This is a genomic window from Pseudoalteromonas sp. S4741 (assembly GCF_005886135.1).
GTDB lineage: Bacteria > Pseudomonadota > Gammaproteobacteria > Enterobacterales > Alteromonadaceae > Pseudoalteromonas > Pseudoalteromonas tetraodonis.
The window spans coordinates 1-40,561 of sequence record NZ_PNCN01000011.1 but is presented as its reverse complement, the minus strand read 5'-3'; the positions used below and the strand labels follow the sequence as shown (position 1 = coordinate 40,561).

Annotated in this window: 40 protein-coding genes, 1 tRNA gene and 5 pseudogenes; 18 read left to right on the top strand and 28 right to left on the bottom strand. The window is 39.1% G+C overall.

Features of this window, described 5'->3' with window-relative positions; genetic code table 11:
- The first annotated feature begins 360 nt into the window (after nucleotides 1-360).
- The 10 genes and pseudogenes from rpoD (at nucleotide 361) to CWC30_RS01565 (ending at nucleotide 10,549) form a co-directional block, all read left to right on the top strand.
- A complete protein-coding gene (gene rpoD / locus CWC30_RS01610) occupies nucleotides 361-2,205 on the top strand; it encodes an RNA polymerase sigma factor RpoD (RefSeq protein ID WP_028835594.1) in 1,845 nt (614 codons plus the stop codon).
- A gap of 71 nt (nucleotides 2,206-2,276) precedes the next feature.
- Nucleotides 2,277-3,158, top strand: coding sequence for a 50S ribosomal protein L11 methyltransferase (gene prmA, locus CWC30_RS01605; RefSeq protein WP_008114871.1), 882 nt, complete (start codon nucleotides 2,277-2,279; stop codon nucleotides 3,156-3,158).
- 282 nt (nucleotides 3,159-3,440) lie between these two features.
- On the top strand, nucleotides 3,441-4,412 hold the full coding sequence (gene dusB, locus CWC30_RS01600; protein WP_171034673.1) for a tRNA dihydrouridine synthase DusB: 972 nt from the start codon (nucleotides 3,441-3,443) through the stop codon (nucleotides 4,410-4,412).
- 19 nt (nucleotides 4,413-4,431) lie between these two features.
- The gene (fis, locus tag CWC30_RS01595; protein WP_002957804.1) at nucleotides 4,432-4,722 is read left to right on the top strand and encodes a DNA-binding transcriptional regulator Fis; all 291 of its coding nucleotides are present in this window, start codon (nucleotides 4,432-4,434) and stop codon (nucleotides 4,720-4,722) included.
- A 332-nt stretch (nucleotides 4,723-5,054) separates the two neighbouring features.
- Nucleotides 5,055-6,641, top strand: a complete 1,587-nt coding sequence (gene purH, locus CWC30_RS01590; protein ID WP_138626247.1) for a bifunctional phosphoribosylaminoimidazolecarboxamide formyltransferase/IMP cyclohydrolase — start codon at nucleotides 5,055-5,057, stop codon at nucleotides 6,639-6,641.
- 109 nt (nucleotides 6,642-6,750) lie between these two features.
- Complete coding sequence (locus tag CWC30_RS01585) at nucleotides 6,751-7,569, top strand: class I SAM-dependent methyltransferase (RefSeq protein ID WP_036980256.1); 819 nt, start codon at nucleotides 6,751-6,753, stop codon at nucleotides 7,567-7,569.
- Nucleotides 7,570-7,583: 14 nt separating this feature from the next.
- Nucleotides 7,584-8,870 (top strand): phosphoribosylamine--glycine ligase, encoded by a 1,287-nt coding sequence (purD, locus tag CWC30_RS01580; RefSeq protein WP_138626246.1) that lies wholly within the window; start codon nucleotides 7,584-7,586, stop codon nucleotides 8,868-8,870.
- Nucleotides 8,871-8,990: 120 nt separating this feature from the next.
- A complete protein-coding gene (locus tag CWC30_RS01575) occupies nucleotides 8,991-9,290 on the top strand; it encodes a 7TMR-DISMED2 domain-containing protein (protein ID WP_138626245.1) in 300 nt (99 codons plus the stop codon).
- Nucleotides 9,263-9,712: pseudogene (locus CWC30_RS01570) on the top strand (EAL domain-containing protein); the annotation flags it as partial. The gene CWC30_RS01575 and the pseudogene CWC30_RS01570, both read left to right, overlap by 28 nt.
- 21 nt (nucleotides 9,713-9,733) lie before the next feature.
- Nucleotides 9,734-10,549, top strand: a complete 816-nt coding sequence (locus CWC30_RS01565; RefSeq protein WP_138626244.1) for a DUF2797 domain-containing protein — start codon at nucleotides 9,734-9,736, stop codon at nucleotides 10,547-10,549.
- On the opposite strand, the gene CWC30_RS01560 is transcribed toward CWC30_RS01565, so the two are convergent.
- A complete protein-coding gene (locus CWC30_RS01560; protein ID WP_171034672.1) occupies nucleotides 10,522-13,050 on the bottom strand; it encodes an EAL domain-containing protein in 2,529 nt (842 codons plus the stop codon). The two genes, CWC30_RS01565 and CWC30_RS01560, sit on opposite strands and share 28 nt — an antisense overlap.
- A gap of 76 nt (nucleotides 13,051-13,126) precedes the next feature.
- On the opposite strand from CWC30_RS01560, the gene CWC30_RS01555 reads away from it, so the two are divergent.
- Nucleotides 13,127-13,426, top strand: coding sequence for a DUF4144 family protein (locus CWC30_RS01555; RefSeq protein WP_069439807.1), 300 nt, complete (start codon nucleotides 13,127-13,129; stop codon nucleotides 13,424-13,426).
- Here the strand turns inward: CWC30_RS01555 and CWC30_RS01550 are convergent.
- From CWC30_RS01550 to CWC30_RS18565, 8 genes and pseudogenes are all read right to left on the bottom strand, one after another.
- Nucleotides 13,406-14,329: a histone deacetylase family protein gene (locus CWC30_RS01550; RefSeq protein WP_138626242.1), complete on the bottom strand. Its 924-nt coding sequence runs from the start codon at nucleotides 14,327-14,329 to the stop codon at nucleotides 13,406-13,408. The genes CWC30_RS01555 and CWC30_RS01550 overlap by 21 nt on opposite strands.
- A 103-nt stretch (nucleotides 14,330-14,432) precedes the next feature.
- Nucleotides 14,433-15,974 (bottom strand): annotated as a pseudogene (locus CWC30_RS01545) (serine hydrolase).
- 27 nt (nucleotides 15,975-16,001) lie between these two features.
- Complete coding sequence (locus CWC30_RS01540; protein ID WP_036980263.1) at nucleotides 16,002-16,496, bottom strand: gamma-glutamylcyclotransferase family protein; 495 nt, start codon at nucleotides 16,494-16,496, stop codon at nucleotides 16,002-16,004.
- Between the two features lie 12 nt (nucleotides 16,497-16,508).
- Entirely contained in the window at nucleotides 16,509-17,135 is a 627-nt protein-coding gene (locus tag CWC30_RS01535) for a LysE family translocator (protein WP_138626241.1), read from the bottom strand.
- Between the two features lie 2 nt (nucleotides 17,136-17,137).
- The gene (locus CWC30_RS01530) at nucleotides 17,138-17,920 is read right to left on the bottom strand and encodes a hypothetical protein (RefSeq protein WP_138626240.1); all 783 of its coding nucleotides are present in this window, start codon (nucleotides 17,918-17,920) and stop codon (nucleotides 17,138-17,140) included.
- 3 nt (nucleotides 17,921-17,923) lie between these two features.
- Nucleotides 17,924-18,394: a CreA family protein gene (locus CWC30_RS01525; protein WP_013465976.1), complete on the bottom strand. Its 471-nt coding sequence runs from the start codon at nucleotides 18,392-18,394 to the stop codon at nucleotides 17,924-17,926.
- Nucleotides 18,395-18,579: 185 nt separating this feature from the next.
- The gene (locus CWC30_RS18570) at nucleotides 18,580-18,948 is read right to left on the bottom strand and encodes a hypothetical protein (RefSeq protein ID WP_249929809.1); all 369 of its coding nucleotides are present in this window, start codon (nucleotides 18,946-18,948) and stop codon (nucleotides 18,580-18,582) included.
- Nucleotides 18,909-19,358 carry a hypothetical protein gene (locus CWC30_RS18565; protein WP_249929808.1) on the bottom strand — a complete coding sequence of 150 codons (450 nt, stop codon included), beginning with the start codon at nucleotides 19,356-19,358 and terminating at the stop codon, nucleotides 18,909-18,911. The genes CWC30_RS18570 and CWC30_RS18565 overlap by 40 nt, the downstream gene beginning before the upstream one ends.
- A 193-nt stretch (nucleotides 19,359-19,551) precedes the next feature.
- Between CWC30_RS18565 and CWC30_RS01515 the strand changes: the two genes are divergently transcribed.
- Nucleotides 19,552-19,881, top strand: coding sequence for a 5-carboxymethyl-2-hydroxymuconate Delta-isomerase (locus tag CWC30_RS01515; protein WP_013465979.1), 330 nt, complete (start codon nucleotides 19,552-19,554; stop codon nucleotides 19,879-19,881).
- A gap of 86 nt (nucleotides 19,882-19,967) precedes the next feature.
- Here CWC30_RS01515 and CWC30_RS18560 read toward each other — a convergent pair.
- A pseudogene (locus CWC30_RS18560) lies at nucleotides 19,968-20,483 on the bottom strand (methyl-accepting chemotaxis protein); the annotation flags it as partial.
- Nucleotides 20,484-20,628: 145 nt separating this feature from the next.
- On the bottom strand, nucleotides 20,629-20,787 hold the full coding sequence (locus tag CWC30_RS18555) for a hypothetical protein (protein WP_249929807.1): 159 nt from the start codon (nucleotides 20,785-20,787) through the stop codon (nucleotides 20,629-20,631).
- Nucleotides 20,788-21,257: 470 nt separating this feature from the next.
- Between CWC30_RS18555 and CWC30_RS01505 the strand changes: the two genes are divergently transcribed.
- Nucleotides 21,258-22,574 carry a tyrosine-type recombinase/integrase gene (locus CWC30_RS01505; protein WP_138626239.1) on the top strand — a complete coding sequence of 439 codons (1,317 nt, stop codon included), beginning with the start codon at nucleotides 21,258-21,260 and terminating at the stop codon, nucleotides 22,572-22,574.
- Nucleotides 22,575-22,626: 52 nt separating this feature from the next.
- Here CWC30_RS01505 and CWC30_RS01500 read toward each other — a convergent pair whose 3' ends face one another.
- From CWC30_RS01500 to CWC30_RS01475, 7 genes are all read right to left on the bottom strand, one after another.
- Entirely contained in the window at nucleotides 22,627-24,651 is a 2,025-nt protein-coding gene (locus CWC30_RS01500; RefSeq protein ID WP_090493669.1) for a C39 family peptidase, read from the bottom strand.
- A 55-nt stretch (nucleotides 24,652-24,706) separates the two neighbouring features.
- Complete coding sequence (locus CWC30_RS18340; RefSeq protein ID WP_171034671.1) at nucleotides 24,707-24,871, bottom strand: hypothetical protein; 165 nt, start codon at nucleotides 24,869-24,871, stop codon at nucleotides 24,707-24,709.
- A 222-nt stretch (nucleotides 24,872-25,093) separates the two neighbouring features.
- Nucleotides 25,094-25,438, bottom strand: coding sequence for a hypothetical protein (locus tag CWC30_RS01495; RefSeq protein ID WP_090493667.1), 345 nt, complete (start codon nucleotides 25,436-25,438; stop codon nucleotides 25,094-25,096).
- Between the two features lie 241 nt (nucleotides 25,439-25,679).
- Nucleotides 25,680-26,546, bottom strand: a complete 867-nt coding sequence (locus CWC30_RS01490) for a hypothetical protein (RefSeq protein WP_090493665.1) — start codon at nucleotides 26,544-26,546, stop codon at nucleotides 25,680-25,682.
- Nucleotides 26,546-26,773 (bottom strand): helix-turn-helix transcriptional regulator, encoded by a 228-nt coding sequence (locus tag CWC30_RS01485; RefSeq protein ID WP_090493663.1) that lies wholly within the window; start codon nucleotides 26,771-26,773, stop codon nucleotides 26,546-26,548. Before CWC30_RS01485 ends, CWC30_RS01490 begins: the two co-directional genes overlap by 1 nt.
- A gap of 753 nt (nucleotides 26,774-27,526) precedes the next feature.
- Nucleotides 27,527-27,823 carry a hypothetical protein gene (locus CWC30_RS01480; RefSeq protein WP_249929806.1) on the bottom strand — a complete coding sequence of 99 codons (297 nt, stop codon included), beginning with the start codon at nucleotides 27,821-27,823 and terminating at the stop codon, nucleotides 27,527-27,529.
- Between the two features lie 55 nt (nucleotides 27,824-27,878).
- Nucleotides 27,879-28,124 carry a hypothetical protein gene (locus CWC30_RS01475; protein ID WP_138626238.1) on the bottom strand — a complete coding sequence of 82 codons (246 nt, stop codon included), beginning with the start codon at nucleotides 28,122-28,124 and terminating at the stop codon, nucleotides 27,879-27,881.
- Nucleotides 28,125-28,201: 77 nt separating this feature from the next.
- Here CWC30_RS01475 and CWC30_RS01470 point away from each other — a divergent pair, with 77 nt between their 5' ends.
- Nucleotides 28,202-28,468: a helix-turn-helix domain-containing protein gene (locus CWC30_RS01470; RefSeq protein WP_138626237.1), complete on the top strand. Its 267-nt coding sequence runs from the start codon at nucleotides 28,202-28,204 to the stop codon at nucleotides 28,466-28,468.
- 74 nt (nucleotides 28,469-28,542) lie between these two features.
- Here CWC30_RS01470 and CWC30_RS01465 read toward each other — a convergent pair whose 3' ends face one another.
- Entirely contained in the window at nucleotides 28,543-30,504 is a 1,962-nt protein-coding gene (locus CWC30_RS01465) for a retron Ec67 family RNA-directed DNA polymerase/endonuclease (protein ID WP_171034670.1), read from the bottom strand.
- A gap of 617 nt (nucleotides 30,505-31,121) precedes the next feature.
- On the opposite strand from CWC30_RS01465, the gene CWC30_RS01460 reads away from it, so the two are divergent.
- Both CWC30_RS01460 and CWC30_RS01455 read left to right on the top strand, forming a co-directional pair.
- Complete coding sequence (locus CWC30_RS01460; RefSeq protein ID WP_109874061.1) at nucleotides 31,122-31,343, top strand: hypothetical protein; 222 nt, start codon at nucleotides 31,122-31,124, stop codon at nucleotides 31,341-31,343.
- Entirely contained in the window at nucleotides 31,336-32,217 is an 882-nt protein-coding gene (locus tag CWC30_RS01455; RefSeq protein WP_138626235.1) for a site-specific integrase, read from the top strand. Before CWC30_RS01460 ends, CWC30_RS01455 begins: the two co-directional genes overlap by 8 nt.
- Before the next feature lie 223 nt (nucleotides 32,218-32,440).
- On the opposite strand, the gene CWC30_RS01450 is transcribed toward CWC30_RS01455, so the two are convergent.
- The 6 genes from CWC30_RS01450 to CWC30_RS01425 form a co-directional block, all read right to left on the bottom strand.
- Nucleotides 32,441-33,430 carry an ATP-binding protein gene (locus CWC30_RS01450; RefSeq protein WP_138626234.1) on the bottom strand — a complete coding sequence of 330 codons (990 nt, stop codon included), beginning with the start codon at nucleotides 33,428-33,430 and terminating at the stop codon, nucleotides 32,441-32,443.
- Between the two features lie 106 nt (nucleotides 33,431-33,536).
- Nucleotides 33,537-34,502 (bottom strand): DUF4917 family protein, encoded by a 966-nt coding sequence (locus tag CWC30_RS01445; protein WP_138626233.1) that lies wholly within the window; start codon nucleotides 34,500-34,502, stop codon nucleotides 33,537-33,539.
- A 316-nt stretch (nucleotides 34,503-34,818) separates the two neighbouring features.
- Complete coding sequence (locus CWC30_RS01440; protein ID WP_138626232.1) at nucleotides 34,819-35,874, bottom strand: SAP domain-containing protein; 1,056 nt, start codon at nucleotides 35,872-35,874, stop codon at nucleotides 34,819-34,821.
- A 175-nt stretch (nucleotides 35,875-36,049) separates the two neighbouring features.
- Nucleotides 36,050-36,126: transfer RNA gene (locus tag CWC30_RS01435), tRNA-Ile, on the bottom strand.
- Nucleotides 36,127-36,404: 278 nt separating this feature from the next.
- Entirely contained in the window at nucleotides 36,405-36,563 is a 159-nt protein-coding gene (locus CWC30_RS01430) for a YqaE/Pmp3 family membrane protein (RefSeq protein WP_008466367.1), read from the bottom strand.
- A 64-nt stretch (nucleotides 36,564-36,627) separates the two neighbouring features.
- Nucleotides 36,628-37,197 (bottom strand): BON domain-containing protein, encoded by a 570-nt coding sequence (locus CWC30_RS01425; RefSeq protein ID WP_036980268.1) that lies wholly within the window; start codon nucleotides 37,195-37,197, stop codon nucleotides 36,628-36,630.
- Between the two features lie 313 nt (nucleotides 37,198-37,510).
- On the opposite strand from CWC30_RS01425, the gene CWC30_RS01420 reads away from it, so the two are divergent.
- Nucleotides 37,511-38,176 carry a LiaF domain-containing protein gene (locus CWC30_RS01420; protein ID WP_138626231.1) on the top strand — a complete coding sequence of 222 codons (666 nt, stop codon included), beginning with the start codon at nucleotides 37,511-37,513 and terminating at the stop codon, nucleotides 38,174-38,176.
- Nucleotides 38,177-38,222: 46 nt separating this feature from the next.
- Here CWC30_RS01420 and CWC30_RS01415 read toward each other — a convergent pair.
- Nucleotides 38,223-38,639: pseudogene (locus CWC30_RS01415) on the bottom strand (VOC family protein).
- 236 nt (nucleotides 38,640-38,875) lie between these two features.
- On the opposite strand from CWC30_RS01415, the gene suhB reads away from it, so the two are divergent.
- Nucleotides 38,876-39,679 carry an inositol-1-monophosphatase gene (suhB, locus tag CWC30_RS01410; protein ID WP_069439886.1) on the top strand — a complete coding sequence of 268 codons (804 nt, stop codon included), beginning with the start codon at nucleotides 38,876-38,878 and terminating at the stop codon, nucleotides 39,677-39,679.
- Between the two features lie 58 nt (nucleotides 39,680-39,737).
- Here the strand turns inward: suhB and CWC30_RS01405 are convergent.
- Both CWC30_RS01405 and CWC30_RS01400 read right to left on the bottom strand, forming a co-directional pair.
- Nucleotides 39,738-40,325, bottom strand: a pseudogene (locus CWC30_RS01405) (GGDEF domain-containing protein); the annotation flags it as partial.
- On the bottom strand, nucleotides 40,321-40,482 hold the full coding sequence (locus CWC30_RS01400) for a transposase domain-containing protein (protein WP_502704746.1): 162 nt from the start codon (nucleotides 40,480-40,482) through the stop codon (nucleotides 40,321-40,323). The pseudogene CWC30_RS01405 and the gene CWC30_RS01400, both read right to left, overlap by 5 nt.
- Nucleotides 40,483-40,561 lie beyond the last annotated feature (79 nt).

Sequence of the window (40,561 nt, the reverse complement as noted above, 5' to 3'; positions counted from 1 at the left end):
CGCAGTCTGTTTGGTATTTAGGCAAGGCAGAGCCTATGTGGTGTGGTTATTCCCCATAAATAGGCGATAACGCAGCATCAATGCCAAACAGGCGCTGCCCGAAGGGTTCTGCCTAGGGGCGATTTACTCTTTGTTGCTCGGTTTTTACTTAGCCCACTAGGTTACAAACCTCGCGCCGCGATTAAACCACCCTTGGATTGAATAAACTTTAATCCTGAAAGACCAACAGACCCTAGTCAGATTTGATTTAGGCTGTTATACTGTGCTATTCACTGCGTCACATTATTCTGGTTAGCCTTTGAGCAAACTCCATGATGACGCCTGTTGTATCAACTTATCAGAGTGGAAGAAACAATCTCTATGGATCCAACTCCTCAGTCACAATTAAAACTTCTGATTCAAAAAGGTAAAGAGCAAGGTTACTTAACTTTTGCAGAAGTTAATGATCACCTTCCACAAGATATTATCGACTCAGATCAAGTAGAAGATATCATTAGCATGATTAATGACATGGGTATCAAGGTTAGCGAAAACGCGCCTGATGCCGATGAATTAATGATGCAAGAAACCACGACAGACGAAGACGCAGCGGAAGCTGCCGCTGCAGCCCTTGCTACTGTAGAAAAAGAAATTGGCCGTACAACTGATCCTGTTCGCATGTATATGCGTGAAATGGGTACTGTTGAACTTCTTACCCGTGAAGGCGAAATTGTTATCGCTAAGCGCATTGAAGAAGGCATTAACCAAGTTCAAATTTCGGTTGCTGAATACCCAGAAGCGATCACTTACCTACTTGAACAGTGGGATAAGTTTGAAGCAGAAGAGATGCGCCTTAGCGATATTATCTCTGGCTTTTTCGATCCTGATGCAGAAGAAGCACCACCTATTGCTGCCACCAACATTGGTTCTGAATTAAGTGAAAAACAGCTTGATGACAGCGACGATGATGACGATGACAGCGATGATGAAGACGAAGAAGAAGTAGATACAGGTCCAGATCCTGAAGAAGCGCGCATCCATTTCGAAAATTTACGTGATTTATACACCAAAGCACGTGAAACATTCGATAAGAAAGGTCGCTCTCATCCAGAGTCTCAAGCCGCTATTTTAGAAATCGGTGAGCTGTTCAGAACCTTTAAACTCGTGCCTAAACAGTTTGATCGCATGGTTAATAACATGCGTGAAATGATGGACAGAGTTCGCGTTCAAGAACGTCTTATCATGAAGCATGCAGTTCAAGTTTCAAAGCTGCCAAAGAAAACCTTTGTTAAGCATTTTGCAAACAACGAAACTGACACAGCATGGCTTGATATTGAAATTGCAGCAAACGAAAAGCATTCAGCTAAACTTGAAGAAGTGAAGCCTGAAATACTTCGCTGTATTAGCAAACTTACTTCAATGGAAGAAAGCACAGGCTTAAGCATTGAACGTATTAAAGATATAAACCGTCGCATGAGTATTGGTGAAGCGAAAGCGCGCCGTGCTAAAAAAGAGATGGTAGAAGCAAACTTACGTCTTGTAATTTCAATCGCTAAAAAATACACCAACCGTGGTTTACAGTTCTTAGATTTAATCCAAGAAGGTAACATTGGTTTGATGAAAGCGGTTGATAAGTTTGAATACCGTCGTGGTTATAAGTTTTCAACTTATGCTACGTGGTGGATCCGTCAAGCAATTACGCGCTCTATTGCTGACCAAGCAAGAACAATCCGTATTCCAGTACATATGATTGAAACGATCAATAAATTGAACCGTATTTCACGTCAAATGTTACAAGAAATGGGTCGTGAGCCAAATCCAGAAGAATTAGCTGAACGCATGATGATGCCTGAGGATAAAATCCGTAAGGTACTTAAGATTGCAAAAGAGCCAATTTCAATGGAAACACCAATTGGTGATGATGAAGATTCGCACTTAGGTGACTTTATCGAAGATACGACTATTGATTCGCCAATCGATTCGGCAACAATGGAGTCTCTTCGTGGCGCAACTAACGACGTGCTCGCTGGCTTAACAGCCCGTGAAGCGAAAGTACTACGTATGCGTTTTGGTATTGATATGAATACCGACCACACGTTAGAAGAAGTAGGTAAACAGTTTGACGTAACACGTGAACGTATTCGTCAAATTGAGGCGAAGGCACTGCGTAAATTACGTCACCCTTCTCGCTCTGATTTACTGAAAAGCTTTTTAGACGCTAAATAATCTAGCGTTACATTATAAGTTAATTTAAAAGGCCGCAGTAGCGGCCTTTTTTCTATTTCAAGGAAATAAACATGGCTTGGATCCAAATCCGTATCAATGCCAATGCTGCAACTGCTGATGCAGTCAGTGACCTATTAATGGAAGCAGGCAGTGCTTCTGTTACTTTTATTGATGCTAAAGATACGCCTATCTATGAGCCTAAAATTGGCACTGTTGTATTTTGGGCTGACACCACAGTAATTGGCTTGTTCGAAGCTAATCACGATATGAACGCAGTGGTTGCGTTATTAAAACGCCATGATGAGCTAAAAGACAATTTAGTTTACAAAATTGAGCAACTCGAAGATAAAGACTGGGAACGTGAGTGGATGGATAACTTTCACCCTATTCAATTTGGCGAAAAACTCTGGATTTGTCCAAGCTGGCGCGACATTCCAGACCCAGACGCAGTCAATGTACTACTTGATCCTGGTCTTGCTTTTGGTACTGGTACACACGCCACTACAGCACTGTGTTTAAAATGGTTAGAAAGCCAAGACTTAACTGGTAAAACCGTGGTCGATTTTGGCTGTGGCTCAGGCATATTGGGTATTGCAGCAATAAAATTAGGTGCTGAGCGCATGATTGGGATAGACATTGACCCACAAGCGCTGGAAGCAAGCCTAGATAACGCTAATCGCAATGGTGTTGCTGACAAGCTTGAAGTGTACCTTCCAGAAAATCAACCTGAGTTTACTGCTGACATTGTAGTGGCAAATATTTTAGCGCAACCACTTCGTGAGCTTCATAGTGTTATTTTAGGGTTATTAAAGCCAGGCGGTAAAATTGCCATGTCGGGCATTTTAGAAGAACAAGCACAATCGGTTGCTGATATATATGCGCCCTTTATTGAGCTCGATGAAATTGCCATTGAAGGCGATTGGACCCGAGTAAGTGGCATTAAAAAAGCATAATAGTGCGTTATTAAAAAATTTAGAGTATTAACTCAAAAGTCGTATCTAAAGCCTGTATTTAACAGGCTTTACTATTTTTTTACATAATAAAAAATAAAGGTTTTTTATTATAAAAACAACGACCGTTCAAAATTCACACAAATAAACCGCTTCGTCATACGGTTATCAAATGTCAATACGAAAAGAGCAAAAAAAAGTCACTTTTGTTCAATTTATAGCCTTTGATTTTTGCGCAAAAAGCCGTAAACTTAGCGCCCCTTGAAAAGAGGCCTATTGAATATCGTGCGTATCGGTTCATACCAACTTGAGAATAATGTCATTGTCGCGCCTATGGCGGGCATAACGGACAGACCATTTAGACAGCTATGTCGTCGTTTAGGCGCTGGCCTTGCTGTGTCTGAAATGCTGTCGTCTAATCCGAAGGTTTGGAAAACCGAAAAGTCGATGAACCGAATGGATCATTCTGGTGAGTCGGGTATACGTGCGGTGCAAATTGCAGGAGCAGACCCTGAGCTTATGGCACAGGCCGCACAATTCAATGTTGCAAACGGTGCACAGATCATAGATATCAATATGGGGTGCCCAGCAAAAAAAGTGAACAAGAAACTTGCAGGCTCAGCCTTATTACAGTTTCCAGAACTCGTAGAAGAGATTATTGATGCCGTAGTAAACGCGGTTGATATACCTGTGACACTTAAAATCCGTACTGGATGGGATCAGGACAACCGTAATGGTGTAGAGATTGCAAGAATAGCTGAACGTTATGGCATTGCATCACTGGCTGTACATGGTCGCACGCGCGCATGTATGTATAAAGGTGATGCTGAGTACGCCACAATTAGGGATATAAAACGTTCAGTGTCGATACCTGTCGTTGCTAATGGTGATATTACATCACCTGAAAAAGCAAAGCAGGTTTTGGACTATACGGGTGCAGATGCCATTATGATAGGTCGAGCCGCCCAAGGTCGCCCTTGGATATTTAGGGAGATAGACCACTATTTGCGAACTGGTGAACATATGCAGCCACCTGCTATTGCAGAGGTGCGCAGTATTTTAATGGAGCATTTAACCAACCTCCATATGTTTTACGGTGAGCCAATGGGAGCACGAATCGCTCGCAAACATGTATCTTGGTATTTGCAAACCCATGACAGTGACGGTCAGTTTAGGCGAGTATTTAATGCGCTCGACAATTCAGAGGCACAGGTCGTCGCATTAGAGCAATACTTTAAAACACTAGCAGCTAACTAAGAAAGAAAGAGACTTTATAATGTTCGAACAAAACGTGACTTCTCCATTTATCACTAACCCTCATGTTCAGTCACACGAGAAACCGCAGCCATTGCGTGATGCAGTGAAAAAAGCTGTTCACCACTACTTAAAGCAGCTTAACGGTCAAGATGTGCAAGACGTTTACGACCTTGTTCTTTCTGAGCTAGAAGCGCCATTGCTTGAAGAAGTAATGACTTACACACGTGGCAATCAAACTCGTGCGGCAATTTTACTAGGTATCAACCGTGGTACTTTACGTAAAAAGCTTAAAAAATACGGTATGAACTGATACCAGCTATATTGAAACCGTAATCATTCTAACGAGCTAAATAAGCCCCTAATTGCGTTAAAAATTTTTTATGTAGAATAACTACACAGCAAAATTTTTGCCTTGTTATTGACTTATTTCTCTGTCGTTATAATTGCTTACTAATCCAATACAGCTGGTATAAAGTATTTTGAGTAAAAAGCACCTTAGGGTGCTTTTTTTATTTGTAAAATTTATTAACGAAATTGCAAAATGCTCACGCTTTATGGGTCGTTATAAGTCGTTTTTTAAGTCGTAATCAGTTAAAATACGCGCTTCTAAGCTAGCTCATTAACTGAGGAAATCAAACTACAATGGATACACATCGTCCTATACGTCGCGCACTTTTGAGTGTGTCAGACAAAACCGGTATTGTTGAATTTGCCCGTGCACTAGAAGCACAAGGTGTTGAAATACTCTCAACTGGCGGCACGTGTAAACTACTTGCTGATAATGCGATTAAAGTTACCGAAGTATCAGATCACACCGGACACCCTGAGATCATGGATGGTCGCGTAAAAACCCTACACCCAAAAATTCATGGCGGTATTCTTGCTCGTCGTGGCCAAGATGAAGGCGTAATGGCAGATAACAATATTTCTGCTATCGACATCGTTGTAGTTAACTTATACCCCTTTGCGAATACTGTCGCTCAAGAAAACTGCAGCCTTGAAGATGCTATAGAAAACATCGATATTGGCGGCCCAACGATGGTACGTGCGGCAGCTAAAAATCACAAAGATGTGACGATTGTTGTTAACGCAAACGACTACGACCGTGTTATTAGCGAAATGCAAAATAACAATGGCTCAACAACCTACAAAACTCGCTTTGACTTAGCTATTGCAGCGTATGAGCATACAGCGCAGTACGATGGCATGATTGCTAACTACTTCGGTAAAATGGTTCCTGATTACACAGAGGAAGCTGCTATCGATACTAAGTTCCCGCGTACTATCAATATGCAATTCACTAAAAAACAAGATATGCGTTACGGTGAAAATTCGCATCAAGATGCCGCGTTTTATGTTGAAAACGACATCTCTGAAGCGTCAGTGGCGACAGCCACTCAACTGCAAGGTAAAGCATTATCGTTTAACAATATTGCCGATACAGATGCCGCACTTGAGTGTGTTAAAGAATTTGATGTACCGGCGTGTGTTATTGTAAAACATGCTAATCCATGTGGTGTTTCAATTGGCGAAAATATCTTAGAAGCATACGATCGCGCTTTTAAAACAGATCCAACGTCAGCGTTTGGCGGCATCATTGCTTTTAACCAAGAGCTTGATGCCAATACCGCACAAGCGATTGTTGAACGTCAATTTGTTGAAGTTATTATCGCACCAAGCGTTAGTGCAGAAGCGGCTCAAATAGTCTCGGCTAAGCAAAATGTTCGCTTATTAGAGTGTGGCGAGTTTTCAGCTAAAGGCACAGGCCATGACATTAAACGCGTTAATGGCGGCGTTCTAATTCAAGACCGTGATTTAGGTATGGTAACTCAAGGCGACTTAACGGTTGTTTCTAAGCGCCAGCCTTCTGAGCAAGAACTTAAAGACTTACTGTTCTGTTGGAAAGTGGCTAAATTTGTTAAATCAAACGCCATTGTTTATGCCCGCGACGGTATGACTATTGGTGTTGGCGCAGGCCAAATGAGCCGCGTTTACTCAGCTAAAATTGCCGGTATTAAAGCCGCTGATGAAAACCTTGAAGTAAAAGGCTCGGTAATGGCATCAGATGCATTTTTCCCATTCCGTGATGGCATTGATGCTGCAGCCGCAGCAGGTATTACCGCGGTTATTCAACCGGGTGGTTCAATGCGCGATGAAGAAGTAATTGCTGCCGCTGACGAAGCCGGAATGGCAATGGTGTTTACCGGTATGCGCCACTTCCGTCATTAATCGCATAAAGAGCTAACGGGTTCAGTTAGCTCTTTTTGTTTGCACCAAATTCACGTATTCTGCTTATTCTATAACCATGACTAACAATTATAATGTGAAGGATTAGACGATGAAATTTGCACTAAAATCTCTACTGGTTGCCACACTGTCATTAAGCTCAACAATGGTATTGGCACACAACCATGGCCACGACTCAGCATTAACAAATGCAGTTAAAGCAAGCGAGCGTAGCAGTGAGCGCGATCAATACCGCAATCCTGTAGAAACACTCGAATTTTTTGGCTTTAAACCATCTATGACCGTGGTAGAAATTGCCCCAGGTGGTGGTTGGTACAGTGAAATTTTAGCGCCAGCGCTGAAAGAGCAAGGCACCTATTATGCTGCGCACTTCCCTGCTGATTCATCGGTTGGTTATTACCAACGTTCTCTTGCTGGCTTTAAGGCTAAAATCGCTGAAGATGCCCGCTTTAGTCACGTTAAACTCACTGAGTTTGCCCCTTCTACACATTTAGATATTGCTCCTGCGGCTAGCGCCGATATGGTACTGACTTTTCGTAATGTCCATAACTGGTACATGAGCAAAGATAAAGAAGCTGCAAGCAATGCGTTTAAGTCTTTTTACAAAGCACTTAAACCTGGCGGCACTTTAGGTGTGGTTGAACACCGCCTACCAGAAGAGCAAGATGATGAGATGCAAAAATCATCAGGTTATATGAAGCAAAGTGTAGTTATTGCACTTGCTGAACAAGCAGGTTTTGAACTTGAAGCAAAAAGCGATATTAATGCAAACCCTCTTGATACAGCCGATCACCCTAAAGGGGTATGGACCCTTCCACCGAGCCTTAGACTTGGCGAGCAAGATGCCGCTAAATATAAAGCCATAGGTGAAAGCGACCGTATGACGCTGAAATTTAAAAAACCGCTTTAAATAGGATATTCGCCATGAATGTATTAGTCATTGGCAGCGGCGGCCGCGAACACGCACTTGCGTTCAAAGCCGCTCAAAATACAAAAGTAAACACTGTTTATGTTGCTCCAGGTAATGCGGGCACAGCCCTTGAGCCAAAACTTGAGAACGTAGCAATTAACGTTGAAGACCTTGATGGGCTACTTAGCTTTGCCCAACAAAATAATGTTGAGCTAACCATTGTTGGCCCTGAAGTGCCACTAGTATTAGGGGTTGTTGATAAGTTCCGTGAACACGGCTTAGCTATTTTTGGCCCAACCGCGGGAGCGGCACAGCTTGAAGGGTCTAAATCGTTCACTAAAGACTTTTTAGCACGTCATGCTATCCCAACCGCTGATTACCAAACGTTTGAACAAATCGCCCCTGCGCTTGCCTACTTAAAAGAGAAAGGCGCACCGATTGTTATTAAAGCCGATGGTTTAGCGGCTGGTAAAGGCGTTATTGTTGCCATGACCGAACGCGATGCTGAAGAGGCTATTCGCGATATGCTTGCGGGTAATGCCTTTGGTGACGCCGGTAGTCGTGTAGTCATTGAAGAGTTTTTAGAAGGTGAAGAAGCGTCGTTTATTGTCATGGTTGATGGTAAAAACGTACTGCCGTTTGCAACCAGCCAAGACCATAAACGCGCTTACAATGGCGATCAAGGTCCTAACACCGGTGGTATGGGTGCATACTCACCAGCGCCTGTAGTAACCGATGAAATTCATCAGCGCATTATGAACGAAGTGATCTACCCAACGGTAGAAGGTATGGCTAGCGAAGGCCATCCGTACACTGGCTTTTTGTATGCAGGCTTGATGATAGATGAGACAGGTACACCAAAGGTTATTGAATATAACTGTCGTTTTGGCGATCCTGAAACACAACCTATGATGCTACGCTTACAATCAGACTTAGTTGAATTGATTGAAGCTGCTAACCGTGTAGAGCTTGATAAAACCACCATTGAGTTTGATTCACGCGCTGCAGTAGGTGTTGTTTTAGCCGCTAAAGGCTACCCTGATAACTACCCGAAAGGCGATGCTATTAGTGGCTTGAAAGTAACTTACCCTGAAGGCGAAAAAGTCTTCCATGCAGGGACTAAGCAAGACGGCGATAACGTAGTGACTGCCGGTGGTCGTGTACTGTGTGCTACTGCACTGGGTAATACAGTTACACAAGCGCAGCAGCGTGCCTATAAACTGGTTGATGAAATCAACTGGGATGGCATGGAGTACCGTACTGACATTGCTTATCGCGCAATTGCTCGTGAACAATCATAACGATTGATAACTAACGAGTAAATTTTATAAAAGCGCAGATTATCTGCGCTTTTTACTGCTACACTATAAAAAAGTAATCTGGACATAGATTAATATTGGAATTTAAAACTTTAAGCTATCATGCCATCACGCTATACCATAGATAAAATAACCTCTGTTTACCTCGATCATGCGTATTACATAGACAAAAGCAAAACACAAAGTTTTGCAGAAGTAATGACCAAGCAGGCGCTATTTACACAGCAAGAATTTAACGATATACCTTGGAGCTTTGAACAGCAAAATTATTGGTTACGCCTCGATTTAGAAAATAAAAGCAGCCAACAAGAAGATGTGGTTACCCACTTTGATAACCCGATGGTAGATCATCTCACCATATATCGGCTCAATAAAAGTATCAGGTTGCCCCTCATTTATTGAAGTTTGAGCTGACTGAATCGGCGTTTGTCGAAAATCAAGATGCGTTAGTCACCTTAGTTGGTAAACTCGCCACACTGGGCGTTAAGGTGGTGTTAGACGACTTTGGTACTGGTTATTCATCACTTAGCTACTTAGTTAACTATCACTTTAATAAACTTAAAGTAGATAAGTCGTTTGTGTATGATTTAACCGATAACCGGGCTCATCAGGTCATTGTGCAAATAGCCATAGATATGGCGCATAACTTGGGCCTTACTATCACGATTGAGGGCGTAGAAACTCAAGAAGTTCACCAGCTGCTCAACACCATGAAAGCTGACCGTACCCAAGGCTATTTGTACGCAAAAGCACTCTCTTATGATAATTATTTAGACTTCTTGAACAGCCAATACCGCCTAAAAATGTTAAGCTCCCCTTTTTAACATCTTTGGGGCCAAGTAAAGATGCAAGGTACACTGCGCAAATTAAAGTCGAGCTTAACAGAACCCGTTCAATATCATTTACCTGTAGGTGATGAACTGGTTGATTTAAATGCTTTAATAGGTAAACAATTGACTCTCACTTTTAGTGGCACAATTTTGTGTTCTAACTGTGGTAAAAAAACAAAAAAAAGCTATTCTCAAGGGCATTGCTTTGTATGTATGCGCAAGCTTGCAAGTTGCGACATGTGTATCATGAAACCTGAAACCTGCCATTACGATCAAGGCACCTGTCGCGAGCCACAGTGGGGTGAAGAAAACTGCATGATCCCGCATTATGTGTATCTAGCTAATACATCAGGGTTAAAAGTAGGCATTACTCGCTACACCCAAATACCTACCCGTTGGATTGACCAAGGGGCAACCCAAGCATTACCTATTTTTAAAGTACAAACTCGTTTACAGTCGGGCTTAGTGGAAGTGGCGCTCGCGCAGTTTATTGCTGATAAAACCAATTGGCGCAATATGCTCAAAGGACAAAACGACGCTCTTGATTTAAAAGCAGCGGCTGCTGAGCTTATTCCACAAATTAGCGAAAAACTAACCGAGCTGAGTGAATTATTTGGCGCAACCGCTATTGAACAGCTTGACCAAGACGTTGTGAATCTTGATTTTCCTGTAAGCGAATACCCAAGCAAAATCAGCTCATTTAACTTTGATAAAAACCCCGTTGTTAGCGGTATTTTACAAGGCATTAAAGGTCAGTACTTAATTTTTGATAACGGCGTTATTAATATTCGTAAGTTCACCTCTTATGAAGTGAGTGTAGACTCAGAATAATCTTTTGCTGCTTGGTTATAAAATGCTATCCACTGCTGCTGCGTTAATGGATGGCAATAATAATAGCCCTGAATAACATTGCAGCCTATTTCGACTAAGTGTGCCTCTTGCGAGGCATGCTCAACGCCCTCAGCAACCACATCCAATCCTAAACTTGTCGCCATGGCTATAATGGCCGCCACAATTTGGCTATTGCCATACTCATCAGGAATCTTAGCAATAAAGCTCGCATCAATTTTTAATGTGTTAAACGGTAATTTGGTTAAATAACTGAGTGCAGAATACCCCGTACCAAAATCATCCAGTGCAATATGCACGCCCAGCGCTTTGAGCTGCTGTAGTTGCTCTTTTGCCTGTGAAAACGAGCTAATAAAGCTGCTTTCGGTCAGCTCAATTTCAAGTAAGCTGCCAGGTAATTGGTAACGAGTAAGCATCGCTTTAATATTATCAGCCAACTTACCTTGGCTTAAATGACACGCAGATACATTAATCGCTAAACGTCCGGCATCAATCCCCTGCGCTTGCCAAAGGGTTAACTCTTTACCTGCTTGGTTTATAACCCATAAATCTAAACGCACCACTAAACCTAGCTCTTCAGCAAGCGGAATAAACTGCGCTGGTGAAATAGTACCTAAATCAGAGTCGTGCCAACGCAGTAGTGCTTCAGCTCCCATAATCAACCCTGTTTTTGAACATTGCTTAGGCTGAAAATAAAGCTCAAACTCATCATTTTCGAGTGCATGCTGAAAGCGGCTCATCATCGCTAAGCGCTCAAGGGAGCGGGCATTCATTGACGGTTGAAACAAGTGAAACGAATTGCGACCGACATCTTTTGAGCGATACATGGCAATATCAGCATGCTTTAATAATGTTTCACTGTCTAAGCCATCATATGGATAAACAGCCGCCCCTATGGACGCAGTAACACCAACCTCAAAGCCTTCAAGCTTAAACGGTGTATTTAAGTGATTTAAAATACTCTCAGCAAGGGTGATAGCACCTTCTACATTATTTATTTCGCATAATACAACAAACTCATCTCCCCCTAATCGCGCCAGCGTATCACCCTCATTTAAGCTATTGATGATGCGCTCTGATACTAATTTTAATAGCATGTCACCGGCATTATGACCTAAGCTGTCATTCACCTCTTTAAAACGGTCAAGGTCAATAAACATTACCGCTAGCATCTGTTTATCTCTGTGCACTGAGGCCAGTGCCATAGAAAGTCTATCGTTAAATAAACGCCGGTTAGGTAAGCCAGTTAGCTCATCAAAATACGCTAACTGCACCACTTTTTCTTCTGCGCTTTTTCGCTCAGTTATGTCACTAAAAATAGCGGCGTAAATCACCTCACTATGACTTGGCTCTTTTATTTCTATAATACTGAGCCACTCAATATAAATATCGCCAGATTTTTTACGATTATGAATTTCCCCCTGCCATACCCCTGTTTTGGCAAGCGAATCCCACATTTTTATATAAAAGTTTTTATCATGACGCCCTGAACTCAACATATTGGGTCGCTTACCAATCACCTCATATTCTTTGTAACCGGTTAAATGGGTAAATGCAGGGTTTACTTGCATAATCACTCCATTCGAGTCGGTGATCATGATGCCATCTAGGGAGGAGTCGATAATTTTATTGGCTAAAAATAAGTTACGCTGTGAGTGCTGCAATGCAATATCACGCTGCTGAAGTACTTTTTCAAGCTCACAACAATAAGCCGTTTCAATTTCATTAATTAAGTTTTCAAGCGACAACACGCCATTAATTTGATTATTTTCGCTAACCACTAAATGCCGAATATTACTTTCCGACATCAACCTGTAAGCATCAAAAAGGCTGTCTTGGGGGCTTATCTGATAAAGGGGGCGACTGGCTAAATCCCAACAAACAAGATGATTATGCTGCTCGGTGATGAGCTTTAGTAAGTCGCGCTGGGTAATAATGCCATGAACATTTTCATCCTCATTAAACACCAAAATCACTTTCTCTGCGTATTCACGCATCATGCTCACCGCGTCATTGATTGCCAATGAACTCGGTACTATCCGTATGTTTTTATTATATTGATCATTAATAGGTCTAAATTGTAAGTAATGCTCTAGCCCTTGATTGTTTACAATATCTGTAATGCTGATCACGCCGCTGGGAATGTCATTTGTATCGGTTACTAACAAATGCCTTACACCCTGCTTATTAAACACCATGGCCGTCTCGGTTAATAATTGTTGACTGGGCACACTTAATACAGGGCTCGACATAACGCTTTCAATCGCTAACTGCCTAAGTGAGCGATTAGAAAAGTTAAGTGTTAAACAATCGGTTTCAGTCCATACGCCTATTATTTGTTGCTGTTGTTTTACAAAAATAGCGCTAACATTATGCGCTCGCATTAGTTTCACCGCTTCAATTAAAGGGGTATCCTTAGCGCAGGCGATCACCTTATTGGTAAAAACATCGCATACTTTTTGATAGCGGCTAGTGTGAGGCATTGCTTCTACTTCCAAAATTAAACCAATTAATGACTATAAATTATTCAGTAAAAAACAATTTGATTTAGGACAATAGATGAGCATCAGTTACCCACAAATTATTATTTATAATGATGAAATTGAGCTAATGGAGCACGCCAATGATTTACACGACTTTATTTACACTATGGAAGCAAGTGAGCAGCAAAAAGTTATTATTTTAGATAAGGTTAGTGGCTATCAAAGCTTAAGCGGCCATTCGCTCACGGCGCTCAGTGCAAGCCAATTAGCAGAGCTAGTAAAAGAATATTTAGCAAAAGAAGGGCAATGCTGCTTAAGTAAAATAGAGCAGCTAACTCCAGATCAGGCATTCAGGTTACTCGCCGAAATCAACTAGCGCTTTAACGTGTGCAATCGCGCTGCGCCCGAGTGCCGACAGTGAGTATCCTCCCTCTAAATAAGAAATAATTCCTAAACAATGATGCTGTTGGCTAAATTGCGCTAACTGCTCAGTAAGCCATATATAATCACTTTCAACAAACTTAAGACTGGCCATGTCATCTTCTAAATGTGCGTCAAATCCCGCGCTTATAAAAAGCAGTTCGGGCTTAAATTCTGTTAATTTTGGTAGCCATTGTTGCTCATAAAGTGCTTTTAAATCAGCACCATCACTAGCTATCGGTAAAGGTGAATTTACCAGTGTGGCATTATTTTTAATGGCGGTATTAGGATAAAATGGATATTGAAATAACGAGCACAGCAACACATTTTCATCATCCATAAAAATATCTTGAGTCCCATTGCCATGGTGTACGTCAAAATCAACAATGGCAATGCGTTTTACCCCTTTGCTTTGTGCATATTTAACTGCAATCGCAAGGTTATTAAACACACAAAAACCAGAAGAGCTATTTCGGTTAGCGTGATGCCCTGGCGGGCGTACTGAACAAAACGCAGCGTCTAACTTACCCTCTAAAATCTCATCAACAGCGAGTAACCCTGCTCCGACTGCACGCTCAATGGCCTTTAAAGAGTCGGGGCATAACCACGTATCTCCATCAAGATCGCTGAGCCCTTCGTTTGGGATCATGTCTTCTACATGCTTAATATGCTGCTCACTGTGCGCCAATAAATAATGTTCGCGCAGTGCTTTAGGGGCTTGTTTTTGCTCTATAGCCACATCCAGTCCACTAGCAAGTAAACGGTCATTAATCGCATCTAAACGCTCTGGGCATTCTGGATGATCGTCAATCATTTTATGTTTACGACAGTGAGGATGAGAAATAATCGCAGTGCGCATAGCTAACTCCAAATATAAGTTGCTTAACGAGTATAACAAAGCCACCTTGTAGTGGCTTTGCGACTTTGGTTGATACTAAACGACTATTTAACTAAAGTTATGGTTATTTAGCTTTTAAGTCGAGATTTCTAAAATCAAAGCTAAAATCGGTTACCTGCGTTGAAACTGCATTCATTTTCGCTGATTCTACGCGGTTATCGGCGCTCATAGAAAAGCGAATAAAGGCATCTGCCTCTAATAACTTTTCATCCCACTTCACAATAAAAGTATTACCTGTGTAATGCTTCAGCTCACCTTTAAGGCGTTTTGTATGGGTAAAATCAATGCGTAATTTACCATCTAGTTCTTCAACAATTACATCGCCATACCAATCATCATGTAATGTACCGGTGTAGTTTATATTAGGCAATTGCGGTTGAATATCTGTTGGCGCTTTTGGAGCGGCGTTAGCATAGGCTTTTTCTTTACCTGCAAAATGCTTTTTAGCTAACTCTTCAACCCAATCTTTATCTTCAAGCTCGAGTACATCTTCAAGTACTTCATGAGTCACTGCCGATAATGCAGAAAATGCTTGTTGGTTGCTTAATATCACGATCCCCACGTTTTTTTCTGGTAGTAAAGTCACCTGCGATACCATACCTAAAATGCCGCCACCATGTGCCAGCTTTTTAACGCCGTGGTAATCTTCTATACTCCAACCTAATCCGTAACCTCTAAATTGTTGATGATACGCTTTATAGGCACTTTTAGATGCCATTGACGTAATATGTGGATGCCACATTTGTGCTTGCTGCTTTTCACTAAATAACTGCTCGCCATTAGGCATTTTGCCACCAGCAAGTTGAGTACGTAGCCATTGGCTCATATCGTTTACGCTTGATGCAATGGCGCCTGCCCCTCGAAAGTCTTCAAGGTAATTAACAAAAAAAGGATGCAATTTGCCATCCATTGGGATGTGTCCAATCGCCCAGTTTTTGTTATTTTTTGCGATACGCGAAAAGCCAGCGCGCGAGTTAGTCATGTTAAGTGGCTGTAGAATATTTTTTTCAATGTAGTCGTTCTAGCTCATCCCCGATATACGCGCAACAACTTCACCAGCGGTAACAAACATTAGGTTGTTGTAAGCATATTGGCTACGAAAACTGCTCGCGGGTTTTAAATATTTCAGCCCAGATAAAATATCGGCTACCGATTTATCGGTACTTGGCCAAATCATTAAATCGCCTTGACCAAGCCCTAAACCGCTACGATGACTAAGTAGATCGCGTATGCGCATTTCACGAGTAACGTAAGAGTCGTACAATCTAAACTCAGGAATATGGTCAATTACGCGGTCATCCCAGCTTAACTTACCTTCATCCACCAGCTTAGCCAATGCTGCACTGGTAAATGCCTTGGTATTTGAAGCAATGCCAAATAAAGTGTCTTTATTCACCTTGCTATTCGTATCAAGGTTGGCAACACCAAAGCCTTTAGCGAATACGACTTTGTCATTTTCAACAATGGCAACGGCCATTCCGGGTACATCAAAACGTGTCATTGAGGCGTTGATCACCTCTGAAATTTTATCGGTATCAACCGCTGCAGAGCTCGTAAATGCCCAGCCAGCCAATAATGCGGCTGTGGCTAATTTTTTTAGTTTCATAGTGTTACCTTAGGTTATTATTTTTGTTTAGTCTTGATGAACCGCAAATTCTATTTCGGCGCGCGCTTTATTAGTATCTTGCTTACTTGGGTAAGCTAAAATGCGTTGACTGTAGTGTTCGGGTACGCCCGCCTCAAGTGCGCCGCGGTATACATGCTGCACGTACCAATCATAAGGTAGCAGTGTGTCGTCATGTGTGTTTGCGATGTAGCAGTGTACATTAATGTCACCGTCATCTAGAAGGCTCACGGTTAAATCAACACAGTCGTAATTAGGGCCTTCAATTTTATCTAAGATCTCTTTTTCGGCTTCATTAAGCTGATACACCACCCCATATACCACAGCATCGGGTTCATTGGTGGGCACAATAGTGCATTTACCTGAACCATCTGAAAAGGCCATATTAAAGGTTAACTTATAGCCCTTTAAAAGTGCCGTACCCACACGTTTTGCATTAGGTAAACGTGCCAATAAACGATTAGATGACATATTAGAGCCAAACGAAAAATTATATAACGCCATACTATTCCTTCTTTAAATAACAACTCGCACAGCCAGTGCGATTAAAATAATGCCAATGCCGCGGTCGAACCAATAACCACTTTGCTGAAAAAAATCACGTACACGCGCTTTTGATAACAATAGCGACAAAATAGAAAACCAAGCCCAGGTAGCAAGCGCCATATAAACGCCGTATCCCATTTGTATTATTACCGGCGTAGTTGGGTTAATCACTAAGGTAAACAACGACATAAAAAATAACGTAGCCTTAGGGTTAAGTGCATTGGTAAAAAAGCCACGTCGAAACGCGCGCCATGGTGACTCAGCTGCAAGGCTGGGTTTTGCAGCCGGTTCTGATGAGGTATTTGTAGGTTTAGCGGCGCGCAGTGCCTGCACGCCTAAATACGCTAAATACGCGCCCGCTATATATTTAAGCGCCATAAACAACGCAGGTGATTGAGTTAACACCAGCGCAACTCCCAATACACAATAGGCTATGTGTAATAAAATAGCCACACCAACACCGGCACTTGTCCATAACGCATTGCGCCTGCCGTGTTGTACACTTTGTTTAAGGACTACCGCAAAGTCGGGCCCAGGGCTTGCCACCGCAAAAAAATGAGCCACTGCAATTAATAAAAATTCATCGATATAGTTCATACTTAACTGGCTTGCTCTGGCGAAATAGCCTGTAACAATGGGTTAGCCGATTGATTAATCAAGGTTTTTATTTCTTTTTGCGCTTTTTTAAATTGGCCTCGTAAATGCGGTTTTAAATGTTTTTTAGAGTGTTTATCTTGCTTAAAGTAGCTCACTAACGCATGCATAAATACGGTATGCGTTTCACTGAGCGTCGCTTCGCGATTTGCATACGGGTTATAACATGAGCCACAGCCACCTTTAAACTGGTACACGGTATTGCTCATCATTACCCCAAAGCCTAAAAAACACGCTAAAGCATCAGTGGCTTGCGGTAAATACTCTTTACCACCTGGGGGTAATACCCCTACGTGATGAATTAATATGGTGGCAAGCGTACCGGCAAAACTCGCCACTAAATCTTGCGGTTGATTAATTTGATTAGGGTTAAACGACACATTAATAGTATGACTGGCTGGTACTATTAAATGACACTCTTCGCCACGTAAATGCTGACTAAATTCAAAGTGTGGAAACACCTGTGGTTGTAATTGTTGCGGTGCAACCAAGGTTACTGGCCATTCATTCATACCAGCGTATTGCTTAACACGCGCAAACACTTTGCTGGCCATTTCCTCAATACTTGAAACCGAGTCAGGAAAAAACTCAACCGTTGGTAAAATAACTTGGCTGTGTTTGGTAAAAAAATCCAAATCAAAGTTTTCTGCTGCCCAAATAAAGGTATCAATCAGCCATTGTTGTTCTTGTTCTGCCAATAAGGGCTTTGATTTAAATAGAGCTAACATAAACTACTCTTGCCCCTTCGCCCATTGCCATGCTTGTGTATTGTATAAAGGCACCGTAGAGAGCGCATGATGATGACTGCCCGTAGACTCTTTCGTTGAGTATGATAAATATAATAATGTATGTGTTTTAGCATCATAAATACGGCGCACTTTTAATGACTTAAACAAAATACTCTTAGATGATTTAAACACGACTTCACCGGATTTACTGCGGTCGATAGACTGTAATTGGTCTGGCGTTATTGGCCCCGTTTGACGACAGGCAATCGACATATCTGAGGGGTCTGAAAAATCTAAATTCGCCTCAATATGGCTAATATGACAGGTTACACCGGTCACTAGCGGGTCTTGCTGTGAATTAACCACCACATCTTTAGTGGTAAATAGCCCAAGACTTACTGAAGCAACATCATCAGAGCACCCTGCAAGCCCTGCTAAGCATACAATTAAACCACCCATTTTGAGATACTTCATAGCAAGTCCTTCGTTCATATTAAAAATTAAGTTACGCCTTATACTAAACGCTTTCACCGCGATAAAACAAATTTTATCCACCAACTCAATACTGTAATGGTTTAAAGGGTATTTCGCAGCAAGATACACAATAAAAAAGGCACGGCCGATGGAGTGCCTTTGCAAACAAATACAGCTAAAGGTTATTAAAAGCTATATTGTGCACCTAGATAATCATAACGACCGGCACCGCCGCCGTAGCCACTATAAAAGTTACCACGACCACTTGGGTAAAATGCCCCTTTGTCGTCAAATACATTGTTAATACCGCCAAATACACGTGAGTCACTTTTATCAGTCAGTGCCAGAGTGTAAGACGCTGATAAACTATGCTTTAAAAATAAGCCATAATCTTGATACGCAAGTGGCTCTGGGTTTGCAATACAACCGGCATCGCCCGCAGCACAGCGCTCATCGTTTGCAGCAACATACTCAAGGTAGTCTTTCTCATCTTCTTGGCTTGCTTTAAACGCGCCTACGTAATTTGTACGCCAGCGGATAAGTAAATCATCCATTTCCATACAATCGACATAGCGGCTTTATCTTTTGAGCGCCCATAACCTGCATACTGTGAAGTAACACTGTTACCATCTAACCCTTCATAGGTTTGCGAGTTTTCAATAATGTGATTGTAATCAAGCTTAAATGACAAGTTGCCATAGCTGCCGATGTCATATTTGTAAGTTGCAACGACATCGTAACCGCGCGCAGTTAACTCATCCAAGTTATATTCACGCTGTAGAGTTTTTACAATGTTACCTTCGTCGTTACGGGTAATATCGTTACAGTATTCGTTATCACTGCCCCACGCAGCCTCTGAGTCATAACATTCGCGCATGATGTTTTCGTTACTTATTTCATCAATTGCAATTACAAATACCAACTGGCTTGTGTGCTCTTCGTATAAGTCACCACAAATTGACATAAAACGTATCAACCAAAAATATTTGCCATAATAAATCTAAAATTAAACACGCTACAGGTCTTGTAATTGCTTAAATGAGTTTATTGCTAAAAATATGTTCAAGCCACATTTTTAAAAATTAAGCGTTATGGGGTTAGCGTGTACAAACCCGTTTGGTATAATTAAATAAACCAATCTAAAGAGGATACGTTAAATGCCACACATTATTATTGAACACTCAGAAGATCTGCCTTTACTACCTCAAGTTCTTGTGGAAAAAATCCATACAACAACGTTTGAAAGTGGCTTATTTGATTTAGAAACAATAAAGACTCGCGCTATTGCTTATCAGCATTATCAGTTAGGTGTGGGTAAAGAAGGGTTTATTCATATTGCGGTGCATATTATGGCTGGTCGTTCCATTGAGCAAAAGCAACTACTAAGTGAGCAATTACTAGCCTGCTTGCAAACGTATTGCAGAGCCTCTGACAGTTTAAGCGTAAATATTTACGAAATGGATCACGAGATTTACCGTAAAAACTAACCGCCATTACAACATCATAGTTATAGACAAGAGCGCTATAACTATGATGATTTCCTCGCTCAACTGATTTTTTAATTAAATCGTGTTTAAAGCGTAAACTTACCCAGTAAATCCCTTAAAATATTCGATTCTTTATTTAAACCGTTACAAAGCTGCTCTGACTTTTTCATATTTTCTTTGGTTTGCTCTGCCGAATCGGAAATCATCACAATATTTTGGCTAATTTCTGAGGTTGCTAGTGTTTGCTCTCGCGTTGCAGTAGCCACTGAGTTGTTTAACTCGCTTAGTAGTACAATTTCCTGTGACATACCATTTAATGTATGGCCGGTTTCTTTTAAGCGCTCGGCATTTTCTAGGGTGTTTTTGCTGCCCAATTCAATCGCTGTTACCGTGCTTGACGCTTTAGCATTTAACAAATCAATCATCTCATTAATTTGCTCTGTAGACTCCGCGGTTCGTTGCGCAAGCGTTCTTACTTCGTCAGCAACTACCGCAAAGCCACGGCCCTGCTCACCCGCTCTCGCCGCCTCAATAGCCGCATTTAACGCCAATAAATTAGTTTGCTCGGAAATCCCTTTAATTACATCCAATACATGAGAAATTGATTTAATCTTTTATATGTTTGAGGTAATCAATAAATTTACCTCGGCTTTGCGCATCTTCATTATTATTCATCCATTGCTGCACAAATAAGTTTTGCGCTATTTCTTTGCCTACAACAATAGATGTAGAAAGTTCCAGCTCTATTTAGCTTTTAACTTCACTAAGCGCAGTCGGTAAATCTACTTTTGCTAGTTTTTCTGCTGTATTTGAGCGAATACTATTGGAAAAGATGAGAGTAGATATTGCTAAAGGAGCAGCAACAGCCAGAATAAGGCTGAGGTATACTTTTCGTTTTAATAACATAGAACACCTAAGGAATAACTAAGCAGTATTTTATATACTGCACACAATTAATAGTAGCGACATTAAAGGGCATAAAGTAAAGATTTTTACAATAAAACCCCATAACACTTTAATAGTAGATTCAACTGTGTTTATTACAATGTATTCAATAAAATTAATACAGAAATCAGTGCACTGGTGAAAAATACAATAGAAATAACAAAAGCGAATTTTATAAACTAAGAAAATGAGTTTTTATGTACTTGGAAAGCGTGTAAAAGTGGTGGCCCCTCCCAGACTCGAACTGGGGACCTAACGATTATGAGTTGCAAAACAAGGACTTACTACGAGTTACTTTTTGATAAAACTATTTACTAATTTTCATAGCTATATCATAGGGTTATTGAATAAACCCTACCTCTGATGCATAAATCATTATGTATTTCAGAACGTTAAATTTTACGTTCAAAGTAGCACAGAGGTAGCACCATATGTCAGACACAAAATTTCGCTTCACAGAATTGTCGCTTGAAAAGATAGAATCAAACGGTAAACGCACTCGTTATTATGACAATCTATTGTCAGGACTCATTTTAGATGTGAGCGTAGCTGGTAAAAAATCATTTAGAGTTTATAAAAAGATACCAGGGCGAGACACCCCGATTAATGTCACCCTTGGTTACTTTCCATCAATTGCACTTGATGATGCAAGGCGAATGGCTAAAAAAGTAATGGCAGATATCGCAGAGGGTATAAACCCTAACGACCTTAAGCGCCAATTTAGAGCCGCTTCTATTACCCTGAAAGAAGCCTTTGATTCATACATCGAATCTAGAGATCTAAAGCCTATAACCGAAAGGGGGTATCAACAAAAAATAGATTGCTACCTATCAGATTGGCATAACAAACGCCTAGCCGATATAAATCAAACAATGATTTTAAAGCGCCAACGAGAAATAACCTCTAGAAGCCCTGCTCAGGCAAATTATACCATGCGCCTAATGCGTGCTTTATTTAACTTTGCTAAAGCTGAATACAAGTCTTCAGAAGGTCGCTCATTATTTCCAGAAAACCCTGTAGATACACTTTCTGAAAAACGAAGCTGGAATAATGTAAAGCGTAAAACAACAAGACTGCGTCGTTCACAACTAAAACCATTCATAGACGCATTATATGAAGTAAGAAATGAAGCTGCTAAATACCGTCAAAATAGTCGTGTCGGTTTTTGTGATTATCTGGAGTTTTTAACCTTTTCAGGCCTGAGAAGGTCTGAGCTACTGCAACTCCCATGGTCACAAGTACACCTTGAAGATAGGATATTCATTTTAGAGGATACAAAAAATGGCTTGGACGTTGAGTTTCCTATTACAGATCGATTAGCTGAGATATTTAATCGACGAAAAGAATACAAAGTATCTGACTATGTGTTTGGCACAAACAGTAAAAAGGGGTACCTAACTGATCCTAAAAAAACGTTGAAACATGTATGCCAAATTGCAGGAGTAAAAATTACTTCGCATGATTTGCGCCGTACATTTACATCAATGGCTGAGAGTAGCGGAGTATCAGGATACCTCCTGAAACGCCTTCTAAACCATATTACAGATAAAAGTGACGTAACTGCTGGCTATTTAATTTTAACCGCTGAGGAACTTAAAGAACCTGCAGAAAAAGTAACAGAAACAATAGCCAAATATGCAGGTTTGATTGAGCAAGAGCCAGAAAATAAAATGAGTGAAATGAAAAGTCTGTTAGCAAGCTTAACTAAGGAACAAAAAGTTGAACTGATGAGCGCTTTGCTTGTTTGAATTGAATGTCAGGTTTGGCGATTTTACCAAACCTGACATCTAAGGCTGTTACTTACTTTGGGTGATATTCATCAATCTCAATATTTTCAGGATTAAGCCTCGAATATATTTCTAAAAACTTATTCCTCGCATTTGCTAATAATTCATTGCCGTTATCATAGCCTGAGCTATACCGACCAGACTTTGAATTAATAACCCATTTACCACCTTTATAATGCAGCTCACCACCGATACGCGCAGACTTAAATCCTGTTAAAGTTGGGTGCCCTCGCCTTTCAACTTCCTTACCCAGCAATAAAGCACCATCAATAGATATTACCCAAATTCTAAATTCCTCATCAGAGGTATTAAGCAGCTCAGCGAAATCATCAGCTAAGCACTTTTCTTGCTTTCCATAATAACTAAGCCCTGCTTGGTTATGTAATTGACCGCCTGATATTTCCTCTCTATTAATTCGTATTGGAGCCCTAGGTTTACCGAATTGCTTATCTAGGTAAGCAAAGTAGTTATCTTTTTCTTCTTTAAACGAACGAATTAATGGGACAAGGAAATCTTTGCCTGAGTAATCCTCATGTAACGGTTGATGCTCAAGGATATTTTTAAGTGGTCGTGAAATAGCATCAAAACCTGCTTGGTTATATATGGAAATGCCAGCTACGGCATCCCCCTGAGGGATTTCAGTTGAGTCGAATAATATATCAAACAAATGTAAGCTTCCGCTCTTGAACTTGGCACACCAAATATATTTTGCTAGAGGCTTACACAAGATTGCTTCTTTATTGGCAACTTCCGGCTGTTGAATTAGACTGCTTTTGTAGTCTGCTGAGCTAACCAGCTCTATTTCATGAGTGACCTCAGGGCAATCTTTTTTTTGTTTTTTATAGTAAACCAAGTACTCTTCAATTAGAGAATTACAAGTATTTGAAATATATTCAGATGGAATTCTAATTTTTCTATAGTTTGGGACTATCAAACTATCTGGAATAAGAACTTGATCTGCATCTTGCCAATTACCATTATCATCTTTTTCTTCTAAAATAAGGCCCCATTCAATTGGCGACTCAGCTTTACTCTTTGTTATTGAAGCAATTTGATTTGGAGCATTAACTATTCGTACTCTTGCAAAAGGACCAATCCTATCATCGTGAATATATAGATAGTTTTTATCGTTATGTTCCTTGTATCCTAAAACTGTGACTGCATGGCCTCGCCCCTCACTTACAAGTTGAGCCTGCTCCTCTTTCCAGTACACATCAACACCAAGAATAATAGGAAGGTCACTATTTAAATAACTTTTAACTATATTAAAAAAATTATCAGATTCAGCTTTTGAGGTATCAATATTAAACTTATGATTTCTTAGCTTTTGTATATCTAAAGAACGAAGGATTTGCTTATTAGTTAAACCATTATTAGGAAAACTGTTGTGAGAATCGGCAACGTGGTTGATTGCTGATAGTGTTATTTCGCTTGATGATGGTACTGTTCTTAAGTCATTCTTATCTAATGCTTGAAGTGCAGTCCAAATTGAAGTAGTTGCACATGCTGATACGACTTTATCTTGTTCTTGGAATGCTACTGTATCTACATGTAAATTTAGGCCAAATAAATTAACTTTGTATCTATGGTTCAGAGCTTTTTTATTGTCACTACCAACAAAGCTTTCATACAGTCTTAAACAAGATTTACCAATAAAAGTTTTGGGTAATGGTTTTACGACTATGAACCCAAGGTAAGCCTTCTGTAATTGTTCATGCTCTTCTTCATTATATTCACGAAGATAAGATTGGAACTCAGGGTGGTTTATTTCTTTAGAAAAAAAATGCAGCCTAGCACATCGATCACCATACTGATTAAAGCACTTTACATAATACCTTGAATAATCCTCTAAAAAGTCCCGATCGACATAATCTGGCTCAAGCAATATCGTTTGAGCATTAAAGTCTGAAAGATAACGGTATAAATACTTTATTTGATACTTAGAGTTGATGTCGGGAAATTCAGAACCGAATCTCTCTTTTACCAAATTACTTAAAGTTTCTTTGGCAAATTCACATAGAAGGAAGTCTGACTGCATTTTTGTTCCATCAAAAAAGGCAGCCTAGCAGCTGCCTTCTCATCCACAGAGATGATTAAAGGTTATAACTACGAGAAAAAAATTTATCTGTAGGGGTCTGATTACGAGCTTTTTCTGAGTAAGCTTTATCGCGTTTGTTTTGACGGCTATTAAAACCACGGGCTATCTCTTTATCAGCCTCTTTGCTTCCTGCAAGTTTTGCTAACTTCTCAAAAGTCATATTAAGAACCTATTCTGTGATTCAATTGGGTCGAATATTATACAGACAAAGTATTTTCTATCAATATCTGCGGATTATTTTTTTTGTAATCGCCAACTAGAAGAAAGTAAAAAATTTTACTTTCAAATAAAAAATAGCAGCTCAATACAACATGTACAAGCTTCAGACTATCTTTTCGTACTTATATTTTAAGTAAAATGCAATTCAATAATTTATCCACTGCTAACTTTGACCAAATATACCTTTTAGATGGAGCTGTGCCAAAATGTCCATTTCTTTGAACATTTGGTGCCTCACGGCAGCCTCTTCCCGTTTTTCTTTTGGTGCATTAGCTCTTTGCCTTTTGTCGAAGAAGTCATCAGGGAGAGCGATTCGAACAAGGTCTTCAATTCGCTTTTTTGGCTTAAAATTATGCTTTATGCTTGCAGAAGAGAGTGCAAACTTTAAAGTTCTTTTTTTATCAATGATAAGATAAAGAGTCATCCCCACAGCCTTGTATAACTGAAGGTCTTTAATGTAAGGCAGCTTCTTCATGTACTTTTCGTACTTATATGCTTTGTTATTCACAGTTAAGTGTCCTTAATAATAAGATTTTTGGATATTGAGAATTTAAGGTATTAAGCTGAGAGCTAGAGGCCTTGATAATAAAGGGCTGCACTGGTACTACTGTCCTTCAGTGACAAACTTTTGCACGCCAGTGACAAACATTTGGTTCTCAGTGACATAAAACTGTTCGCCAGTGACAAACTTTTGTCCGCCAGTGACATTACTAGCAACTACTTATACATAATTTGTAAGCAGCTATACACTAGCCTCCTCTACCGCGAAGTAGATAGTTGTTAGGTGGAATGACTATACCTTTATCCTTTTTATCTAAACGGATGCCTGAGTGAGGATGGCATTCAAGAATGAAGTCTAAAGCGCACAAAAATCGCCGCTTGAATCTACTCAGAGCAAGCCTGTCTAGGTAGGGAAAAACATCTTTGTGGAGGGTCCCCCAAGGGACAAAAACAATTTTTTCACGTCCATAACCTCGTCGTATGAGATACAAGTAGAGATCATGGGCGAGAACAATGTCTTTAGCTCGAGCAAGTTGAAGGAACCTTAAATCAATGGGAATAATGCTTTTATCATCTGCTATCAGCGCCTTAAAGCTGTTCGAGGGGGTATAGAGAACCTGTTTATATTTAGCATTGAAATAGCCAATACCATACTCATCGTTGATCAAATTATCCGCCTCAGCGAAAAATCCCCTTCTTCGCATTCTGTCTTTTGATTTATTAGTCGGGACAACTGTAAATGTCGTATCAAATACTCTTTCGAGAGAGAGTAAAAAATTAGCGTATGTGCCACCTGATATACTGTCTTGTCCTGTTATTTGCTGAAATAGCTCACTTACAGATTTGGCTATGACGTATGAGGGAAGCTCTGGCCTTCTACTGATTTGTGTTGTTAGGTGAGCAATGATCAACCTTGCATAGTGACCATGCGGCAAAATTTGAGGACTGCTCAACATTACAGTTTTGTATTTGCCAAAGCCTTTGACAGTGGATTGCTCAAGCTTTTTAAGGGGCAAAATACATGGATCAATCAAAAAGGCGGGGTATGAACCAAAAGTTCGCTCTTCGATAGGACAGTTGGTGATTATTTCTATGCTGTTATGAGAAAGGGCCATTAGTAATGAACCTCCTCGCAGCGAATTAAAGGCTGCGTTTCAATCCAGTGGTGGAACTCTGATATAGGAAAGAGTGTTTTACCACCTTGCTTGATATAAGGAGGCAGTGAGTGACGCGCTTTTGCTTGCCTGTTCTCACTTAGCTTGTTGTATAAGGTCTGCTTAGAGCAGCATAAAGCTATAGCAACTTCATCTGCTGTATAAAATTGAGGTTTGATTTTTGGCATAAAGCACTCCGGTTACTAATTTATGGAATGCCTTACTATTATGGGAATAAAGTTACTAATTTCTCAAAAAAGCTACCCCAACATGCAATACCCTTTTTTATATACAGCATGTATATAAAAACAGTATTAGAAGAAAAAACTGTTGTATTCCGAAAAAATATTATTAAGTTAAGAAGTCGGTTAAAACTAAGGAGCCGACGAAGTGCCAATTAAGAACAAAGAAAAAAATAAGAATTACTGTAAGATTATAGAACTGAACAAAGAAGATAATGTTTATAAGCTACAAATAAATTTAACTCGAAGATACTGGCTAATGCTGATATTTTTAGTTTTCCCCAGTCACCTTGTTAGCTCTAAAATTGAGCATATTTCTCAAACCATTTCTTCTTTAGGTGTATTGTAAAGTGAATAATTAATAGTAATTAACTGTGCATCTTTGGGTAGGTGCACTAACTATTATTTTTAAGATAAAACAAAACAGCGAAGAAGATCACAAGACTTAGAATCAAAGCGCAACCAACTAACAAAGGAGCCATGTTTAAACCCTGCCTTCTTTAATTGCTGCAAAAAGATCATTTTTCAGCTTGTCGTAACGTCGAGTAGCGCGAATCGCTAACACCATTAAAATCCACATTTGAAACCATTCGTATATTGTCATAACTGCAATCTCTGCTAATGCCTTGCACTTGAGTATAGAAAAGATCCCTCCCAATTACACAAAGCAATAATCCACTCACTAATATTTTGTTGCTTCTACTCATTACAACCCATGAAGGGGAAAGTAATTTTTTTGCTTCGAGATTTAAAATGACTGAAAGGCTCTAATTTAATATCCCAAACCTCGCCCATTTCATTTGTTACATCGAAAGCCAGCGCTTTTTGAGAAATCAAAGCAAAAAACATTTCTTGCTCTGATTGCACTTCTTTCTCAAATGATAGCCCTAATGGTTCACATTCAGCTTCGATACCAGCCAAGCGGCTTTGAAACTCAACGACTACTGGGATGAATGGCCTTAGCTCAACATTTTTGTATAGATCTAAAAGTAGCATAAATTGCTCCTTAAAATTAGGCATGCCTAATTTTGCTCCCCTATTCTTTAAGTGATTAGTAATAGGTGTCGTAAAGCTCACCACGTGATTGAGCATCTTCAGCTTCTTCACGCGACATAAATTCACCATCAGCGATAATATTGCCCATACCATCATTCAATTGATCTAGTTGCTCGCTTTCTTTCGACGACTGCTCATCGCTTATAAATATACTTACCAGCAAGTAGATAGCCCCGACCAGTACACACACAAACGTTTCAAGCATATTCATTCCTCTTAACTCAATTTGCAACACAAGCATAAAACTAAGTATTCCTTAGTATCTAGATTCAATTAAAGCTAAGAAACTCTTAGTTTTCAAGTTAAGAATAATAAATAATGAAAACTAATGACGAATCACCATTTCCAAAACGATTAAAAGAAGCAAGAAAAGCCAAAGGGCTATCACAAAAACAGTTAGGGATTTTAGCTGGAATGGATGAGTTTGCGGCATCAGCAAGAATGAACCAATACGAAAAAGGTGTACATTCTCCAGACTTTAAAACAGTGAAAGCACTGTCTGATATTTTAGAAGTGCCAACGGCTTACTTGTACTGTATTGAGGATGACTTAGCGGTGAAAATTTTAATTTGGCTTAGTGAGTAGCACTAATATTTCTTACAGGCTTGTACTTTATCTGGTTTGAACTTTTTATTTTCACTAGCAAAGTTTGACAAATCTTAGTCAAGATTGTTGTTATCATAGCTTTTTATAATATCAGCTATATCTGCTAATATTGGTTGAAATTCATTAAAGTTTATTTTATTTTTATTGGGTTTGATAACATATTCAGAAAGGTAGGCCTTACCATAATGCTTACTTGTATCTAATCCTTTATTATTATTGTAAAAAGATTTACCTTCTAACTTCTCTGCTAATACTGAATCATCAAATAGATCTTCTATATCTTTTACCTTATTTCCATTAAACTTTTGTTTGGGGATAGGGACGATATAAACGTTTTCAAAATAATAGTATTTGTGTCTTTGCGTCTTAACCTTTTTTGCACTTCTAATTTGATCTCGAATTTTGCTAGCCTTATTAATAAAACCACGCCCCGCATCATCGTTATCCACTATAAAAATAACAGGGTGTTGTTTTCCTTCACATTTATAAAAGCTCATAAAACGTTTATAAATACTAATTAAATACTCCAATCCTGGAGTACCTTCCGCAAGCCTTAACATATCAGTATTAGTTGGCGTTCTATTAAAGAAAGAAACTTGCTGAGAGCCTGAGCTATTTTTAGCTAATTGAGGAAATGTATTGGCAAGCCCCTCTATTGCACATTTTAAATAAATATTATCTGTCTTACCCTCACCTATGATCAGCGGTTTTTCCAAAGCATAAAAATACTTATAGAACAGCACTTTGCCATAAAGGTTTTTAATGCCATCTAAAGCAATAACGTGGTTATCATCTTCATAAGACTCTGATCTATCAACTGTTGGAAACGTTATACTTCCATTTGATTTTGTCCTAATACCATTATGAATATCAGGTCTAAAACCTCTACGTACAAATTTATTACGATAAGACTTTATATTGAAAATATAAGCAAGCATTCCAATTAACGGATCTGCTGACTCTATTTGTTTTACTTTCTTTTTAGTTGGTGCCGCTCTGACTACCCGTCGAAAGAAGATTGAGTAAATACGTTGATACAAGCTTTTTTTTGACTCATCCCTAATTTTAGATGTGCTAGGGGCTGGTCGATAATAGAAACCATATTTAAACAGACTATTAGCCATTGCCCTAACATTTCTGTAGTACAAATTACGCACATTTACTTTTTTGTTAACAGTAAGCCCAGTAACTTCCTGAGAAGAAGTTTTGTATTGCATTCGACATTTTTTAGTATTTATCTGAAATCCAGATTTGATTATTGTCGCTTCTACTTCCTTACCTAGTCGCCAATTCTCTCTCCCAAATCCAAAACGAGGCTTTATTGCTATTTCTTTAGGGAACAATTTCTGATTTGTTGAAAATGTTAAATCATCAACATATCTAGTGTAAATACAGCTATACCTCTTGGCTATGCTCAACAACTCAATATCTAAACTTTTACAAATGAGATTTGAAATAACTGGCGAGGCAGGACTACCTTGAGGCAACTCATTTTCAAAACAAGCTATTTGCGCAATCAGAGTTGCAACTTTTGGATGTAACCTAAAGTTTTTATTTTTTATAAAAAAACCTCTTACACGACCAAAATTAAAAGAAGGAAAAAATGACTTAATGTCTATGTTATAAACATAACGTTTATTTGTATGCATAGAAGCATTTGATGCTATAGACAATCCTTTTTCGTAGCCGTGAGAAATTGATTTTTTAGCTCTTTCAGACAGAGGTATTTGCTTATTACCTCCTTTGAAGGATTTTATACTCTGGTTTATAGGCTTTAACTCATCCGAGCATGAGTATAATAGATCGGCTAACTTTCTTTGAAGCGCTTTTAATTTATCACACGGCTTCGATATCGCTCTTTTACCCCCTGACTTTTTTGCAACATTAAAGCAGGTATATTTATCTTGATCGGGTATTTTGAATAAGATAAACGCGAGAGACTTTGGCTTATAACCTAGAATAGGGGCTAAATCATTAATTGATTTACTTTTTCGAAGAGCTTCGAGCTGTGACAACCATTTAATCCTTTAGGCTAGTTATTAAATATAGAGGGCTTACGGGCACTCTTTTGCGAAATGATGATAGGATGAATCGTCAACATACCCGGACGAGCCGATAAGGTAGCAAACACAAAGTAACATATAAATCAAAAACTGCGATGCGCAGTCCAAATCTGCCCGTAAGCGTTTCGAAAATATCAAAAATATTACTATAATTCAATAAAATATAAATGAGGCATCATGAGCAATTGCCTCCTCTTTTCTGGACTTCGCCCATACCCCGCTATGTAGTAGCCTAAAATAGGCTTGAACATAGCGGGGTATGGGCTCTAGAGCATCTTATACGCAGATTTTTATTTGCAGATTGAAATATTAATTAAAGCTGCTAATCTAAATGTTAATCAAGCCCTACGGGCAAGAAAAAAACAGGCGCTTTCCTGCTGCCTTCAACACGTTGTTACATTCTCTGTAACCCCCACTTCAGAAGCTTTCAGCTTCATTATAAAACCAAGTCTTTTGATTTTTAGGCGCGATCAGTCCGAGCCTTACGCATGCGTAAAACAGGGGCGAATAGGCGTTAGCCGCTGAGCTTAATCAGCCAGTTTTTCTTACAATCACACCGGAGAATAACTATGACCTTTAATGCTAAAGCAGAAGCATTACGCCTAAAAAATGAGAAAAAATTGATCAGTAAAAAACGATTTAAGCCATCCAAGCTCGATAAACATAAACAACGACTTCTGGCTCTTTACGAAGAAGATACGAATATAGCCAACCTACAAAGATGGCTCTTGCGTAAAGGAGTGAGAGCACATTGGACAACTGTAAAACGGTGGGTTGATAAAAATGCCTAAGTTCGCAAAACCAGAAACGCAAGCGGAAAAGCTAGCTAAAAACTTATTTAAGCACAAAATTATTAAATCTCTAGGTACTGCTCGAAGTTATAAAGCTGCACTTATAAAAATAGCTCGGTGGTCAAAAGATATTGGAATTAATGGTGTACAGGGTATGAGCCTTCAAGATGCTTATAAATATCTTGATTACCGCAGTGAGTTTGCTGGTCAAAAAACGTTGGATATGGAACGGCAAGCAATTCAAGCTATGTTTAAGCTCAGTGGCAAACTTGGCCCTAAAGAAACGCTGACCGTAATAAAATCCGAAAAAGAGATAATCGAAAAGTCTCGCGCATATACTCCTGCTCAAGCTCACGCAATCAGTGAACATCAAACTAGAAAATATAATTTATCTACACAAATAGCCTACGCAGCAGGGTTAAGAGCTCATGAACTTTTAACAATTGCCAGAGTATCAGAGCGAAAAGCTGATAGCCGTCCAGCGCTAGACAGCAAATGGCTTGGTCGAGAAGGTTGTATTTATACAGTGAAAGGCAAAGGCGGCCTAATCCGAGAGGTATTAATACCTAACGCATTAGCTATACAGCTGGAACAAAGGCGCTTAGCACAGCCTATAACGGTTCGTGATAGGGAAATTAACTATTTGCAACGTTATGATATTGGTGGTGGTCATAAATGGTCATGCTCATTCTCGAAAGCATCTAGCCGCACACTCTTTTTTTCTAATGGCGGTCATGGCCTTAGGCATAGCTATGCGCAAGAGAGAATGGCTGAGCTAAAAAGTTTAGGTTTAAGTAGAGCAACTGCTCTCGAAACTGTATCGCAAGAGCTAGGTCATTTCAGGGCTGAAATTACTGAAATTTATTTAAGGTAACCCTGTTTCCGTTGCTATAAATTATAGTTAAAAGCTATTAAGTTTATCAGGAGCATAAAGCTTTACCGAATATAAAATTACTATAAGCATTAACTGAATAAATCTTAACTCAATCTGTCAGGTTTGATTTTTAGAGTTATATTAAATCTGACGGTAAAGAGCTGTTTGTGCCATGAATAGACATCCGTTCCGCCTTAAAAAGTAGCGCGGAATTGTTTGCTTTCTATAGTGCTAACTTAGACATACCAGAAGCTTTTTTAGTTATACCACTTGCTTTAGCTTCTTCCTCACCAACTAAAATTATATCATCAAGTAAAGAGCTGAATTGGCTTGGAGCTTTATTTAACCTCATTCCAAAGTATGTTCCTTTAAAGCACAAGTCTTCGACGTCTGTATTTCCCTGGTAGCCAATAATACGAGATTGACCACTACCTAGAACAAACCAGCCAAATGAAGATGCTATTTCACTTAATATATACAAACCAAAGCCCGAATTATCGTATGTATTTAAGGAGTCATCTATATTACTAGTACGAGATATACCTGGTTTAATAGCCTGTAATAATGCTTCAGAATCAGTTGTAACATCAAATGAACTTCTAAGTGAATCAGGTATTCCTACTCCCTCATCTATTACAGCAATTTCTACATGCCCGTTATACCAGCGCTGACCACAAACATAACACTCATTTGCACCTGAATGTTCAAATACATTACGAATAACTTCACGAAAAGCATAATTATATAATCTATTTTCCTGTGTATCTTCAACAGTTCCAGAAACAACTCTGGCCAACCCTCTTACAACAGACATAATGCTGCTATACCATTCTTCAATATCTTGAGTCGACTCATCAAATTTTGGTTTGGGTATTTTAGTTATAGGCAAATATGAAGATGAACCCTGTGCCTCACCAACTTTATTTCCGCCTCCCATAGTAATGAAATCAAAAAAGCCTAAGTGCCTTAAATATGAATGAACATTGGAGTTAGCTTCATGACCATATTTACGAGTATTCAATTTATTCTCTCGCCGATATGTAATCCACTCTCTAATTTTTGAACCCGCAACTAACATAGCTGTAGGACAAGAGTATTTTAAAGTTGTGCAATCGATACATATATCATCGACTTTCAAATTTTGATCTAGTTCATCAAAAAATGGTGATAATGTATCCCGATCAAATCTTGTGGGGAAATAGATATACTTCATTATTTTTCCAAGTCCTTTGGTGAAGCTATGCCCTGAAAGACAGCTAAGGCTTGCTTAGCAGTATGCAAAACAGGTTACAGGTTGACGAGTCCGTTGCTGCAGCTTGTTATGCTGCCAGATTCAATGATAAAGGGTGTGTCTCAGATTCAAAGAAATGAAGCTCAATACCAGAATCTGCAAAAAAAGCATCTATATTGCTAACAAAAACAATTTTATCTTCTTGTCGCATACCTGAAAAAACACTTATTGCTAGTTTTCTCACTGAACTTGATCTTATGGCTTTCAAAACATGTTCATCATACTCTTTATCTAAACCATGCCCATAAACCAGTAAGCTATCATTCAATTTCATCAACTGATTATAACAAAAGCTTAGGTAGTCATTTTCACGTATTCGCCTTAATTTTATTTCAGACTTGCCTTCAGATATAAATAAAGGAATATTTTTTAGATCATTCTCACCAATAATTTTTTTAATTGACGTCTCGCCCGTCGCTCTGACTTTTGTAATCGTTCCGTCTGGTTCCGTTCTTAAATGGATCGCACCGTGCAAATAATAAATTGCCGTAAGACGCCTCCATATATCTGTATTATTTGGATTGAACGAGCATCCTTCATTCCAGAAGTAATCACAATATCCATTGAAGGAATTACTCATTATTGACCAATAAGGTATTAGGTCATAATTAGTTGTAAATATTTTCCTATAACCAGATAAAACCTTTTCAATTTGTTCTACATTTACATCTTCATAGTCTACATGAGAAACTTTTACTGCCCTTATAAGAGATCTTCGGACATTTAAATACAGGGATTTAATCGCATCAACATTCCAGAAATTCACTAGATAAGCATGATAAATAACTCTTAAAACCTCTTCAAAATTTGTTGTTCCAATTTTTTCTTCATCGAATAAGCCTCGAGCATGAGGGTACATTCCTACATTTTGGACATCAGCAACATTGAGCAATGAGTCATACTTAAAGTTTGGGCTCACTCCTATGCTAAATCCATTACCCAATAACAGGTTTTCCCAATTAAGGTTTTCGATATCACTCCAAATTTTGATCACGACACATCCTTGAAATTACAATAGCCACATAACCGCTTTATCGGAGGATTTTTCCCAATTTTAGCGCGAAAACATCCTTATTTTATGAGCTTTTATTAATAGCAAAAAGCATAAGTCATTGCTAGTTATATTATATTCTTAGGGATGGGGATTACGTCATATAGAAAAGGGGAAAATATTCTCTTAGCTTAGCCTTACTTAACTGACGCAAATCTCCTGGATGATTATATCTCGCTCAACGCAGTCTCTCAGATACAGTCAAACCAATTCACTAGCACTGCCGGATTAAATATGAACTACTCACCTTCGAGGTCTTTCACGTTGTAGTGATTTTGTTTATATCAAGAGCCTCAGATAGTGATATGGTACAACCACCTTTACACCGACAGTCAGCTAACGGAATTTCCGGAACTTCGCTTAGACTATAATCCCCAACCCTATGCTTTTCACATGCAGAGCAAAAGTCCCCTTCGAACCGCATAGTTTTCATGATATACGGCATACCAAGTTCTTGAGACTTTAATTTAGCATCAAAGATACGAAACTTGTTTTGTGCAAAGAATAACATCATGCGACATACGCCATCAGGGTCCAAGTGAGTTCCATTGCTAGCTAATTTCTTTCTTAATTCATCACCCAGCTTTAACCCCCAAAGAAACATACTGATTGCTCCTTGACGCACTATAGGCTTTAAATCAGGATGTATCTCAGAAAGAATGAGTGGCCAATCATCAAGAATATTATTAATTATAAAAACCTCTCTTGAACCACCAAAATTAGACCAGTCAACTCCTAAGCCTGATGGAAATGGTAAACTCAGTTGATGTTTCCTAACTGGCTCAAAAGCATCTTCAAAGTTTCTATTTTGAGCTTGATTTACTGATAGCTCAATTGCAGCAAACATTTCATTTTTAATGATTTGTTCTTTAGCTTCAATTTGTTTCGCTCCCTCACAGGAACAAACCAAAAAATCATGTTCTAATGAATTACCATTAAAATAATTTGGTGCTGCTTCCAAAATCCTACGAACTAAAACAGGTTTTGTACCAGAAGTTGGCAGGTTAAGGTTTTGAGAAATATTTTTTAACTTTGGAGCAGAATAAGTCGCTGTGACAACTTCCTGAGTATTAGCTGACTGTAAAACCCCCTCTTTTTCATATTTAATTAAAGCGAGCTCTGCATCACGACCTAAGTAACTAGTCCAATCTCTCATACTCAACACTTTCGATAAGCTTTTAGGTTTTAAAAAGCTCTTTAGAAAGTAGTATTCGTTAGTATCCATCATTCCCTTCCTATTGCTTAGAACGATAAATATTATAGCATTGACTTGATGGGAAAATGATTTACCTAAATGTTGACCACTATCAAGCAAAACAATGTCCAATCATATAGCAACAAGCTTTCCTGCTTAGAAGTGAAGCTCAGTAAAAGGTAAGGGATTAATCATATCAAGCATATAGAGATGTTTTCCGCTATACTAAAAGTAGCACAGAGGTAGCACAGGGTAATTTCGGTTAGTAGGTGTTTACTTGGAAAGCTTTGAAAAGTGGTGGCCCCTCCCAGACTCGAACTGGGGACCTAACGATTATGAGTCGTGTGCTCTAACCAACTGAGCTAAGGGGCCATCTTTGTATAACTGTAAGCAGTTAATTTTTTGAAGCGTTTAGCCACAGAGCGACTAAAGCGGGTTGCAGTATAAAAAGTTTTTAGGGGCTTGTCACTAGCAAAAAGCTTTATTTTAACAATCAAAGGGCTAACTGCTCAAATAGTAAGCTTTTAGATTTATTGATGGTGACGTTGAGGAAACGAACTCATTAAATAATAGTAGTCTGAGTAACTAATACACGTACCTTACGATGGCAATTAGCAACTCAGTATTAAATGTATTACTGCGATAGGGTATTATTTTTTGGCGATAATATAAATCGCATGAATTAATCCAGGGAAATAGCCGAGTAAGGTTAGCAAAATATTTAACCAAAAATGCATCCCTAGTCCTACCTGTAAAAACACACCCAGTGGTGGTAATAAAATAGAAAAAATAATTCTAATGATATCCATAATTTAATCCTTATAATGTTAGCAAAGCAAAAAGCCCAGCAGGGCTGGGCTTTAGTATAGTGTATTATTCTGCAATAACAGTTAATTCATCCACTACCTTGCGAACATCTTCAGCGTTTTTAGCAATTTCCATCGCTAATTGCTTTTCAGCATCAGACTCAACTGTACCTTTTAGAGTTACCACACCATTATCGGTATCAACATCAATGTCTGTACCACCTACTTCAGAATCAAATAAGTAACGTGTTGTAATCACTGTAGTGATTTTAGCATCGGTTAAATCACTTTCAGTGTCGTTACCCATCATTTTAGAATCATGCTTCTTCATGTCGGTGTTTTTTACCACAGTTAGACTGTTTTCAACGTCAGTTACACCATCTAGGCTTAGCACGAGTTCTTCAGCAAGCTCTTTATCTAATTCGCTGTTTACTTTACCTGTTAGCATTACCTTGCCGTTTTTTACGTCCGTGTTGATATCAAAGTTATTTAGATTGGTGTTCATAAGCAATACTGTTTCTGCTTTCCCATCAATCCAAGCATCTTTGCTTTCGTTTTCCCAACTGCTTGCCTGAGCGCCCATTGCGGTTGTTCCTAATACTAGGGCTGCAATCATAGACTTATTAAATGTTTTCATAATCGTTCTCCTTTTGATTAAAGACACTTAAGCTAATGCGAGCATCGGGCCAACATTTTTTAACCTTTAATTTCAATAAGTTATTTTAAAATAGTAGATATTGGCTTAAACCTACTAAGTAAACATTTACAGACTATTGCGTAAAAGTTTCTCGAATAGCGAAACTTACTAAATAATTGTATATTTGGTTAATCTGTCGTTAATATAATAAAGAATCAAAAACCAAAAATCATAAACCACTGAATTTAAAAAATTTAGTATTTGGTATAAGGCTTGCTTTGAAATAACCAGCAACCATAAAAGGATAATTTAAATGTCTGTTAAAATTGAAGACCGCCCTATTGAGCAAGTTCGTGAGCAAGTGATTGATCAGCTCATTTATAACTACAGCCATGGTGTTATTTCTGTAGAAGCATTTGAAAGGCGCTTAGACGACGCCATGGCAGCGAGTGACAATAAAGCACTTATGGATCTCGTTGAAGATTTAACCTTAAATACTGACCAGCAATATAAGGCGCAAAAGCACTCTCAATTTGCACCTAATTATAGCGCGCAGCATGAGACTGATGAAGAGCCACTTACATTAAGAAGCATTCTTGGTTCGAGTGAACGAAGCGGCCAATGGGTAGTTCCTCAAAACATTTACATAGAAAACTACATGGGGTCAGTCAATCTTGATTTTACGGATGCTATTTTTACCCACCAACATGTCACTATTCACGTTAATTGTTATTTTGGCAGCGAAGAAATATATGTACCAGAGCACGTTAATGTAGTTTCTAAAATGTTTTGTATTTTAGGCAGTTTTGAAAATAAAAAAGTGTCACTAAATAAGCGCCAAGGGCCAACGATTCACATTGAAGGAAAAACTGTTTTAGGCTCTGTGGAAGTTAAAGTTAAACGCACTATTAAAGAAAAATTTATTAACTTTGCAAATGATCTAAAAACTCAACTTGGCATGAATGGTAAACATTATTAAATATGCTAAACATTGAATGAAGCCATAATAGTTGGCTTCATTCATATTATAAGTCGTTATTTCGTTCACTAGGTACATCACTCATGTACTCTACAAACTCAACCTCAAACCCTGCAGGGTCAATATAATAAAATTTTTTCTAAATGGATTTACAGCACCTTCTTTACTTATTGCAAAGCCCGCATGTTTTAGGCGCGCTATTACTGCATTTAAGTTATTGGTTACATAGGCAAAGTGTGCCAAACCAACTTGATGTCCTGATAGGTCGCAGTTTCCCCTTCCCCATGATCGCTTATAGCAATATATTGATCGTTATCACCAAAATGTACCCAGCGTCTTGGTTTGCCATATCAGGTTCCTTCCCCCCCCCACTTCTAATTGACCAATAGGGAAACGCTGCTTGGTAAAACTTAAGCATGGCGTTTATGTCACTAACAACTAAATTTACGTGTTCTAATTTCATAACTTTCTTCCTATTAATTGAACATAGAACATCATAAAACCTCAAGTTAACTTTAGGTAAAGCGCTAATTTACAAATTTATTGCCTGTTTTCATTCCAATAAATATATTGAAAGATCATGCCTGTACAAAAAACACTCACAAGTATTTAGGCTTTATGGTTTACTTTATGGCAAAAACCGCTAAAATACGCCGGCTTAAATATATAAACGTTCTTTTACAACCCAAAGGTAATACCATGCATCCAATGTTAAACATTGCGGTTCGCGCTGCGCGTAACGCAGGCAAGCTTATTCTTCGTGCAAGTGAAGACTTATCAAAAGTTGAAGTGCAACAAAAAGGCACTAATGATTTAGTTACGAACATTGATAAAGAAGCCGAAGCCGTAATTCGTGACACTATTTTACGTTCTTACCCTGATCACTGCATCGTTGGTGAAGAGTTAGGCGAACACAAAGGTAAGGATGCTGATTACCAATGGATTGTTGACCCACTTGATGGCACAACTAACTTCATTAAGGGTATCCCTCATTTCGCAGTATCTATTGCACTTAAAGTTAAAGGTCGTTTAGACCAAGCCGTAATTTACGATCCAATTCGAGGCGAACTTTTCACCGCTTCTCGTGGTCAAGGCGCACAGTTAAATAGCAAACGTTTACGTGTATCTAAAACGGTTGAACTTGCAGGTTCTATTCTTGCAACAGGTTTCCCTTTCAAACAAAAACACCACTTAGATGCCTATTCTGAAGCGTTTAAAGCATTATTCGTACATACCGCTGATATTCGTCGAGCAGGTTCTGCAGCACTTGATATGGCGTATGTTGCAGCGGGTCGTGTTGATGGTTTCTTTGAAATTGGTTTAAAACCGTGGGATACAGCAGCAGGCGAGCTATTAGTTAAAGAAGCTGGCGGCATGGTTGTTGATTTTGCTGGCGGTAATAACTACAACGTGAGCGGTAACGTTATTTGTGGTGCACCTAAGCTAACACAAGCGATTGTTCGTGAAATGCGCCCAGTATTATCTGAGTCGTTATTACGTTAATCGTAATACCGCACTTAAAAAAGGAGCCTAGGCTCCTTTTTTGCTTTTTGTTAGCCACTTTTTTACTATTGGATAAACGCACAACAGCGGGTGCTGGCCTTTTTCGATTACAAATAAATAAGTAGCTGTGACGATAACGTTTTGCTTTTTTAGCATCTGTGGCTAATGCCGCTACTTGATGGCTATTTTTACACTGCTGCAGATCCGGCTCAACTAAACCTATCGATAGTGTAAGTAAAGGTACAAACTGCTTTTCGCCCTCTCGATTAGTTGTCCAATACCCTTTTTCAGCAATATGCTCTGGCGTAAAAAATACGCGTGACTGCAGTTTAAATTGCGTGATAATGGTATTACAAACCTCCACCGCATCTTTTTTTTCAAACACCACCATAAAGTCATCGCCACCAATATGCCCGACAAAGTTAGCGCTGTGCGCACACGCTTTTACAGTCACATCGGCCAGAAGTTTTATCACGCTGTCCCCACTGGCGTAACCATACAAATCGTTAAATTGTTTAAAATGATTTAAATCGATATAGGCTAGTGAAAATGGCTGTTTATGTTGCAGACGCTGCTCTATTATTTCACTAATTGCCACATTACCCGGTAACATGGTTAGAGGGTTAGCATGTTGGGCGTGGCTAATAGGCTATTAAAGAGATGTCGAGTCTATTAGTGATATCCCAAACGGTTTCGTTTCGGAATAAACTCATTCCAATTACAGACCACATAATAGCTTCTAGCGGTAATCGCCTTTTACGCACAGTAGCAACACCTGCATGTTTAAATGCTTGTTCAAGAATATCAGGGTCAAGAACCTGTTTAAGTTTATCTAGTGTATGTACATCAGTTAATAATGAAGAGATGGATTCAAGTTGTGAT

Coding starts and splice junctions, on each gene's coding strand:
- rpoD (WP_028835594.1), top strand. CDS start 361: ATGGATCCAACTCCTCAGTCACAATTAAAACTTCTGATTCAAAAAGGT.
- prmA (WP_008114871.1), top strand. CDS start 2,277: ATGGCTTGGATCCAAATCCGTATCAATGCCAATGCTGCAACTGCTGAT.
- fis (WP_002957804.1), top strand. CDS start 4,432: ATGTTCGAACAAAACGTGACTTCTCCATTTATCACTAACCCTCATGTT.
- purH (WP_138626247.1), top strand. CDS start 5,055: ATGGATACACATCGTCCTATACGTCGCGCACTTTTGAGTGTGTCAGAC.
- CWC30_RS01585 (WP_036980256.1), top strand. CDS start 6,751: ATGAAATTTGCACTAAAATCTCTACTGGTTGCCACACTGTCATTAAGC.
- purD (WP_138626246.1), top strand. CDS start 7,584: ATGAATGTATTAGTCATTGGCAGCGGCGGCCGCGAACACGCACTTGCG.
- CWC30_RS01575 (WP_138626245.1), top strand. CDS start 8,991: ATGCCATCACGCTATACCATAGATAAAATAACCTCTGTTTACCTCGAT.
- CWC30_RS01565 (WP_138626244.1), top strand. CDS start 9,734: ATGCAAGGTACACTGCGCAAATTAAAGTCGAGCTTAACAGAACCCGTT.
- CWC30_RS01560 (WP_171034672.1), bottom strand. CDS start 13,050: ATGCCTCACACTAGCCGCTATCAAAAAGTATGCGATGTTTTTACCAAT.
- CWC30_RS01555 (WP_069439807.1), top strand. CDS start 13,127: ATGAGCATCAGTTACCCACAAATTATTATTTATAATGATGAAATTGAG.
- CWC30_RS01550 (WP_138626242.1), bottom strand. CDS start 14,329: ATGCGCACTGCGATTATTTCTCATCCTCACTGTCGTAAACATAAAATG.
- CWC30_RS01540 (WP_036980263.1), bottom strand. CDS start 16,496: ATGGCGTTATATAATTTTTCGTTTGGCTCTAATATGTCATCTAATCGT.
- CWC30_RS01535 (WP_138626241.1), bottom strand. CDS start 17,135: ATGAACTATATCGATGAATTTTTATTAATTGCAGTGGCTCATTTTTTT.
- CWC30_RS01530 (WP_138626240.1), bottom strand. CDS start 17,920: ATGTTAGCTCTATTTAAATCAAAGCCCTTATTGGCAGAACAAGAACAA.
- CWC30_RS01525 (WP_013465976.1), bottom strand. CDS start 18,394: ATGAAGTATCTCAAAATGGGTGGTTTAATTGTATGCTTAGCAGGGCTT.
- CWC30_RS18570 (WP_249929809.1), bottom strand. CDS start 18,948: ATGGATGATTTACTTATCCGCTGGCGTACAAATTACGTAGGCGCGTTT.
- CWC30_RS18565 (WP_249929808.1), bottom strand. CDS start 19,358: ATGTCAATTTGTGGTGACTTATACGAAGAGCACACAAGCCAGTTGGTA.
- CWC30_RS01515 (WP_013465979.1), top strand. CDS start 19,552: ATGCCACACATTATTATTGAACACTCAGAAGATCTGCCTTTACTACCT.
- CWC30_RS18555 (WP_249929807.1), bottom strand. CDS start 20,787: ATGTTATTAAAACGAAAAGTATACCTCAGCCTTATTCTGGCTGTTGCT.
- CWC30_RS01505 (WP_138626239.1), top strand. CDS start 21,258: ATGTCAGACACAAAATTTCGCTTCACAGAATTGTCGCTTGAAAAGATA.
- CWC30_RS01500 (WP_090493669.1), bottom strand. CDS start 24,651: ATGCAGTCAGACTTCCTTCTATGTGAATTTGCCAAAGAAACTTTAAGT.
- CWC30_RS18340 (WP_171034671.1), bottom strand. CDS start 24,871: ATGACTTTTGAGAAGTTAGCAAAACTTGCAGGAAGCAAAGAGGCTGAT.
- CWC30_RS01490 (WP_090493665.1), bottom strand. CDS start 26,546: ATGGCCCTTTCTCATAACAGCATAGAAATAATCACCAACTGTCCTATC.
- CWC30_RS01485 (WP_090493663.1), bottom strand. CDS start 26,773: ATGCCAAAAATCAAACCTCAATTTTATACAGCAGATGAAGTTGCTATA.
- CWC30_RS01480 (WP_249929806.1), bottom strand. CDS start 27,823: ATGCTACTTTTAGATCTATACAAAAATGTTGAGCTAAGGCCATTCATC.
- CWC30_RS01475 (WP_138626238.1), bottom strand. CDS start 28,124: ATGCTTGTGTTGCAAATTGAGTTAAGAGGAATGAATATGCTTGAAACG.
- CWC30_RS01470 (WP_138626237.1), top strand. CDS start 28,202: ATGAAAACTAATGACGAATCACCATTTCCAAAACGATTAAAAGAAGCA.
- CWC30_RS01460 (WP_109874061.1), top strand. CDS start 31,122: ATGACCTTTAATGCTAAAGCAGAAGCATTACGCCTAAAAAATGAGAAA.
- CWC30_RS01455 (WP_138626235.1), top strand. CDS start 31,336: ATGCCTAAGTTCGCAAAACCAGAAACGCAAGCGGAAAAGCTAGCTAAA.
- CWC30_RS01450 (WP_138626234.1), bottom strand. CDS start 33,430: ATGAAGTATATCTATTTCCCCACAAGATTTGATCGGGATACATTATCA.
- CWC30_RS01430 (WP_008466367.1), bottom strand. CDS start 36,563: ATGGATATCATTAGAATTATTTTTTCTATTTTATTACCACCACTGGGT.
- CWC30_RS01425 (WP_036980268.1), bottom strand. CDS start 37,197: ATGAAAACATTTAATAAGTCTATGATTGCAGCCCTAGTATTAGGAACA.
- CWC30_RS01420 (WP_138626231.1), top strand. CDS start 37,511: ATGTCTGTTAAAATTGAAGACCGCCCTATTGAGCAAGTTCGTGAGCAA.
- suhB (WP_069439886.1), top strand. CDS start 38,876: ATGCATCCAATGTTAAACATTGCGGTTCGCGCTGCGCGTAACGCAGGC.